This window comes from Paenibacillus sp. FSL M7-0420 (genome assembly GCF_038002345.1).
In the GTDB taxonomy this organism is placed as follows: domain Bacteria; phylum Bacillota; class Bacilli; order Paenibacillales; family Paenibacillaceae; genus Paenibacillus_AQ.
Map to the genome: position 1 here is coordinate 2940637 of NZ_JBBOCJ010000001.1, position 57671 is coordinate 2998307.

At 55.1% G+C, this 57671-nt stretch carries 53 protein-coding genes and 1 pseudogene (2 of these 54 only partly in view); 45 read left to right on the forward strand and 9 right to left on the reverse strand.

The window, feature by feature from the left end; genetic code table 11:
* From MKX51_RS12320 to MKX51_RS12335, 4 genes are all read left to right on the forward strand, one after another.
* Positions 1–344, forward strand: the 3' portion of a protein-coding gene (locus MKX51_RS12320) for a hypothetical protein (RefSeq protein ID WP_340992566.1). Its footprint begins 520 nt before the window's first position; the window shows 344 of its 864 coding nt (coding positions 521–864); the start codon falls outside the window, past its left edge; the stop codon is at positions 342–344.
* Between the two features lie 97 nt (positions 345–441).
* A complete protein-coding gene (locus MKX51_RS12325) occupies positions 442–1557 on the forward strand; it encodes an aminopeptidase (protein ID WP_340992567.1) in 1116 nt (371 codons plus the stop codon).
* A gap of 139 nt (positions 1558–1696) precedes the next feature.
* The gene (locus tag MKX51_RS12330) at positions 1697–1939 is read left to right on the forward strand and encodes an HPr family phosphocarrier protein (protein WP_036695008.1); all 243 of its coding nucleotides are present in this window, start codon (positions 1697–1699) and stop codon (positions 1937–1939) included.
* 181 nt (positions 1940–2120) lie between these two features.
* On the forward strand, positions 2121–2423 hold the full coding sequence (locus MKX51_RS12335; RefSeq protein ID WP_036695007.1) for a YlaN family protein: 303 nt from the start codon (positions 2121–2123) through the stop codon (positions 2421–2423).
* Between the two features lie 158 nt (positions 2424–2581).
* Here MKX51_RS12335 and cax read toward each other — a convergent pair whose 3' ends face one another.
* Entirely contained in the window at positions 2582–3652 is a 1071-nt protein-coding gene (gene cax, locus MKX51_RS12340; protein ID WP_076074340.1) for a calcium/proton exchanger, read from the reverse strand.
* A 154-nt stretch (positions 3653–3806) separates the two neighbouring features.
* Between cax and MKX51_RS12345 the strand changes: the two genes are divergently transcribed.
* Positions 3807–4172: an Asp23/Gls24 family envelope stress response protein gene (locus MKX51_RS12345; RefSeq protein WP_036695005.1), complete on the forward strand. Its 366-nt coding sequence runs from the start codon at positions 3807–3809 to the stop codon at positions 4170–4172.
* 102 nt (positions 4173–4274) lie between these two features.
* Here MKX51_RS12345 and ftsW read toward each other — a convergent pair whose 3' ends face one another.
* Together ftsW and MKX51_RS12355 are read right to left on the reverse strand one after the other, a co-directional pair.
* A complete protein-coding gene (gene ftsW / locus MKX51_RS12350; protein WP_340992568.1) occupies positions 4275–5543 on the reverse strand; it encodes a putative lipid II flippase FtsW in 1269 nt (422 codons plus the stop codon).
* Positions 5540–5887, reverse strand: a complete 348-nt coding sequence (locus tag MKX51_RS12355; RefSeq protein ID WP_076074345.1) for a YugN family protein — start codon at positions 5885–5887, stop codon at positions 5540–5542. The genes ftsW and MKX51_RS12355 overlap by 4 nt, the downstream gene beginning before the upstream one ends.
* 240 nt (positions 5888–6127) lie before the next feature.
* Between MKX51_RS12355 and MKX51_RS12360 the strand changes: the two genes are divergently transcribed.
* The 10 genes from MKX51_RS12360 (at position 6128) to MKX51_RS12405 (ending at position 16707) form a co-directional block, all read left to right on the forward strand.
* Complete coding sequence (locus MKX51_RS12360; RefSeq protein ID WP_340992569.1) at positions 6128–7309, forward strand: amidohydrolase; 1182 nt, start codon at positions 6128–6130, stop codon at positions 7307–7309.
* Between the two features lie 183 nt (positions 7310–7492).
* Positions 7493–9205 (forward strand): DNA repair helicase XPB, encoded by a 1713-nt coding sequence (locus MKX51_RS12365; protein WP_340992570.1) that lies wholly within the window; start codon positions 7493–7495, stop codon positions 9203–9205.
* The gene (locus MKX51_RS12370; protein WP_340992571.1) at positions 9205–11427 is read left to right on the forward strand and encodes a helicase-associated domain-containing protein; all 2223 of its coding nucleotides are present in this window, start codon (positions 9205–9207) and stop codon (positions 11425–11427) included. The genes MKX51_RS12365 and MKX51_RS12370 overlap by 1 nt, the downstream gene beginning before the upstream one ends.
* 46 nt (positions 11428–11473) lie before the next feature.
* A complete protein-coding gene (locus MKX51_RS12375; protein WP_340941348.1) occupies positions 11474–11911 on the forward strand; it encodes a YlbF family regulator in 438 nt (145 codons plus the stop codon).
* Positions 11912–11953: 42 nt separating this feature from the next.
* The gene (locus MKX51_RS12380; RefSeq protein ID WP_036694997.1) at positions 11954–12217 is read left to right on the forward strand and encodes a YlbG family protein; all 264 of its coding nucleotides are present in this window, start codon (positions 11954–11956) and stop codon (positions 12215–12217) included.
* 64 nt (positions 12218–12281) lie between these two features.
* The gene (locus tag MKX51_RS12385; RefSeq protein WP_340992572.1) at positions 12282–12773 is read left to right on the forward strand and encodes a MarR family transcriptional regulator; all 492 of its coding nucleotides are present in this window, start codon (positions 12282–12284) and stop codon (positions 12771–12773) included.
* Positions 12774–12932: 159 nt separating this feature from the next.
* Complete coding sequence (locus tag MKX51_RS12390; RefSeq protein WP_340992573.1) at positions 12933–14174, forward strand: MFS transporter; 1242 nt, start codon at positions 12933–12935, stop codon at positions 14172–14174.
* A 134-nt stretch (positions 14175–14308) separates the two neighbouring features.
* Positions 14309–14731, forward strand: coding sequence for a hypothetical protein (locus tag MKX51_RS12395; protein ID WP_340992574.1), 423 nt, complete (start codon positions 14309–14311; stop codon positions 14729–14731).
* A gap of 92 nt (positions 14732–14823) precedes the next feature.
* Positions 14824–15723 (forward strand): selenium metabolism-associated LysR family transcriptional regulator, encoded by a 900-nt coding sequence (locus MKX51_RS12400; RefSeq protein ID WP_036729432.1) that lies wholly within the window; start codon positions 14824–14826, stop codon positions 15721–15723.
* 72 nt (positions 15724–15795) lie between these two features.
* On the forward strand, positions 15796–16707 hold the full coding sequence (locus MKX51_RS12405) for a PHP domain-containing protein (RefSeq protein WP_340992575.1): 912 nt from the start codon (positions 15796–15798) through the stop codon (positions 16705–16707).
* A 482-nt stretch (positions 16708–17189) separates the two neighbouring features.
* On the opposite strand, the gene MKX51_RS12410 is transcribed toward MKX51_RS12405, so the two are convergent.
* Positions 17190–19076, reverse strand: coding sequence for an Rqc2 family fibronectin-binding protein (locus MKX51_RS12410; RefSeq protein WP_340992576.1), 1887 nt, complete (start codon positions 19074–19076; stop codon positions 17190–17192).
* A gap of 191 nt (positions 19077–19267) precedes the next feature.
* On the opposite strand from MKX51_RS12410, the gene MKX51_RS12415 reads away from it, so the two are divergent.
* From MKX51_RS12415 to MKX51_RS12435, 5 genes are all read left to right on the forward strand, one after another.
* The gene (locus MKX51_RS12415; RefSeq protein WP_340992577.1) at positions 19268–22078 is read left to right on the forward strand and encodes a calcium-translocating P-type ATPase, SERCA-type; all 2811 of its coding nucleotides are present in this window, start codon (positions 19268–19270) and stop codon (positions 22076–22078) included.
* 115 nt (positions 22079–22193) lie between these two features.
* Positions 22194–23030 carry a diaminopimelate epimerase gene (dapF, locus tag MKX51_RS12420; protein ID WP_340941337.1) on the forward strand — a complete coding sequence of 279 codons (837 nt, stop codon included), beginning with the start codon at positions 22194–22196 and terminating at the stop codon, positions 23028–23030.
* Between the two features lie 157 nt (positions 23031–23187).
* Complete coding sequence (locus tag MKX51_RS12425; RefSeq protein WP_340992578.1) at positions 23188–24855, forward strand: spore germination protein; 1668 nt, start codon at positions 23188–23190, stop codon at positions 24853–24855.
* Positions 24845–26047 carry a Ger(x)C family spore germination protein gene (locus tag MKX51_RS12430; protein ID WP_340992579.1) on the forward strand — a complete coding sequence of 401 codons (1203 nt, stop codon included), beginning with the start codon at positions 24845–24847 and terminating at the stop codon, positions 26045–26047. The genes MKX51_RS12425 and MKX51_RS12430 overlap by 11 nt, the downstream gene beginning before the upstream one ends.
* 40 nt (positions 26048–26087) lie before the next feature.
* Positions 26088–27188, forward strand: coding sequence for a GerAB/ArcD/ProY family transporter (locus MKX51_RS12435; protein WP_340992580.1), 1101 nt, complete (start codon positions 26088–26090; stop codon positions 27186–27188).
* Here MKX51_RS12435 and MKX51_RS12440 read toward each other — a convergent pair.
* Positions 27161–27418: a hypothetical protein gene (locus MKX51_RS12440; protein ID WP_340992581.1), complete on the reverse strand. Its 258-nt coding sequence runs from the start codon at positions 27416–27418 to the stop codon at positions 27161–27163. The genes MKX51_RS12435 and MKX51_RS12440 overlap by 28 nt on opposite strands.
* A gap of 166 nt (positions 27419–27584) precedes the next feature.
* Between MKX51_RS12440 and MKX51_RS12445 the strand changes: the two genes are divergently transcribed.
* From MKX51_RS12445 to spoVM, 16 genes are all read left to right on the forward strand, one after another.
* Positions 27585–29459 carry a bifunctional homocysteine S-methyltransferase/methylenetetrahydrofolate reductase gene (locus MKX51_RS12445; protein ID WP_340992582.1) on the forward strand — a complete coding sequence of 625 codons (1875 nt, stop codon included), beginning with the start codon at positions 27585–27587 and terminating at the stop codon, positions 29457–29459.
* A gap of 38 nt (positions 29460–29497) precedes the next feature.
* On the forward strand, positions 29498–30388 hold the full coding sequence (locus MKX51_RS12450) for a YicC/YloC family endoribonuclease (RefSeq protein WP_340992583.1): 891 nt from the start codon (positions 29498–29500) through the stop codon (positions 30386–30388).
* Between the two features lie 52 nt (positions 30389–30440).
* Complete coding sequence (gene remA / locus MKX51_RS12455) at positions 30441–30701, forward strand: extracellular matrix/biofilm regulator RemA (RefSeq protein WP_006209218.1); 261 nt, start codon at positions 30441–30443, stop codon at positions 30699–30701.
* Between the two features lie 18 nt (positions 30702–30719).
* Positions 30720–31289, forward strand: a complete 570-nt coding sequence (gene gmk / locus MKX51_RS12460) for a guanylate kinase (protein WP_036694520.1) — start codon at positions 30720–30722, stop codon at positions 31287–31289.
* A gap of 55 nt (positions 31290–31344) precedes the next feature.
* The gene (gene rpoZ, locus MKX51_RS12465) at positions 31345–31545 is read left to right on the forward strand and encodes a DNA-directed RNA polymerase subunit omega (protein ID WP_076074388.1); all 201 of its coding nucleotides are present in this window, start codon (positions 31345–31347) and stop codon (positions 31543–31545) included.
* A 271-nt stretch (positions 31546–31816) separates the two neighbouring features.
* Entirely contained in the window at positions 31817–33049 is a 1233-nt protein-coding gene (coaBC, locus tag MKX51_RS12470; protein WP_340992584.1) for a bifunctional phosphopantothenoylcysteine decarboxylase/phosphopantothenate--cysteine ligase CoaBC, read from the forward strand.
* Positions 33049–35580 carry a primosomal protein N' gene (priA, locus tag MKX51_RS12475; protein WP_340992585.1) on the forward strand — a complete coding sequence of 844 codons (2532 nt, stop codon included), beginning with the start codon at positions 33049–33051 and terminating at the stop codon, positions 35578–35580. The genes coaBC and priA overlap by 1 nt, the downstream gene beginning before the upstream one ends.
* Before the next feature lie 122 nt (positions 35581–35702).
* Complete coding sequence (def, locus tag MKX51_RS12480; protein WP_340941326.1) at positions 35703–36188, forward strand: peptide deformylase; 486 nt, start codon at positions 35703–35705, stop codon at positions 36186–36188.
* A gap of 5 nt (positions 36189–36193) precedes the next feature.
* Positions 36194–37135, forward strand: coding sequence for a methionyl-tRNA formyltransferase (gene fmt / locus MKX51_RS12485; protein WP_036729402.1), 942 nt, complete (start codon positions 36194–36196; stop codon positions 37133–37135).
* On the forward strand, positions 37132–38619 hold the full coding sequence (gene rsmB / locus MKX51_RS12490) for a 16S rRNA (cytosine(967)-C(5))-methyltransferase RsmB (RefSeq protein WP_340992586.1): 1488 nt from the start codon (positions 37132–37134) through the stop codon (positions 38617–38619). Before fmt ends, rsmB begins: the two co-directional genes overlap by 4 nt.
* A 152-nt stretch (positions 38620–38771) precedes the next feature.
* Entirely contained in the window at positions 38772–39812 is a 1041-nt protein-coding gene (rlmN, locus tag MKX51_RS12495; protein ID WP_340992587.1) for a 23S rRNA (adenine(2503)-C(2))-methyltransferase RlmN, read from the forward strand.
* Positions 39813–39818: 6 nt separating this feature from the next.
* The gene (locus tag MKX51_RS12500; protein WP_036729396.1) at positions 39819–40595 is read left to right on the forward strand and encodes a Stp1/IreP family PP2C-type Ser/Thr phosphatase; all 777 of its coding nucleotides are present in this window, start codon (positions 39819–39821) and stop codon (positions 40593–40595) included.
* A complete protein-coding gene (pknB, locus tag MKX51_RS12505) occupies positions 40592–42856 on the forward strand; it encodes a Stk1 family PASTA domain-containing Ser/Thr kinase (RefSeq protein ID WP_340992588.1) in 2265 nt (754 codons plus the stop codon). The genes MKX51_RS12500 and pknB overlap by 4 nt, the downstream gene beginning before the upstream one ends.
* A 125-nt stretch (positions 42857–42981) precedes the next feature.
* Entirely contained in the window at positions 42982–43887 is a 906-nt protein-coding gene (gene rsgA, locus MKX51_RS12510) for a ribosome small subunit-dependent GTPase A (protein ID WP_036729391.1), read from the forward strand.
* Positions 43888–43891: 4 nt separating this feature from the next.
* Positions 43892–44560, forward strand: coding sequence for a ribulose-phosphate 3-epimerase (gene rpe / locus MKX51_RS12515; protein ID WP_340941319.1), 669 nt, complete (start codon positions 43892–43894; stop codon positions 44558–44560).
* Between the two features lie 216 nt (positions 44561–44776).
* Positions 44777–44857 carry a stage V sporulation protein SpoVM gene (gene spoVM, locus MKX51_RS12520; RefSeq protein WP_020431362.1) on the forward strand — a complete coding sequence of 27 codons (81 nt, stop codon included), beginning with the start codon at positions 44777–44779 and terminating at the stop codon, positions 44855–44857.
* 173 nt (positions 44858–45030) lie between these two features.
* On the opposite strand, the gene rpmB is transcribed toward spoVM, so the two are convergent.
* Complete coding sequence (gene rpmB / locus MKX51_RS12525) at positions 45031–45219, reverse strand: 50S ribosomal protein L28 (protein WP_076074411.1); 189 nt, start codon at positions 45217–45219, stop codon at positions 45031–45033.
* Positions 45220–45410: 191 nt separating this feature from the next.
* Between rpmB and MKX51_RS12530 the strand changes: the two genes are divergently transcribed.
* The 5 genes and pseudogenes from MKX51_RS12530 to MKX51_RS33185 all read left to right on the forward strand — a co-directional run.
* The gene (locus tag MKX51_RS12530; protein WP_340992589.1) at positions 45411–47195 is read left to right on the forward strand and encodes a DAK2 domain-containing protein; all 1785 of its coding nucleotides are present in this window, start codon (positions 45411–45413) and stop codon (positions 47193–47195) included.
* Between the two features lie 70 nt (positions 47196–47265).
* Positions 47266–48126 carry a DegV family protein gene (locus tag MKX51_RS12535; RefSeq protein ID WP_340941317.1) on the forward strand — a complete coding sequence of 287 codons (861 nt, stop codon included), beginning with the start codon at positions 47266–47268 and terminating at the stop codon, positions 48124–48126.
* Between the two features lie 15 nt (positions 48127–48141).
* Complete coding sequence (gene recG, locus MKX51_RS12540; RefSeq protein WP_340941316.1) at positions 48142–50193, forward strand: ATP-dependent DNA helicase RecG; 2052 nt, start codon at positions 48142–48144, stop codon at positions 50191–50193.
* A gap of 66 nt (positions 50194–50259) precedes the next feature.
* Positions 50260–50547, forward strand: coding sequence for a stage VI sporulation protein F (locus MKX51_RS12545; protein ID WP_340992590.1), 288 nt, complete (start codon positions 50260–50262; stop codon positions 50545–50547).
* Positions 50548–50897: 350 nt separating this feature from the next.
* A pseudogene (locus MKX51_RS33185) lies at positions 50898–51193 on the forward strand (transposase); the annotation flags it as partial.
* Positions 51194–51922: 729 nt separating this feature from the next.
* On the opposite strand, the gene MKX51_RS12560 reads toward MKX51_RS33185, so the two are convergent.
* On the reverse strand, positions 51923–52795 hold the full coding sequence (locus MKX51_RS12560) for a YitT family protein (RefSeq protein WP_340941311.1): 873 nt from the start codon (positions 52793–52795) through the stop codon (positions 51923–51925).
* Positions 52796–52856: 61 nt separating this feature from the next.
* The gene (locus tag MKX51_RS12565; protein ID WP_340992591.1) at positions 52857–53231 is read right to left on the reverse strand and encodes a hypothetical protein; all 375 of its coding nucleotides are present in this window, start codon (positions 53229–53231) and stop codon (positions 52857–52859) included.
* A 183-nt stretch (positions 53232–53414) separates the two neighbouring features.
* Here MKX51_RS12565 and MKX51_RS12570 point away from each other — a divergent pair, with 183 nt between their 5' ends.
* Entirely contained in the window at positions 53415–53831 is a 417-nt protein-coding gene (locus MKX51_RS12570; protein WP_340992592.1) for a DUF2500 domain-containing protein, read from the forward strand.
* A gap of 148 nt (positions 53832–53979) precedes the next feature.
* Here the strand turns inward: MKX51_RS12570 and MKX51_RS12575 are convergent, their stop codons facing one another.
* Positions 53980–54915 carry a C40 family peptidase gene (locus MKX51_RS12575; protein WP_340992593.1) on the reverse strand — a complete coding sequence of 312 codons (936 nt, stop codon included), beginning with the start codon at positions 54913–54915 and terminating at the stop codon, positions 53980–53982.
* Positions 54916–55241: 326 nt separating this feature from the next.
* Between MKX51_RS12575 and MKX51_RS12580 the strand changes: the two genes are divergently transcribed.
* The 3 genes from MKX51_RS12580 to MKX51_RS12590 all read left to right on the forward strand — a co-directional run.
* Complete coding sequence (locus tag MKX51_RS12580; protein ID WP_340941307.1) at positions 55242–56318, forward strand: ABC transporter substrate-binding protein; 1077 nt, start codon at positions 55242–55244, stop codon at positions 56316–56318.
* 68 nt (positions 56319–56386) lie between these two features.
* Positions 56387–57316: an ABC transporter permease gene (locus MKX51_RS12585; RefSeq protein ID WP_340941306.1), complete on the forward strand. Its 930-nt coding sequence runs from the start codon at positions 56387–56389 to the stop codon at positions 57314–57316.
* Positions 57303–57671, forward strand: the 5' end (the start) of a protein-coding gene (locus MKX51_RS12590) for an ABC transporter ATP-binding protein (RefSeq protein ID WP_076074433.1). 426 nt of this gene lie beyond the right edge of the window; the window shows 369 of its 795 coding nt (coding positions 1–369); its start codon is at positions 57303–57305; the stop codon falls past the right edge of the window. The genes MKX51_RS12585 and MKX51_RS12590 overlap by 14 nt, the downstream gene beginning before the upstream one ends.

Here is a 57671-nt window from a genome sequence, read left to right on the forward strand (position 1 = left end):
GGATTGAATTAACGGCAGAGGAGGCGCGCAGACAGCTCTCGGCAGAGCTTGCGCAGAAGATGCAGGCTATTAAGCCGGCTGCCAGAATAGGCGCTGCTGCGCCTGCTGACACTCAGGCTAAGGCACTTGCGGCAAAGAGCGCACTGTGGGAACAGAAGCAGACAGAGCTGCAGCAGAGGCTGAACCAGGCGGATATCCGCACAGTATATTATCTTAAGGTTGACCCGAAGCGGAATCTGCCCACCCGGCTGACCTCGAACCGCACCCTAACCTACCCCGGCAAGGCCGGTGCGACCACGGAAGAAGCCTACATTACGCAGGTGGATTTCTATGGTTATAAGTGAGCGGCTCCCTTCCCGAAGATGGCTTGCGCTCTATGACAGGCGTGCTACAATATAACGGTATGTTTATTTTCAGCAAGAGGAAGGAAGAGAGAGACAGATGAATGATCCCCGGATTCAAAAGCTTGCGGCGAACCTTGTAGGTTACTCCGTAAACGTACAGCCCGGCGAGAATGTGCTCGTCGAAATGATCGGCAGTGAACGAGATTTGATCAAAGCCGTTGTGGAGGAAGTGGGGAAGGCCGGAGGCCGTGCATTTGTGCAGCTGACCGACCGCACTGTTCTGCGCAGTATGCTCAAATATGCAACACCTGAAGGCATCAAGACCTGGGCGGAGATCGACCTGAACCGGATGAAGCAGATGGACTGCTATATCGGCATCCGTGCCGGTGAGAATGTCAATGATCTGTCCGATGTGCCGGAAGAGAACATGAAGCTCTACAACTCCCTGTATTCCCACCCGGTACATAGCGAGCAGCGCGTCAAGCACACCAAATGGGTGGTGCTGCGTTATCCTAACGCCAGTATGGCTCAGCTCGCCAACACGAGCACTGAGGCCTTCGAGGACTTTTACTTCGAGGTCTGCAATCTGGATTATGCCAAAATGGATAAGGCCCAGGATTCATTGGCTGAGCTTATGCGCAGAACCGACAAGGTGCGTATATCCGGTCCCGGAACAGACCTTACATTCTCCATCAAGGGAATCGGGGCGGAGAAATGCTCCGGCCAGAAAAATATCCCGGACGGAGAAGTGTACAGCGCACCTGTCCGGGATTCCGTGAATGGAACGATCAGCTATAATGCCGCATCGATCTATAACGGGGTGACCTTCGAGAATGTGAAGTTTATGTTCGAGAACGGCCGGATCACAGAGGCTTCCAGCAATGATACCGCGCGGCTGAATGAAATTCTGGATTCCGACGACGGAGCGCGCCATATCGGTGAGTTCGCCATCGGCTTCAACCCTTATATTCTGCATCCGATGAAGGATATTCTGTTCGATGAGAAAATTGCCGGCAGTCTGCACTTCACACCGGGCCAGGCGTATGATGTGACGGACAACGGCAACCGTTCGTCCATTCACTGGGACCTCGTGCTGATTCAGCGTCCTGATTACGGCGGCGGCGAAATTTACTTCGACGATGTGCTGATCCGTAAGGACGGAATTTTTGTGGTGCCGGAGCTGGAAGGTCTGAATCCGGAGAACCTGAAATAAAATGGTATAAAAGCGGGATTCCAAAAGCACGTAAAGGCCGGTTTCCAAGAAACACCTTGCGTGAGTAAGCGGATTCAATGTATCATGGAATTGGTAACAAGTGAACATAAGTATATAATCAAGTTGCGGAGGGATTCCTATGTCCAACAATGCGGCAATCGTGGATATTGCACAGACAGCAAGCCAATTTAATTCATCTATCGTTCTTCAAGCGGACAACAAGTACATTGATGTTAAGAGCATCCTGGGCTTGTTCACCACCCTGGTATCCAGCCAAAGCTATGAGCTGCATGTACATGGCACAGATGCCGAGGAAGCCAAGAAAGCCATGAGTGAAGTTTTCGCCAAACACAATTTGAATTTTACAGTAGTAGCAGAGTAATTCCAGTTTCTTCTCAGACGTCCGGCCTTACGGCTGGGCGTCTTTGCTGTGGAACCAGGCGGTTTTGCAGGAACTTCAGGAATAACCCAAACTGAAATCTTGTATTAGGTCCTAATTTCGACTAATATTAAGAATAATAAGCAATCGCTGCTGTAACTTTTGGACATGGGGGGGAAAATGCATGACTTCATCGGATTTGCAGGAACAGCTCAATATCAAAGCAATCAATCTTCTTCAAGAAGATGCCGATAAAATTCAGAAGCTCATTGAAGTACAGATGGAGAATTTGGCAACCCGTTACTGCCCTCTCTATGAGGAAGTGCTGGATACCCAGATGTACGGCTTCTCCAGAGAGGTCGATTTTGCGGTCAGAGCGGGGCTGGTGCCGGAGCTTACAGGCAAGCAGGTGCTAAGCAAGCTGGAACGCAACTTGGCGGTACTATATGAGGCACTGAACAAGAAAGCTGAAGAACGGGAGATGTAAGGACCCGGTCATCAAGTGGAAACGGCTTTGCCGTCCTTTTACAGGACGGTACCGTTTCAGCATATAATTCTTATATTTTCAGCAAAACGCACACGACAGACCCGGGGGTCGATCATGTGCGTTTTTTTTAAATGGAGCTATAGGGCCTCAGAAGGGCTTCAGACCAGATAGAACGATACACCGAGAATCAAATAGACCGCCAGCAGCAGCAGGCCTTCGTACCAGTTGGTTGCGCCATCCTGAATAATTGATTTGGCGATGAACACAGATACGGCAATCGCTACAATCTCAATCGTGGTGAAGACAATCGACATGGTGTTGCCCATGAAGTAACTGGCGAAGATCAGCACAGGGGCGACGAACAAGGCAATCTGCAGACTGCTGCCTACGGCGATCTCGACTGCGGCTCCGATCTTGTTCTTCATGGCGAGCATAATGGCAGCGCTGTGTTCTGCGGCGTTACCGATAATCGCTACAAGGAATGCGCCCACGAACAGCTCACTGAAGCCGAAGCGTTCGGTGAGAGTCTCCAGCGTTCCGACCAGCCACTCACTGACGAAGGCGACCATGACTGTGGCAAGGACCAGATAGAGGATTGAACGGTTCCGGGACCAGACCGGAGCATGCTCATTCGGCAGCTCTTCCGCAGTATCGTCCGTAACATCCGCCAGGTACTTCTTGTGTGTGATCATGGAGAAGACCAGCCAGGCGAGGTAGGCGGCAATCAGGAGGCCAGCGACGACAAGGCTAAGCACATTGGTGTCTTTCTCGGTGATGGAATGCGTGTTGAAGAACATGGCGGGGACGAACAGGGCGATAACAGCAACGATCATCAGTGAGCCGTTCAGACCGGCGAGGGTGACATTGAAGTTCTGAACCTTGAACTTCATGCCCCCGGCAAAAATACTGAGTCCGAGGACGAGCAGCAGGTTGCCGATGATGGAGCCAGTCAGACTCGCTTTGACCATGTCAAACAGTCCTTCCTTGACCAGGAAGAAGGCGATGATCAGCTCGGCCGCATTGCCGAAGGTTGCGTTCAGGAACCCTCCAAGCCGCTGTCCGGCGTAGTGGGCTACACTCTCGGTGGCCCGGCCGAGGAAACCGGCCACGAAGATGACCGATACGGCAGACAATATGAACTGAAGGGTATGATCCCAGTTCGCGTAATGCCCTATGGCGCTGAGGATGAAGCTGATGACCAGCAGCGCCGGTGAGATCCATTTTTTCAAGGTTTAGCACTCTCCAGTCTCTATATGTAGGTTGAATTCATAATCAATATACCCAAATTGTTCCTGACTGTAAACGGGGGTGAGAGAAAGTCATTTGCTTTTTAGGCCGCTTTGGAATTACAATAATTGATAATGAGAGTAGGGGGGATATGGCATGGCAGAACAGCTTCAACTGGAATTGGGAAATATACGGATATCGAATGACGTTGTCTCAAAAATTGCCGGCCTGGCCGCGCTTGAGACTCCCGGAATTGCAGCCATGTCTGGCGGTTTGTCAGAGGGCTGGGCAAAGCGCCTGAGCGGCAAGAACGTGCAGAAGGGTGTTACTGTCGAAGTTGGCCAATTGGAAGCTGCAGTAGACTTACGCATCATCGTACTGTACGAGACGCCGATTCATGAAGTGTGCCGCATGCTTCAGCAGAATGTCCGCGAGGCTGTGGAGAGTATGACCGGGCTTCACATCGTAGAGGTTAACGTTAAGGTCGAAGGCGTAGCCTTCAAGAACGACGAGATTTCTTAAGCACAATTATATTAGGCATCCATGCAAAAGGCAGTCCGGAATTTATTCCGGACTGCCTTTCTACTTGTTGGCTCAACCCTCATTTGTATGTAGGTAGCCTATTTAGCGTGCGCGGGTGCCAGCACTTCTGTTGTTGCGTACCTGTCTGACTGTAGTCACAGACTTCACAACTTCCTCCTTGGCCGGACGGTTGGTCTCCCGTGAGATGCTGAGCATGATCCCCATGCAGAGCATGGTGACGAGCAGCGAGGAGCCGCCGTAGCTGATGAAGGGCAGTGTAACCCCTGTAAGCGGAATCGTATTGGTCACACCGCCGATATTGATGAAGGCCTGAATGGCGATGAGCCCCATGATTCCGATGCCGACCAGGGTGCCGAAGGGATCGGTACACCGCAGTGCAATCAGAATTCCTCTCCAGATGAAATACAGGTAGAGCAGCAGGAACAAGGCTGTTCCCACGAAGCCGAGCTCCTCACCGATGACGGAAAATATAAAATCGGTGTAAGGATAAGGCAGGTAGTGAAGCTTCTGGATACTCTTACCAAACCCGGAGCCTTGTGTTCCGCCTTCGCCTAGGGCGATCAGGGATTGCATGATATGATAGCCGTTGCCCGAGGCGTCTTTCTCCGGATCAAGGAAGGCTTCAATACGGCCCTGACGGTAATCCTGCTTAATCTCAGCCTTCTCGGTGTGCGGCGACAGGGAGTCAATGGCAGTCTTGGCTCCCCAGACGAGAGCCACGCCCAGAATCAACAGGCCAATTGAGCCCATAATGTGCTTCATACTGGCGCCGCCGGCATAGATGATCAGTCCGCTGGTTGCGACAAGAATCATACAGGAGCCTAAATCCGGCTGAAGCATAATCAGTCCGGCTACGATGCCGACGATAATCATGACAGGGATATACCCTGTCCGCAAATCACGCAGGCGCTCGCCTTTTTTGGTGATCAGGGCTGCCAGATATAGAATGATGGAGATCTTGGCCAGCTCGGTAGGCTGAATGCCAAGAGTTCCGATACTCATCCAGCTCTTGGCGCCGTTAATCCCCTCGGTGGTGGCTACGAACAGCAGCAGTACAAGTGTAATCACGAAGATCGGGGCATACCATTTCTTGAATTTGCTGTAGTGGATATTCATGACAACGAACATGATGAAGCTGCCCAGCACAGCCCAGATCAGTTGTTTTTTGACGAAGAAAAATGCATTATTGCTGTATTTCTCACTGGCAAGGGTTAAGCTGGAACTGGAGCTGAACACCATCAGCAGGCCGAAGCCCACGAACAGCAGGGTGAGAATAAGCAGCTGGAAATCGGGCGTTCCTCTTTTGGACGGGTTGGCTTTGGCGGCCGTCTTTCCCTTCGCGGCACTCAAACTTCCAGCAGCGCTTTCAATTCATTAATATGCTTCCGGGCTACCTCAAGCACCGGCTGAGGCACCGGAGATTCATATTCCAGCCCGTGGGGGAATGTGGCCTTACCCAGATAGACAGCTTCAATCGCCAGTACCGCGTCCGCCTTCTCCAGCTTCCCCTCCACAGCACGGGTATTAATGCGCAGGAAGTATTCGCCGCCGTCCTTGCGGTCTTCGATCTTGCAGTCATAGGTCGCGCGGTAGTATTCCCATTGCCATCTGATGAATCCTGCCTTGGAGGCACTCTCGTCGAGATAAAGAAGGTCGCTCTTCAATCCTTCGAGGCCCGTGTTCTCAAATATCATAGCGCACAACTCCCCTTAATGAAGTATAATGATTCATTTGTAATTAAAATTTGTTATTGTTCTTCCTCATGATAGTCTGTTTCCCGGGGTTGTGCAAGGTAGAACGGGCGGATTAATACCCACTTTTTTGCGTTTCTGCTACAATAAAAGAAAGTTGGCAGGCTGCGGAGCGGACAGAGCTCAAGGGCTTGCCCCGCAGGCTTATCCGCAGGATGCTGTAAGAGAAGGGAATGGAGAGTTATGGAGAGGTTAGAGATCAAGGAGCTGCTCCCGGAAATGATCAAATGGCGCCGCCATCTGCACCGTCATCCGGAGCTGTCCTATCAGGAGAAGGAGACCTCCGCTTATGTCGGGGCAAGGCTCACGGAGCTGGGAATTGAGGTCCGGCGGAGTGCAGCAGGCTACGGATTGACAGGCACACTTAAGGGCCGGGAGACTGGAAGAACGGTAGTCCTGCGTGCAGATATGGATGCGTTGAATATTACGGAGGAGAGCGGCCGGGAATATGCTTCCCAGTATCCTGGGGTTATGCATGCCTGCGGGCATGACGGGCATACCGCCATGCTGCTGGCTGCGGCGGCGTATTACAGCTCCCGCCGGGAGGAACTGAGGGGGGAGATCCGCTTTCTGTTCCAGCCGGCGGAAGAGGTCTGTCCCGGCGGTGCAGTGGACATGATTGCGGAAGGCGTGCTTGCGGGGGCGGATGCTGTCTACGGGCTGCATCTGTGGACGCCGTTCCCGCTCGGGACGGTAGGCAGTGCGCCGGGGCCGCTGATGGCTTCGGCCGATGAATTCTTCATTGATCTGACCGGCCGGGGCGGACATGGCGGTATGCCCCACCGCACAGCAGACAGCATTGTGGCCGGTGCGGCGCTGGTTACCGGGCTGCAGACGATTGTCAGCCGCAACGTGGATCCGCTGCGCCCTGCTGTGGTCAGCGTGGGAACGTTGCAAGGCGGTTCCGCCCAGAATATCATTGCCGAGCGCTGCCGGATTACCGGGACGGTGCGGGCCTTTGATGAAGAGACGCGGCATCTGATCCGCCGCCGCATTGAAGAGTTGGCGGCGTCCATAGCCGCAGCCTATGGTACGGAGGCGAAGGTGGATTATCTGATGGGGTACCCCCCGCTGGTGAATGACGTTGCTGAGTATGAACGCTTCGCCCGTGTTGCCCCTGAGGCGCTGGGTACAGATGCCCATGTGATGCTGATGGAGAAGATTATGCCGGCGGAGGACTTTTCCTATTATGTTCAGGAGATTCCCGGCTGCTTCATCTTCGTCGGTGCGGGCAATGCGGCCAAGGATGCCGTCTATCCGCATCATCACAGCAAATTTGATTTCGATGAGGACGCCATGCTCTATGGCGTGAAGCTGCTGGTCGCTATGGCCGACTCCTGTCTGAATGAGTCCTTATCCGTATAAATGTTACCGCTCCAGGAAAAACTACTCTCAAATGCCATGGTAACGTGGACAGGAGGGTTCATTCTTGACAGCGGCAGCAGCCGCATTAATAGAATGACGAATGGCTCATATCCGTTAGGCGGAGGTGGGCTTTTTCGTTGTAGGGACAAATTGAACCACTATAGCACAGAAGGAGGGAATAGGATGAGCGGAGCAGGGGCGGGGCCATGTATCACACGGAATGACCGGACCATTCTGCTGGAATGCGGACATCCGGGATTTGAGGAGGCACGGGCGGTTCTAAGCGGATTCGCCGAGCTTGTTAAAAGTCCTCCAGCCTACCACACTTACCGGCTCACACCGTTGTCCTTATGGAATGCAGCAGCCGGGGGACAGACAGCGGCAGAGGTCATTGAAGGACTGCGCAGGCTGTCCAGGTGGGGCATTCCTTCCGAGGTCGAGGGGGAGATGGAGCTGCTGATGTCCCGTTACGGAAGCTTGCATCTGCACGCGGATGAGAGTGATCCGCAGCTGGTTACGCTAACCGCTGACCGGGCGAGTGTGCTGGATGAACTGGATGACTCTCAGAAGCTGAAGGAGCTGGGCCTGCGCCGGACCGGGGAGCTGCATAGCCATTGTCCGAAGATGAACCGGGGTCTGCTGAAGCAGGAGATGACCAGACTGGGTTATCCGGTTCTTGACTATGCCGGGTACCGGGACGGGCAGAAGCTGAAGATAGCCTGGCGGGAAACTCTTGGGGAAATGGGTGAAGAGAGCAGCGCCGGATTCAGGCTTCGGGATTATCAACGGGAGGCTGTCCGCCAGTTCCAGGGAACCGGCGGACATGGCGGCAGCGGTGTGGTCGTGCTGCCCTGCGGGGCAGGCAAAACAGTTGTCGGCCTTGCGGTGCTGGAGCAGCTGCAGTGCGAGACACTGATCCTTACTTCGAGCACGACTTCTGTAGAACAGTGGCGCGGGGAACTGCTGCTGCGGACCACGCTGAGCACAGATGAGGTGGGGGAATACACGGGAGAGCACCGGGAGGTGCGGCCTGTAACTGTTACAACCTATCAGATGCTGACCCACAGGCGCTCCAAGGGTGGAGCGTTTGCCCACATGAATCTGTTCCATGAAAGAAACTGGGGGCTGATTATCTATGACGAGGTCCATCTGCTTCCGGCCCCTGTCTTCCGGGCGACCGCAGATATTCAGGCTACGCGGCGGCTGGGGCTGACAGCAACGCTCGTCCGGGAGGACGGGCGGGAGGGGGATGTGTTCTCCCTGATCGGCCCGAGATGCTACGACCTGCCCTGGAAGGTGCTGGAGCGGCAGGGATGGATTGCCGCTGTCGATTGCATCGAGGTCATCGTTCCGATGAACCAGAAGCTGCGGCAGCAATATGTGTATGCCGGTGCGAAGGAGCAGTTCCGGCTGGCGGCAGGTAATCAGGCTAAGGCGCTGGCCGCAGCGCAGATTGCTGCGGCGCATCCCGCAGCGTCGATTCTAGTGATCGGCCAGTACCTCGACCAGCTGGAGCAGATGGCGCTTGCGCTTGCGGCCCCTCTGATCACGGGCAAGACTCCGCAGAAGGAGCGGAATGCGCTCTACGCTGCGTTCAATGAAGGCAAGCTGCCGGTGCTGATTGTCTCCAAGGTTGCGAACTTTGCTGTGAATCTGCCGGATGCCTCTGTGGCAATTGAGGTATCCGGCGCCTTCGGCTCCCGGCAGGAGGAGGCTCAGCGGCTGGGCCGCATCCTTCGTCCGAAGCCGGGGGATAACCGGGCGTATTTCTACACGCTGGTCACAGGAGACAGCCGGGAGCAGGACTTCGCCCTGCGCCGCCGGATGTTCCTGACAGAGCAAGGCTACGAATACGGGGTCCGGATGCTGGACCCGGCGGAAGGAGCTGTTCTCTGATGGAACTGGAACCGGCAGATGATATCAGCAGGCTGTCTGCGGATGCTTGTGAAGTGCTGCTGCGGATAGCGGCAGAGCATGCGGCTTCGCCATGTACAGCGGATTCTGTAGAGCGGCTGCGGCCTGAATTCCTGTGTAGAGCCGAGCAGTTGCTAGCCTTGGAGGAACTGCTTCACACCGGGATGCTGGAGCTGCGTCAGAAAGTGTGGGGGGAGCGGCTGTATCAGATTCCGCAGCAGCAGTATCCCTTGATCCTGAGGAGCTTCTGGACGGGCTGCCCGCAGGTGCGGGTGGAGGGGGCAGTCCGGGTTGAGCATGCAGCGTGTTCAGAACTGTCAGGGGAGATTTTTCAGGGACTGCTGTTCATAGCCCAGGAAGGCCTGCCTCTGACCTCTAAGGGAGTGATACATAAGAAGCAGCTTGGCCGGTTAGCCGGAAGGTTGTCCATACCGGGGGAGTATCTGGCTCTGCTTGAGTCCTCTGCCGGTCACCAGAGCTATCCGCTGCAGGTTACATTAATGATTGATTTGCTGAGCACACTGGGGCTGATTACCCGCGGCAGCAGCGGGTATGGATTAGACAGAACGATGCTGCAACGCTGGCTGGCTCTTACCGCACAAGAGATGACGGATACGCTCTACACCTTGGGAATCAGCCGTTACGGCACTCCGCTGCCTGAGGAGCAGCATTTCAGACATTTGCTCTCGGCAGCAGAGTTTAAGGCGGACGAGTGGTTTGCGGTAGAGCCTGTTCTAAGCTGGATGAGACAGAATGGTCTTGCCGGGGATCGGCCTGTACCGGGATCGGCAGGGACAGGCTCAGACTCAGGGCTTAAGCAGGCGTCACTTGCCTGGATTCGCCTTCTGGCCGCCTTCGGCTGGTGTGAGCTGGGGTCTTCAGCGGAAGGGGCGGAGTGCTTCCGCTGGAAGGCAATGAAGCCGCAGCTGACCAGACATAGCCTGGGAATAACCCCGCAGCATCAAGAGGGTGCAGAAGAAGCAGACAGTAACCGGGAAACAGCCAGCAGCAGTCCAAGCACAGCAGAAAGCACCCGAGCGACAGCTGTCAGCGGCACCGAATCACCAGATAGAGTCCAAGGAACAGACAGTATCCCGGAAGCAGGTAGTAGCAACCCAAGCATATCGGCCAGCAGCCAAGCAATCCTGGACAGCGCCGCCGAAGCTCAAGATACCGTCCTCAGCCCGCCGAGACCCGTAGCAGCTGAAGCCGCACGTAGCCCGCTGCCGCAAGCATCAGCTTCCGCGTCCCCCGGCTTCATTGTTCAGCCGGATTTCGAGGTGCTGGTTCCGCCGGAGGTCCCTTATACGGTCCGCTGGACCTTGGCCGGGTGTGCGGAGCTGCTGCATCACGAGGATCTCTGGAGCTTCCGGCTGACCCGTGAGCGGCTGGAAGCCGCAGCGGACCAGGGGTTCGCCCCGGGTGAAGTGATCTCCTGGCTGAACGCCCATGCCGCCGGAGGATTGCCGGAGCAGGTCATACTGGCGCTCCGGCAGTGGGCCAGAGCGATCGGGCGGACCGAACTGGCGGAGGTTCTTCTGCTGTCCTGCGCCGGAGAGCAGGAGGGCGAGATAATCGCCGCCCATCCCCGGCTGCAGGACATTGTTACCCGTATCGGCCCGCTCCACTTCATCGTCCGGCCGGAGGCTGCCGGGCAGCTGCGCAAGGAGCTGGCAGCCGCCGGTCTGGCACCGTCCGTAAGGGCCGGGGAACTGAACGGGGCTGCGGGCCAGCAGCGGCTGTTCGAGCTGTCTGGGCCGTACGAACCAGAGCTGCGCTACGAGCTCCCTGCCGCACCCGGGGAACGGGGCCTGCTGGGAACGGGACCGTCTCCGAAGCTCCTGCCGCTGGACAGGGGCGGCCCCCCGATGCTGGAGCTGCCGGGTGAGGAGGCCGTGCCGCAGATGTGGTTCAATCAGTGGAGGCAGTATCATGTCACTACAGCGCAAAAGGTAATGGAGCAGGCGCTAAGCTGGGGAATCAAGGTCCGGCTCTCCTACGGGGGCAAGGCGGCGGATTTCATTCCTGAGCGGATCAGCGGACGTCCATGGAAGGTACGGGGCATTCTGCTGCTCCCGGGAACGGAGACCGCAGAGGAGACGGAGCTTGCAGCGGAGGACTGGCAGGAAATTCAGCTGCTGCATCCGCTTAAGCACAGAAATTCTTCTTCTGCTGAGGCGGGCGGATATGTTATGATAAGGTAGTCTATCGCTGCGGTAGAACATTAAATGCAGAAAAGAGTTGAAGTTCATGAGCGTAGCGGAATTAAATACGGTCGATATGGCCGAAGTGCTGACATACGCCTATGAATTAGGCGATATGATAAATCAATCCGCAGAAGTGTCGGATTACCTATACTGGAAGGGACAGGTGGATAACCATCCCGAAATCCAGGCCATCATCAAGCGGCTGCAAGGCAAGAAGGAGCTGTTTGAGGAGACACAGCGGTTTGGTCATTTTCACCCGAACTATCACTCGGCCAAGGATGAGGTTGAGGCTGTAGAGCGGGAGCTGGAGCAGTTCGAAGCGGTGGTCCGCTTCAAGAATGCGGAGAAGACGCTGGATGATATTCTTCATTCCATGTCTGAGGCGATCGCATTCTCGGTCTCGGACAGTATTAAGGTCCCCAGCAATGATCCTTCCCCCAAAGGCGGATGCGGCAGCGGCGGCAAATGCTCCTGCGGATAAGCTGACCCGCGAGGAGATAGAGAAAGAGAGGCGGATGAGCTTATGTTTGCGGAACGGACAGGTTATATTGTATGGGTTAGCGACGTCAAGGCGGCGCGCAACCTGGAGAAGTACGGCACATTGCACTACGTTTCCCGTAAAATGCACTATGCGGTAATGTACGTCAATGCGGAGCGCGCCGAGGAAGTCATGAAGAATGTCCGCAGACTTTCTTATGTGCGCAAGATTGAGCGTTCGTACCGCAATGAACTGAAGACGGAATATACCAGCAACGGACCGGACAAGTCCAAGTACTACGGTCTGTAGTTCAGGGATAAAGGTTATTTAGACAGACGCCGCTGGCGTCTGTTTTTTTAGAGGGGGACCGGCAATGAACCAAGAGGAACAGGTCTTAACCGCTTTCCGGGAATTATTCAATAAGATGAGCTGGCTGAACAAGTCGAAGATGGAGATCAGTCTTAAGGGCAATAAACCCTCGGAGGTGCACTGTATTGAATACATCGGACGACATGCAGACGTCAACGTGACCAAGCTTGCAGAGGCCTTGTACATGACCAGAGGGGCGATCAGCAAGATTACACGGAAGCTCCTGCATAAGGGGCTTATCGAGAGCTACCGGAAGCCGGACAATCAGAAGGAAATCTATTTCAGGCTTACCGGTCAAGGGGAGGCTGTGTATCAGATCCATGACGAATTGCACCGTGAGTTCCGGGAGCGGGACAGACCCGTGTTTGAGCAGGTGACCGATAGCCAGTATGCCGGTATGCTCAGCTTCATGGAGAAGTACAACAGGCATTTGGATGAAGAGATTAAGAAGCAGGAGCTGGGGCTGGGGCTGGAGAACAGCACGGAAGAAGATTAATTTCCTCTCTATACTTCAGCAGAATAGTTGAGGCAGAGTTACTTTCACCCGGAAGGGTGTTTTTTTACGCTAAAAATTATGTTTCCTTGGAATCAAAAATGTGCTAGTATGATATTGTTTCTTAGGAAACAATTCATAAACTCCAAGGAGAGAAGATGCATGTCCACATCCAGACCCGCTCAAAATCAAGATCAATCCTCTGAACCAACAGTAGATAAGCACGCGCTTATATTCGGTCTAATCTCTGTATTTTTATGCGGAATAGGCTTCAGCATTATAGCTCCTGTGGTTCCATTCCTCGTCCAGCCTTACATTAGCGATCCCGGAAAACAAGCGGTGATGATTACCCTGCTGACCTCAGTGTATGCGGCCTGCCTGTTCTGTGCGGCGCCTGTGCTGGGTGCGCTGAGTGATAAATACGGACGGCGTCCTTTACTTCTGCTATGCCTGCTGGGTTCTGCTGCCGGTTACTTCATATTTGGCCTTGGAGGGGCTTTATGGGTGCTGTTCGCCGGGCGGATTATTGAAGGGATCACAGGCGGGAGCATCGGTACAATCTTCGCTTATTTTGCAGACATTCTTCCACCGGAGCAACGGACCAAGTACTTTGGCTGGGTGAGCGCGGTGGTAGGGGCCGGTACTATTATTGGTCCGTCGATGGGCGGGCTGCTGGCCAAGTTCGGGTATTCGGTGCCCATGTATGCTGGTGCAGCGGTAACGTTACTGAATGCGGGTTATGGCTTCCTGTTCATGCCGGAGAGTCTGGAGAAAAGTAAGAGACTGAAGGCAATCCCCTTAGTCAGGCTGAACCCCTTCTCGCAGCTTGCGAACCTCCTGTCCATGAAGAACCTCAATAGACTGTTTGTCTCTGCCTTCCTGCTGTGGATACCGAATGGATCATTCCAGGCTATTTTTTCACAGTTCACATTGGATAATTTCAGCTGGAAGCCGGTGATCATCGGATTGATGTTCTCCATCATGGGCTTGCAGGATATTCTGTCCCAAGGATTCATTATGCCGAAGCTCCTGAAAAGGTACAGTGACAGGCAAATTGCCCTCCTCGGAATGGTCTCGGAAATTGTTGGTTATGTCCTGTTTGCGTTGTCGGCCTTGTTCGCCTTTTATCCTCTTTTTATCGCAGGGATGTTTATCTTCGGCTTCGGAGATTCAGTCTTCGGGCCTTCGTTCAACGGAATGCTGTCCAAATCTGCCGCAGCGGGCGAGCAGGGACGGGTTCAAGGGGGCAGCCAATCGATTCAGGCGCTGGCGAGAATGATCGGACCGCTGATTGGCGGACAGCTCTATGTATCGCTTGGAGCGGCTGCACCGGCATTTATGGGGGTGATCCTCATTGGAGCGGCGATCCCTGTGCTCTATACGATTAACCGGGCGGGCAGCTGACGTTTCGCACTGCAAGACTGCCGGGGATGGCGGTATGCTTGAACAACGGCCGTCAATGCGGTAAGATTGACAACAATAAGAGCATGCCAAGACCCTTTTTACGTGGAGTGTGATGACTATTGCAGGGCAAGGGGATGGACTGGTGGGGGGTGCACGAACCCTTCCACATCATGCTGAATAACTATGGGATTGCCGACATCGTGCTGACCCGGCATGCCAAGAGCCGTTATGCGGACCGGGTAGCAGCTGAGGACAGCGCAAATGTAGAGGTGACCGCCTGGATCTGGCAGGCCCTGAAGCAGAACCGGCTGAGGCCTTACTCGAGCAGTGATTATAATGCCTATCTGATCGATAATGATACGGTGATCGTGGTTGATTTCAGGCAGCTTGAGGGCGTCACGGCCCTCTCCGGAGAGCCTCTGTATGTCATGGTAATCGTGTCTTTTCTGGGCAAAATATCGGTGACTCCGCAGCTCCGGGATCTCAAGAGATACTATTCCTGGCTGCGTCATTCCCGGCGCATGAAGCTGTCCAAGAAACGCCGCAGGCGCAAGTAAGATACTTGAAATGAGGGAGGCATGCGGCTTAGGGCTGCGTGCCTTTTTGCTCTACACTCTACAACTGTAATTAGCGAAGGAGTCAGTAACGTATGAATTTTCATCAGCTTCATATTTTCTATACCGTGTCCGAACGGGGCAGCTTCTCGGCGGCGGCGCAGACACTGCATATGACCCAGCCTGCGGTGACGATGCAGATTCAGGCGCTGGAGGATTATTTCGGAACCAAGCTGTTCGACCGCTCCACCAAAAAAATCATACTCACCGAGGCCGGCCTGACGCTGATGCCGTTCGCGGTGCGCAGCATGCAGCTGATGCGCGAGACGGACCAGGCGATGTCGGCCTTCACCCACATGCTGGAGGGCCGCCTGATGCTCGGAGCCAGCCTGACCATCGGTGAATATGTGCTTCCCCGCCTGCTGGGGCCTTTCGGCAAGGAATATCCGAATATCTCGATTATGATGAAGGTGATGAACACTTCACAGATTATGGATGAGATTCATAAGCATCAGCTGAATTTCGGGCTGATTGAAGCGCCGGTCTCCCACCCGGACATGGTGATTGAGCCGGTAATGGGCGATGAGCTGAAGCTGATCGTGCCCCATGAGCATCCGCTGGCCGGTCAGGCGGAAGTGACGCTGGCGCAGGCGCTCGCCTATCCGTTCGTGCTGCGCGAACGCGGCTCGGGTACACGGCGGGTGATGGAGGAGCAGCTTGAGGCTAACGGGCTTGACCCTGCGGCGATGCAGATTGTGATGGAGCTGGGCAGTACCGGTGCGGTGAAGTCGGCGGTAGAGGCAGGGCTGGGGATTACGATTATCTCGACCTCCTCGGTCAAGCATGAAGTAGCGCTCGGCCTGCTGAAGATTGTCAATCTGACGGATGCCTCCTTCAAACGGCAATTCTACGCCATTCATCTGAAATCGACCTTGCTGCCGATCTCGGCGGTAACCTTCCTAAGCTTCCTGCGCCAGCATGCCGGCGGACAGTAACGGATATGCATAGCTGGCTGCGTGTAGCTGCATAAAAGCATGTAAACTTACTTGAAAGAACGGAGGAATTCCATGACAGACCCTACAAGTCATATCGGGCAATCAGAGGCGGAGTTCGCTACAGCGGGTCTTGCTGATACTGCCGGCAGATGCGACCTGCACACCCATACCCAGGCCTCGGACGGCATGCAGCCGCCGGCAGAGAATGTGCGGCTTGGTTACGAGGCCGGATTGGCAGCGGTAGCCATTACCGATCATGATACGGTCAGCGGAGTAGCGGAAGCACTGGAAGCAGGCAAGCGGTACGGGATTACTGTAGTTCCCGGTGTAGAGATCAGCACACGGCAGAGCGGCAAGGAGATCCATGTTCTCGGTTACTATATCGACATAGAACAGGAACTGCTGTTGTCCCGCCTGGAGGAGCAGCGGGGTATCCGGCTCGGGCGTAATGAAGCAATTCTGGAGAAGCTGCGCGGGCTGGGCATTGCGATCACCCTGGAGCAGGTAGTGTCAGGGCTTGGCCGGGAGCTGAAGCCTGATGAGAGCATCGGCCGCCCGCACATCGCGGATGAGCTGGTGCGGCTGGGTGCAGCCGATGATATGCGGGATGCCTTCGACAAGTATCTGGGTGAAGGTGCGGCAGCCTATGTCTCGCCTCCGCGCATTACCCCGGAGACGGCCTGCCAGTGGATTCGTGAAGCAGGAGGTGCAGCGGTGTTGGCCCATCCGGGAATCTACGGGGATGACGCGCTGGTGCGCAGAATCGTGGAGGAATGTGATTTGGACGGCATTGAGGTGTATCATTCCGATCATGGCCCGGCAGAGCATGAGCGCTACCTTGCACTGGCTGCGGAATTCGGCCTGCGGGTAACCGGCGGCTCGGATTTCCATGGTGCGCGGCAGGGCGTTGTTTTCCATGGGGATCTCGGCAGTGTGAGTGTGCCTGCCGCTGTGCTGCAGCAGCTTAAGGCTGCCAGAGGCTGAACGCAGGACACAGTAAAGAGCGCAGGATACAAAAACACAAATCGCCAGACACCAGACACCAGATACAAGACACAAGACACAAGACACAAGACACAAGACACTAAAAACCTCCGACCCTTAGCGCAGGCGCTACAGGACGGAGGTTTTTTGGTAAGAGCAATCCTTACTGTTAGTAGAGCACATGATCAGTAAGAGTAAACCACCTGCTATTATATGCTGTTTATCGCATACATTTGGCCCGTGCGCCTTTCGCGAGCCGATTGTGTGCTGTTTTCCACATACATTTGGCCCGTGCGCCTTTCGCGAGCCGATTGTATGCTGTTTTCCACATACATTTGGCCCGTGCGCCTTTCGCGAGCCGATTGTATGCTGTTTTCCGCACACATTAGGCCCATGCGCCTTTCACGAGCCGATTGTATGCTGTTTTTCGCACACAATGTGCCAGTTACCTTCGCGCCAGCTTAATGTGTTCGGTTTTTCGCTTAACTACGCAGCACATTCGGCAGCTGCTTGATCCGCTCCTCATCGGGCGTGACGAAGAGTGTCCGCTGATGATCGTAGATGACGAAGCCCGGCTTGGCTCCGCTCGGCTTGCGCACGTAACGGATGAGCGTACAGTCCACCGGCACACTGCTGGATTGCTTGGCCTGGCTGTAATAGGCGGCGAGCTGGGCGGCTTCCTCCAGGGTGGCATCGCCGAATTCCTCGCTGCGGATCACCACATGCGAGCCGGGAATATCCTTGGTATGCAGCCAGGTATCGTTCGGCGCAGCGAGCCGGTTGGTGACATACTCGTTTTGCAGATTGTTTTTGCCGACATAGATGTCAACCCCTTCAGAGGAAGTGAACACCTGCAGCGTAGGTCTGGCAGCTTTCTTTTTCTTCTTGCCTTTCTTGCTGCGGTCGCGTAAGTAGCCTTGGCTAACCAGCTCCTCGCGGATCTCCTCAATGTCATTCAGTGAGGCATGGGCTAATTGCTGGAGCAGCAGTTCCATATAGGCAATCTCTTCGTGCGTCTTCTTGACCTGCTCGCCGATCACCCGCAGGCTGTTCTTGTACTTGTTATATTTTTTGAAATACCGCTGTGCATTGTCCGTAGGGCTTAGCAGCGGGTCGAGCGGAACGGTAATCTCCGCCTGATTCTCATCATAGTAGTTTACTAGCTTTGCTTCCTTGTCGCCTTTGTTCACGGTGTGCAGGGAAGCGAACAGCAGCTCGCCCCAGATCCGGAATTGGTCCGCATCCTCGGCTTCGTTCAGATCCTTTTGCAGGTTGGCCAGCTTCTTGATGTTCTTGCTGCGCTCGTTGCTGAGGAAGCGGATCAGGTCGCTAACCCGCTGCTTAACCGTGTCTTTCTCCGCCTTGTCCCCGTAATAATCCTCCAGGCACAAGCTTATGGAGCTGTAATGCTTCACATTCCCGCTCATGAGCTTCAGCGGAATGGCCGAGAATACCGGCTTGCCCTTGGCATTCCAACCGGTGACTGGAGCGAATTCCTGCTTGCTGACCGGCTCCATGACGGAATGGAAGGCTTTCCAGAGCTGTTCGGGCTTATCCATCCCGCTGCGGAAGTCCTCAGCTTCTCCGCCTATCTCCTTGTACCGGTGGAGGATCTCTCCGGCGATCAGCGGACTCAGGCCGCTGAAGGCGTGGACCAGCCAGCCGGCCGGATCGGCTGAAGGGGCCGGGCCGCCGGAGCCGTCAGCCTGCGGAGCCTCAAGTGAGGCCAGCAGTCCGGCGATCTCGCCCTCGATCATATCCTCCTCCGGCTCCTGAGGATGCTCGGCGGCGTAGCGGGCCGCTTCCTCTGCCGAGGCTATCAGGGTAAGGAAATCGGGCTGGCTGATCTGCAGCGGATTCAGCTTATGCTGCTGCGGCGGCTGGGTATAAGCCGCTCCCGGCATAACGACCCGGTAGCTGCTGATGGACGGGGTGACATGATGAATGCCGTCGATAATCGTCCCCGTAGCCAGCTCGGTCAGAATGATGTTGCTGTGGCGTCCCATCAGCTCGATGATGATTTTTTTGGCGGAGACATCCCCCAGCTCATCCCGGGTTCTGATGGTGATATGAATAATTCGTTCAAGCCCCACCTGGGTAATGCTTTCGATGGTGCCGCCTTCACAATGCTTACGCATCAGCATGCAGAACATCGGCGCTTCCGCCGGGTTGATGCTGCTTCTCTCGGTCAGGTGCAGCCGGGGGTAGGTCGGGTTCGCCGACAGCAGCAGCTTGCCGCCGCCGCCCGCACCGCGCAGGGTGAAGATGAGGTCATGTGTGCTGGGTTGATATATTTTGCCGACGCGTGCACCGATGAAGGGCTGAAGCTCATGCACGATCGCTTGGGTAACAATGCCGTCTAATGCCATGATAAGGTTCTCCTGTCGCCTGATAATAAAGTACTCCCTCTATGATGCCATACTTTTACCGGTTCGCGCAAAAGGAGAAACCCAGATACGGTGATATTTTGGGACGACCATGAATACACTTGGACATGAACAGGTGGAAAAGCTGTGCGCCGCCGGAAGTCAAGAAACGACCGGGAGGGGAAAGATTAGTTATGGAACAAAAAAGCTGGCACCGGCTCGGTGCAGAGGAGCTGCAGGAGATGTTCGGCGTTCAGCCGGGAACGGGGCTAAGCGCCGAGGACGCCGCCGCAAGACGCAAAGAGAGCGGGTACAATGAGCTGTCTGAGGGCAAAAGGGTATCGCCTTTTACACTGCTGCTCAATCAGTTCAAGGATTTCATGGTACTGGTGCTGATGGGGGCGACACTGGTATCCGGCCTGCTCGGCGAATACTTAGACGCCATTACGATTATCGCGATTATTCTGCTTAACGGGGTACTCGGATTCGTGCAGGAGTTCCGCGCCGAGCGTTCGTTAAGAGCACTGAAGCAGCTCTCCGCGCCTACGGCCAAAGTGATGCGCGGCGGGAAGCAGGAGGTGCTTCCCGCCAGAATGCTGGTCCCCGGAGATATCGTCCTGCTGGAGAGCGGGGACCGGATACCGGCAGATGTCCGCTGGCTGCAGTGCAGCAGCATCTATGCCGAAGAGTCGGCGCTGACAGGGGAGTCGCTGCCGGTCTCCAAGCATGCCTCGGCGATCTATGCTGAAGACATCCCGCTGGGCGATCAGAAGAATATCGGCTTCATGGGTACGATGGTGACCCGGGGAACCGGCCGGGCTGTGGTCATCCGCACCGGTATGGCTACCGAGATGGGCAAGATTGCCGATCTGATTCAGAACACCGAATCCCAGGAGACCCCGCTGCAGCACCGTCTGGAGCAGCTCGGCAAGATTCTGATCTACGTCTCACTGGGACTGACCATTGTTGTGGTCCTGGCAGGAATTATGCATGGTCAGCCGGCAACGGCGATGTTCCTGGCCGGGGTGAGTCTGGCAGTGGCAGCTATTCCCGAAGGACTTCCGGCCATTGTGACGATTGCGCTTGCGCTGGGTGTACAGCGGATGATCAAGCGCAAGGCGATTGTCCGCAAGCTGCCTTCGGTAGAGACGCTGGGCTGTGCCTCCGTCATCTGCTCGGATAAGACAGGAACCCTGACACAAAACAAAATGACAGTCACCCAGCTCTGGAATGCCGGACGGACCCTTGAGGTATCAGGGGAAGGCTATGCTCCGGTAGGCAGTGTGCTGCAGAAGGGCCGGCCCGTTGATCTGAAGAATGACCAGAGTCTGCGGCGTATGCTTCAGGTGGGCGCATTATGCAGCAATGCAGAGATTTTTGAGAGCTACCCCGACACGCGCAGCAAAAAGAAAGGCAAAGGCGCAGAGGCCGATAAAGGGGCTAACGCCCAGCCGGTCTGGGAACTGAAGGGCGATCCTACGGAAGGTGCATTGGTCGCTTTGTCTGCCAAAATGGGACTAACTGCCCAGGCGCTTGCCGTAACCTATACCCGTGAGACGGAGTTTCCGTTCGATTCCGAACGTAAGCTGATGTCGGTGGTTGTGAATCACCCCGGCGGCCGGATGATTTGCACCAAAGGCGCACCTGACGTGCTCCTGAATTGCTGCACGTATATGCTGTGGGAGGGCGGAGTCGTGCCCTGCACGCCGACCTTGCGCCAGAAGGTGCTGGATGCCAATGAACAGATGGCTTCCGGCGCGCTGCGTGTGCTCGGGATGGCTTACCGCGATCTGCGGAGCGGAGAAACGGCCGGCAGCGAGAAGGAAGCGGAAAGCCAGCTTGTCTTCGTGGGTCTGGCCGGGATGATCGATCCGCCGCGCAAGGAAGTACGCGATGCAATCAGCGTAACCCGCCGGGCAGGCATAAAGACAGTGATGATTACCGGCGACCATGGGACGACGGCAGAGGCGATTGCCCATCAACTCGGCATTCTGCAGCGCGGCGGCAGGGTTCTGACGGGGAGCGAGCTTACCCGGATGGACGATGACGCGCTGGATAAGGTCTCCGACAGCGTGTTCGTCTACGCCCGGGTATCGCCGGAGCATAAGCTGCGGATTGTCAAGTCGCTGCAGCGCCACGGCCATGTCGTTGCGATGACCGGCGATGGGGTGAACGATGCGCCTGCGATCAAGGCTGCCGACATCGGGATCTCGATGGGGATTACCGGCACGGATGTGACGAAGGAGGCTTCGGCTCTGGTCCTGGGGGACGATAACTTCTCGACCATTGTGGCTGCCATTGAAGAGGGACGGAATATCTATGAGAATATCCGCAAGTTCATCCGGTATCTGCTGGCTTCGAATGTCGGCGAGATTCTGACCATGTTCTTCGCCATGATGCTCGGGCTGCCGCTGCCGCTGGTTCCGATCCAGATTCTGTGGGTCAATCTGGTTACAGACGGCTTGCCCGCAATGGCGCTGGGCGTAGACCAGCCGGAGAAGGATCTGATGGAGCACAAGCCGCGCGGGGCGAAGGAGAATATCTTTGCCCGGCGTCTGGGCTGGAAGATTGTCAGCCGCGGGCTGCTGATCGGCCTCTGTACCCTGGCTGCCTTCTGGCTGACGCTGCGGATTGATCCAGGCAGTGCGCAGCAGTTGATCCGCGCGCAGTCGGTTGCTTTTGCCACCCTTGTGATGGCCCAGCTCATTCATGTATTCGACTGCCGCAGCTCGCGCTCGGTCTTCTACCGGAATCCGTTCCAGAACAGATATCTGGTGCTGGCCGTCCTGTCTTCTGTCATCTTAATGCTGGCTGTAATGTATCTCCCTGTGCTTCAGCCGGTGTTCAAGACCGTTCCGCTCAGCTTCCGTGAATGGTGCCTGGTGCTGGTCATGGCCGGAATCCCGACCTTCCTGATGGGAGCGGGCAGCGTCTGGGGCGGCAAGAAGAACCGCAGCCGCAGCGGCGGACGGCAGATGATAAAAAGTACAAAGTTTTCAGCATAAAATCAATAGCCTCACTCCACTCCTATAAGGTATGCTGGTTTCACTGAGAAGCTTGGTTTATGATGAACCAGGAATGTGGAAACAGCTGATCTTACTTATAGGAGTGGACCTGACAATGGAATTTACTAAAATGCACGGTTTGGGCAATGATTTTATCATCGTATTCGGCGAGGATGAGCTGCCGGGCAATGCCCCGGAGCTGGCAGTTACGCTGTGCAACCGGTTCTTCGGCATCGGCGCAGACGGACTGGTGTACATTCTTCCTTCGCAGCGCGGCGATTACATGATGCGTATCATGAACTCCGATGGCTCCGAGGCTGAGCAATGCGGCAATGCGATCCGCTGTGTATCCAAATATGTATATGAGCAGGGTCTGGTGGAATCGGAGCAGATTGTCATTGAGACGATTGGCGCCGGAGAACAGAAGGTCTCCCTGAAGGTGAAGGACGGGATTGTGGAGAGCGTAACAGTGGATATGGGTGAGCCGGTCCTGTCCGGACCGCAGATTCCTGTAGCGATCGACGCAGAGCCTGTGCTCGACCAGCCGATTGAAGCGGACGGCACAGCGTTCCGGTTCACCGCAGTCTCCATGGGGAATCCGCATGCAGTCATTTATGTGGACGATGCGGTATCGTTCGATCTCGCAACCTGGGGACCGAAGCTTGAGGTTCATCCGCTCTTCCCGCGTAAAGTAAACGTAGAGTTCGCCACCGTCGTCAACCGCGGCCACGTGGACATGCGCGTCTGGGAACGCGGTGCCGGTCCTACTCTGGCCTGCGGAACAGGCGCCTGCGCGACGCTGGTCTCCTCCGTGCTGAACGGAGTGACGGACCGCTCGGCGGTTATCAGCCTGAAGGGCGGCGACTTGTTCATCGAATGGAACGAGGACGATAATCATGTGTATATGACCGGCCCTGCGCAGGTGGTATATACCGGCTCAGTCGATATCTGATTCCCATATAACTATTTGCAATCCCCTGCATACCAGATGCAGGGGATTTGTTGTGTTGTTTAAGAGGAACAGGACGAGTGTGGGATAACAGCCGAATAATGGCAGGCATATCCGCGAATAATAGAACTCTGCATAGAATCAGGGAGGAGGAGCGGAGATGAAATCAGGGTCCAGCCGAAAAGCACAGAATGCGGGAGCAGATACTGCACCGGGACCGGGACAACCTGAGGGTGGTGTTGCCCTGGGCCTCGCGGATACGGTCGCCCAAAGTCTGCTCCATATTCAGACGGAGCTCGGTTGCAGTCCGGATCTCCTGATCCGCAGAATCCAGATCGGGGGAGAACGCCGGCTGGAAGCGGCTGCTGTTCATCTGAGCGGGCTGGCGGACTCAGGCTCCGTGAATGAATTCGTGCTGGGCTCGCTGCTGAATCATACGGAGGAGCTGTTGCTCGATAGCACGGCTGGCGGCGCTGACAGTCCTCGGGAGCAAGCTTCGCTCCCGCAGCAGATCCTTAGCCGTGCTATGGCGATAGGTGATGCGGAGCTCCAGGAGAATTGGAAGGAAATCATGCTCGCTATTCTCTCCGGGGACACAGCGATTCTGCTGGAGGGCTGCCGGTCAGCGATTCTGTGCGGAACCAGGGGCGGGGAGCAGCGGGCGGTCAGTGAGCCTTCCTCCCAGCTCGTGGTCAGGGGGCCGAAGGACGGGTTCGTCGAGTCGGTGGCCACGAACATCTCGCTGATCCGCCGCAGAATCAAATCCGCCAAGCTGCGCCTGGAGGTCTTGAAGCTCGGCTCCGAGACTCATACCCATGTGGCGCTGATGTACATGAAAGGGATTGCGGGGGAGGATCTGATCCGCGAAGCCAGAGAGCGTCTGAACAAAATTGCCTTGAATGAGATACTTGAATCCGGGTACATTGAGGAATTAATCCAGGACAAGACGTTCACACCGTTCCCGACCATCTACAACACGGAACGGCCGGATGTGGCTGCGGGTAATCTGCTCGAAGGCCGGGTGGTTATTATTGTGGACGGCACGCCGTTTGTGCTGATTCTCCCGGCGGTGTTTACGCAGTTTTTTCAATCTGCCGAGGATTATTCCCAGCGGTTCGACATTGCCATATTGATGCGGCTGGTCCGTTATTTGAGCTTCATCGTTCTGATTCTGGGGCCTTCGGTCTACCTCGCGCTGACCACCTATCATTATGAGATGATACCCACGACGCTGCTGATTAATCTGCTCTCCCAGCGGGAGAATGTACCTTTCCCGGCCTTTGTGGAGCTGCTCTTGATGGAGACGGCCTTTGAAATTCTGCGTGAAGCCGGGGTGCGCATGCCGCGCGCCATCGGGCAGACGGTCTCTGTGGTCGGTGCGCTTATTCTGGGCACGGCGGTGGTAGAGGCCGGAATTATTACCCCCATCATGGTCATCGTAGTGGCGTTAACCGGGATCGCCAGCTTTGCCCTTCCTGCGTATAACATGGCGATTGCCGGGAGAATTATAAGATTTGCTTTTCTGGTCCTGGCCAGTATATTCGGCTTCTATGGAATTACGCTGGGCATGATTCTGCTTGTAGCACATATGAACAGCCTGAGATCCTTCGGTGTTCCTTATCTCTTCCCCTTCGTGCCCCTCTCCATTAAAGGGCAGAAGGACACGTTGCTCAGACTTCCGCTCTGGCTGAACGGCGCGGACAAGCCGCCGGCACAGATGCGCGAGGAAATGCCGGACTACATGCTGCTAACGACCGGTCATGAGGAGCAGCTCCCCCCGTTAATCCGCAAGAATAGCAGGACTGAGGAGGAGAACCGTGAGGAATAGAATCTTATGCGGCATAGGTGTACTGTTTGTCCTTCCAATGCTGCTTACCGGCTGCTGGGACAGTGTTGAACTCAACCGGCGGGCGATTGTCTCGGGGGTAGCGATCGACAAGGGAGACACTGAGGCTGAGCGGTACAAGCTGTCTTTTCAAGTGATTGTGGCGGAAGAAATCTCCGGAGAGAAGAGCAGAGGTATATCGCCGGTTGCGCTGTACACAGGAACAGGCCGCACGATGTTCGAGGCACTGGCAGACGCTTCCCGCCAGACGGCACGCTTCCTCTCCCTGGGCCATGTGCGTGTGCTGGTGATCTCGGAGGCGTTCGCCCGCGAAGGCATCAAGGACCTTCTGGATGTGCTGGAGCGGGAGAGCGATACCCGGCTGAACAGCCTGATCTTCATCTCCAAGGGACAGCCTGCGCGTGAGATCATGTCCACAATGACTGTGTTCAGCAAAATCCCGGCCAATGATCTGGTAGAGAAGCTGGAGACGACCTCCAAGCAGTTCGGCTATAACTTCCGGATGGCCGTGGATGATGTGATCCGGGGGATTCAGATCAGAGGAGGCGGTCCGGTGATCAACGGGGTATACACCAGAGGAGAGTGGACTCCGTCATCGGGCAGCAATGAGAGCCTGAAGAATATCGAACCCCGGTCGATCCTGAGAGTCTCCTCCCTTGCGGCGTTCAAGGATGACAAGCTGAAGGGCTGGCTTACGGGTGACGCTGCTCTCGGTACCGTTCTTTTGCATAATCGGATCAAAGAATTCCCGGTTCTGCTCAAGCAGCAGGAGGGCGGCTATCTCTCCTTCAACATCTATCAGTCCCAGGTATCGCTTGCAGTCAATTCGTCTGACCCAGAGCATACTGTCTTTACGGTCAAGATCACGCAGCAGGCTGCGCTCAAGGAAGCTCCGTATCCGCTCGATCTTACCTCGCCTAAAGTGCTGGAAGAGCTGTCAGACCGGCTTATAAAAGAAAGCGTGAAGCATATCCAAGCAGCTATAAGTACCGCCAAAGAATTGGGCAGCGATTATCTCGGCTTTGGACGGGCATTGCAGCGGAAGGACCCGCGCGGCTGGAAGAAGGTCAGGGACCACTGGGAGGACGTATTCGCAGACTGTGAAATCCGGTTCGATGCGGATGTGGTCATCCGGCATACGGATATGCGCAGCAACTCTTTTCAGATTCATTAAGTCTGCCGGTAGGGTAACCGGGTGAGGAGGTCCACAGAATATGGGTAAGGTCAAAATCGGACTCGTCGAATTCTTCAGCCTGACGGTGCTGTTCGAGCTGGGCACGGCGCTGGTGGTTAATCTGGGAATGGGGGCAGGCCGGGATGCCTGGCTCTCGATCCTGATCGGCTGCGCGGCGGGGCTGATCATGTTCACGGGATACGCCTATCTGTACCGTAAGCACCCGGACCAGCCTTTTACAGCCTATACACGGCAAATTCTCGGAAAATATATCGGGGCACCGGTAGGCCTGCTCTATATTATTCTCTACATAAACCTGGCCGCCCGGGATCTTCGCGATGGCAGCACCATGCTCGCAATGTCGACTATGCATCATACTCCGCTGTTCATCTTAAGCGCCCTGATGCTGCTCTCGGGAGCTTATGTGCTGCATAAGGGAGTGGAGGTGCTGGGCAGAACATCCATGGTATTTGCGTTTGCCGTTCTGGGGATCGGCCTGTTCGGGACAGTGATGCTGATACTCTCCGGTACAATCAATCTGCACAGACTGTTCCCTGTACTGGAGAATGGCTTCCAGCCCGTGCTTAGCTCGGTGATTCATCAGAATTATATGTTTCCGTTCGGGGAGATGGTGTGCTTCACTATGCTGATGCCGTATTTGTCCAGTGTCAAAAAAGGACCGTGGATCATCGCCGCCGCCATGGTGTTCTCCGCGCTGCTGCTCAGCTTCACGATGGCGCTGAATGTTTCGGTTCTGGGTGCTGACATTGTTGAGCGTTCACCGCTCCCGCTGATGCCGACAATCAGCAAGATCTCCGTTTCGGATATCATCCAGCGGGTGGATATTTTCGTGGTTATGGTGCTGATCATCGGGGTGTTTTTTAAAATGGCCGTCTTCTTTGCTGCCGCGCTGATCGGAATCTCGGACCTGTTCAAGCTGCCGTACCGGAGAATGCTCTATCCCTGCGGACTGATCATCCTCTTCACCTCCATGCTGGATGCACGCAGCTTCATTGAACATCTCGATGAGGGCGGGACCCTGCTGTACAGGGTATATCCTTATTTAATGATAGTCATTCCGGTGCTGCTGGTCGTCGTGACGGCGGTTCGTGATCATTTCTCCGCTCCCCGGCCGGGCTGACGGCCGCTCACCCAATAGATGGCATCCGGCACGATCATCAGCAGCACCAGTACAGCCGCAGTCAGCTTCTCCGAAGTAGTATAGAGCAGATAATTCAGAATATAGCGGATATTCTCCGCGCCGTAGCCTAACATCAAGTCCAGCAGGTACAGGTACAGCAGCGAGAGCGCCGACAGCAGGAGAATTACGGCATATTTGCGCAGCAGCAGTTTTCTTATTTTTTTCTTCATTCCTACACTCTCCTTTTGGCAAGATTAAGCGTAGTATGAATCATTTGCCGGACTGGCATACAAGAATAACGGACGGCCGCCTCTTTTGCCCGCTAAAGCTTATCATCCATCCCGATTTATGTTACATTAGTATGAAACTAATGTCAGTCAAGGGGAGGTTCTTGCGGTGAAGCCGGATTTGCGCTCTGCATGGGAGAATAATGTGTTGGTCGGAGACGGAGCGATGGGAACTTTTTTGTATCAAAAGGGTTTCCCTGTCGGCATCTCCTACGAGGAATTGAATCTGACCTCACCGGAGGTCATTGAGGATGTGCACCGGAGCTATATCAATGCAGGTGCTGTACTGCTGGAGAGTAATACCTACTCCGCGAACTACGACAAGCTGTCGAAGTTCGGACTGGAGGCCAAGGTGGCGGACATCAACCGTGCGGGGGTCCGCATTGCCCGCCGGGCTGCCGGCGAGAACGGTTATGTAGTCGGAGCCATCGGCTCGATCCGCGCCGGCAAACGGGCCAATCTGTCCTCCGCTGAGCTGAAGAAATTCTTCTCGCAGCAGATTGCTGCGCTCCTGGAGGAAGCGCCGGACGGGATCATGCTGGAGACCTTCTATGATGTCGAGGAGCTTCATCTGGCGCTGAAGGCTGTGCGTAAGCTCAGTACGCTGCCGGTGATCTGCCAGCTGGCTGTGGACGATTCGGCACGGACACTGGACGGATTAACCCTGCCGGAAGCGTTCCATATTCTGCAGCAGGACGGAGCGGATGTGATCGGCTTCAACTGTAACACCGGACCGAACGGGATCAAGCGTGCGCTGGGTACGCTGCAGGGCAAGCTGGCGCTGCCGGTGTCGATCTATCCTAATGCTGGCGTAGCCGATTATGTAGACGGCCAGTACCGCTACGGGGCATCGCCGGAGTATTTCGGCCAGATGGCACCGGTGTTCGCGGATATGGGCAGCCGGATTATCGGGGGCTGCTGCGGCACCACTCCTAAGCATATCGCTGAAATCTCCGCTGCTTTGAAGGGCTATGTTGTGGAGCCGCTGCCTGAGCCTGCTGTCTTCAGTGCGCCTGAGAGCATTGCGGTGCAGGAGCATCTGGCGGATGACGGGGGACAGGGAGGCGGGGAACCGACGCTTGTCGATCTGGTCAAGGAACGCCATACCGTTATCGTAGAGCTTGACCCTCCGCGCGATCTGGACATCGCGAAGTTCATGAAGGGGGCAGAGGCGCTGCGCCGGGCCGGAGCCGATGCGTTGACGCTGGCCGATAATTCGCTTGCTGTCACCCGGATGAGTAATATGGCGCTGGGGCATCTGGTACAGGCCCGCACAGGCCTGCGGCCGCTGGTGCATATTGCCTGCCGTGACCGCAATCTGATTGGCACCCAGTCGCATCTGATGGGCTTTGACGCGCTGGGAATTGACCATGTGCTGGCCGTGACCGGAGATCCTGCCCGGTTCGGGGATCTGCCCGGCTCAAGCTCGATCTATGACCTGACTTCATTTGAAATTATACGTATGATCAAGCAGCTCAATGACGGCGTGGCCTTCTCCGGCAAGCCGCTCAAGCAGAACGCGAAGTTCGTCATCGGCGCAGCGTTCAATCCCAATGTCAAGCATCTGGACAAAGCGGTCGAGCGCCTGGAGAAGAAGATTGCCTCGGGTGCGGATTATATTATGACCCAGCCCGTGTATGATCCTGAATTGATTGCCCGGATTGCCAAGGCTACCGAGCACCTGGATATTCCGATCTTCATCGGCATTATGCCGCTGGCCAGCGGACGCAATGCAGAGTATCTGCATAATGAGGTTCCCGGCATTCAGCTTTCCGCCGAGGTCCGCAGCCGGATGGCCGGACTCGAAGGCGAGGCGGGCCGGGCCGAAGGGGTGCTGATCGCCAAGGAGCTGCTGGATGCGGCGATTGCACATTTTAACGGAATCTATCTGATTACACCGTTTATGTTCTATGATATGAGCGTGCAGCTGCTGGAGTATATTTGGGAGAAGCAAGGACGTAAGTTATCCCCCTTGTTTCGCTAGTAATAATCAATTACAATAGTGTAATGGATGTGATTCCGTTGTCATATAGTATGACCGGATACGGTCAGTCAGCCCTGCAATACGGCGGACACAAGATAACGTTCGAGGTCAAATCGGTGAATAACCGGTACTGCGAAGTTGTGCTGCGGTTGCCCAGGGAATGGACGGGGTATGAGGATAGGCTGCGCAGAATGGTTCAGGCTCATATCAGACGGGGACGGGTAGATGTTATTATTAATAGAGAACTCACCGACGGGGCGGCTGACACGCATGTGCTGGACCGCCGCAGGGTGAGCTCCTATCTGGATGCAGCGGAGGTACTGGTCCGGGAGTATGGCTTCAAGGGAGAGTTGTCCCTGCGGGATATCCTTGCTATGCCCGGTGTAATGGAACCGAAGGAAGAGACGGCTGCTGCTGACTCCTCCGGAGAACTTGCAGATCTTCTGGAGCAGGGTCTCCAGCTTAGTCTGGAGGCCCTGCTGGAGATGCGCGGGCGGGAAGGCTCCTATTTGGCGGCCGATCTGATGCGCAGACTTGACCGTCTGGAAGAGCTGCATGCCGGAATCAGCAGATATGCGCCTCTGGTTGTAGAGGAGCAGCGCGAGAAGCTGCGGCAACGGCTTAACCTGCTGAATGACGGGAGCTTCCCCTGGGATGAGCATAAATTCGGCATGGAGATGGCTATTTTCGCCGACCGCTGCAATATAGATGAGGAGCTGACCCGGCTTCACAGCCATTTTGGCCAGTGCCGGGCCTTGCTGCTGGGCAGCGAGCCTGCCGGACGCAAGCTTGATTTTCTCATCCAGGAGATGAACAGGGAGACCAACACAATAGGGTCGAAGTGCAGTCATCTGGCGGTTGTGAATCTGACGCTTGATATGAAGGCGGAGCTCGAGAAGATTCGGGAGCAGGCGGCGAACCTGGAATGACAGGAACCAGGGAGCAAGCTATGATGTTACTTATGGGGGGAACAACCGGAACATGGCAATCAAATTAATCAACATCGGCTTTGGGAATATCGTGTCAGCGAACCGTATTATTTCCATTGTCAGCCCGGAATCGGCACCGATTAAGAGAATTATCCAGGAGGCCAGAGACAGGCATATGCTGATCGATGCCACCTACGGGAGGCGGACGCGGGCTGTCATTATTACCGACAGCGACCATGTGATTCTCTCGGCTGTACAGCCTGAGACGGTAGCTCACCGCCTATCCAGCAAAGACGACGATAACGACGAATAACAACAATTGGAGTGTACTATGTCAAAAGGATTGCTGATTATACTATCCGGCCCTTCCGGTGTCGGCAAAGGCACGGTATGCACAGCGCTGCGGCCGAAGATGCCTGAACTCGTCTATTCCGTTTCTGCCACCACACGCTCTCCGCGTGCAGGTGAAGAGAACGGAGTCAATTATTTTTTCAAATCCAGAGAGCAGTTCGCCGACATGATTGAAGGCGACAAGCTGCTGGAATATGCGGAGTACGTAGGCAATTATTACGGTACTCCGCGTGACTTTGTAGAGAGAACCCTCGAGAGCGGAAGAGATATTATTCTGGAGATTGAGGTTCAGGGAGCACTCAAGGTCAAAGAGAAATTCCCCGAAGGGATCTTTGTGTTCCTTCTCCCTCCGTCCATGGACGAGTTGAAGGACCGTATTCGCGGACGCGGAACAGAGCATCCTGATGTGATCAGCCACCGCATGTCTGTGGCCGAGGATGAGATCGGTTTGATCCGGCACTATGATTATGCCGTGGTGAATGATGAGATTGATCTGGCCTGCAAGCGAATAGAAAGTATTATTATCGCCGAACATTGTAAGGTGAGATGATCGGTTCTACAGGATTGGTACACTATCCACAGTAAAAGATGAAGAGGTGCCTTACATGCTATATCCATCCATTGACGAACTGGTGACTAAGGTCGACAGCAAGTATTCCCTGGTAGTCGCTTCAGCCCGCCGGGCCAGAGCACTCCGTGAAGGCGGAAAGACCGATATCATCGCTCCGAAATCCCACAAATTCGTTGGGGTTGCACTTGAAGAAATCTATGAAGACCGCATTATAGTAACGCGCGGCGAGGAATAGTCCCCTGAAATGGTGCCGTCCCTTGAATAAGGGCGGCGCAGCCGTTTCTGCCCGCTGAAGCTGCACAATGAAGTGATAATGGCCCGTACCGGGCTGTTCCTGACAACCGGAAGGTTGTTATTTTTTTCTCTATATATAAGGATCATTTGAAGCGCAGGCTTCTTTTAGCGTAAATATGACATAACGAAGCCGTAAATATGAAGATTTTCATTTCTTCTTTTCATAGCAGAATATAGAATGGGTGCAGATTGAGGAACGGAGGGAGATCAGATTGAAGAGCTTACAAGGGAAGTCGATTATACTCGGAATTACCGGCGGGATTGCTGCGTATAAGGCCGCGGCGCTGACCAGCAAGCTTACCCAGAAGGGCGCCGAGGTGCATGTCATTATGACGTCATCGGCCAAGCAGTTCATTACGGAGCTGACGCTCCAGTCATTGTCGAAGCAGCGGGTGTACAGTGATACGTTCCAGGAACGCGATCCGTCCTCGATTTCACATATTGATCTGGCGGATGCCGCCGACCTGGTCCTGATTGCGCCGGCTACGGCCAACATTATTGCCAAGATGGCCCACGGGCTGGCAGACGACATGCTGTCCACCACGCTGCTTGCCACAACAGCGCCTATTATGGTAGCTCCGGCGATGAATGTTCATATGTATCAGCATCCGGCGGTCCTCAGCAATATGGATATCCTTTATAACAGAGGCGTTCAGTTTATTGAGCCCGGTGAAGGGCTGCTGGCCTGCGGGTATGTGGGCAAGGGACGGCTGGAGGAGCCGGAAGAGATTGTGAAGGTGGTTGAGAACTTTTTTGTACTGCAGAAGGAGAAGACCTCCGGACCGCTTGCGGGTAAAAAAGTGGTGATTACCGCAGGAGGCACGGTAGAACGTATTGATCCTGTCCGTTATATCTCCAATGATTCCTCGGGTAAAATGGGCTTCGCCCTCGCGCGCGCCGCGCGTGCCATGGGTGCTGCGGTGACGCTGATTGCCGCGCGTACCGATGAGGCGCCCCCCCGTGATGCCGGTATCGATCTGATCCGTGTCCAGTCAGCACAGGAGATGCACGATGCAGTCATGGCCCGCTGGAGTCATTGCGATATTCTTGTGAAAGCAGCGGCGGTTGCGGATTACCGTCCACGCGAGAGCAGTGACTCGAAGATTAAGAAGAGCGGCAGCACCATGACGCTTGAGCTGGTGAAGACGACTGATATTCTGGAGAGCCTGGGCAGAATCAAGGACAAGCAGTTCCTGATCGGCTTTGCCGCCGAGACCGGAAATGCCGAGGTCTATGCCAAGGACAAGCTGGTCCGAAAGAACCTCGATCTGATTGTAGCCAATGATGTGGCCATGGAGGGTGCGGGATTCGGCACGGATACCAATATTGTCAAAGTGTATGATGCCGAAGGCCTGGTGCTGGATCTTCCGCTGGCTTCCAAGGATGAGGTGGCGCGCCGGATTCTGCGGCTGGCGGCTGAGCGTGTTGCCGGAGCCTTATTATAATGGATATTGCCAAGGTCATTGTCGATGTTCCTGTACGCAGCACCGACCGGCCGTTTGACTATATTATCCCGGATGCTCTGAAGCTGTGGATTGAGGTGGGCAGCAGAGTCGCTGTTCCGTTCGGCCCCCGTACGGTTCAGGGGTTCGTAGTGTCCCTGGAATCAGGGGAGACCGGCAGTGTCTCCCGGATGAAGCCGATTGTTGAAGTACTGGATCTGCTTCCTCCCCTATCGCCGGAGTTGGTTGAGCTGGCCGACTGGATGAGCCAAAGATACGCCTGCAGACGGATCTCCGCACTGCAGGCGATGCTTCCGACTGCCCTGAAGGGCAAAGCCGAGCGTTTGATCTCGCTTGGAGATACAGAGGAAGCGTCCAGCGCTCCCACAGATGAGCTGTTTCCGCTCTTTCTTGAGGCGGACAACGAAGAACAGCAGATCATTGACTTCGTTAGGCGTCACAGCGAAGTATCCATGAAGCTGCTGACCCGTACCTTCCCCGAGGCTGCGGAGACGGTTAAGTTCATGGTGCGGCGCGGAGTCCTGGCAGAGAGCCAGTCGATCAAGGATAAGATGGGCAAAAAGAAGCTTAAGGCCGTCGACCTGGCTATTGGCTTGTCAGCAGCCCGGGAGTCGCTCTCCAGCTTCCCGGCGCGTTCAGCGCGCCAGAAGGAAGTGCTCTCCTACCTGATTGATATGGAAGCGATGCTGCCGATGCCGCTCAAGGATATTCTGGCGATCCTTCAGGTTACTGCGGGTACGGTCAAGACGCTTGCGGACAAAGGGTATATAGAGATCAGCGAAATCGAAGTCTACCGTGATCCCTACCGGGGACGGGACTTCAAGCCTAGCACCCCGCTTCCGCTGACAGCGGAGCAGGAGGCTGTCTATAAGCGGATTGTGGGCACTGTCGGGCAGCAGACGCATGAAGTCTTCCTGCTGCATGGGGTGACCGGCAGCGGGAAGACGGAAATCTATCTGCAGACGATCCAGCGCTGCATTGAGCAGGGTCGGCAGGCAGTGGTGCTGGTGCCCGAGATTGCACTGACTCCGCAGATGGTGGAACGGTTCAAGGGCCGGTTCGGCAGCGGGGTGGCGGTGATGCACAGCCGGCTGTCTGTGGGTGAACGCTATGACGAGTGGCGGAAGATCCGGGAAGGCAAGGCAATGGTTGCGGTGGGAGCCCGCTCTGCGGTGTTTGCCCCGTTCGCCAATCTGGGTCTGATTATTATGGATGAAGAGCATGAAGGATCATATAAGCAGGAGGAGAATCCGAAATACCATGCCCGTGATGTGGCTGTCCGCAGGGCAGAGCAGGGCGGGGCCGTGGTAATTCTGGGCTCTGCAACACCTTCACTGGAGAGCTATCATGCCGCCAGATCGCAGAGTGACATCCACTTCTCGCCGATTCTGCTGGAGATGCCGAGCCGCGCACTGGGCAACGAGCTGCCGAAGGTGGCTGTCGTTGACATGCGTGAGGAGCTGAAGGAAGGTAACCGCTCCATGTTCAGCCGCAGTCTGCATGCCGCTCTGGTGAGCAGGCTGGAGCGTGGCGAACAGACAGTGCTGCTGCTCAACCGCAGAGGCTTCTCGACCTTCGTCATGTGCCGGAGCTGCGGCTACGTTGCTGGCTGCCCGGAATGCGATATCTCGCTGACCTATCACAGCCGCAGCGACAATCTGCGCTGCCATTACTGCGGGCATGCAGAACCTGCGCCCAAGGTATGCCCGGAATGCGGCAGTGAGCATATCCGCTTCTTCGGGACAGGCACACAACGGGTAGAAGAAGAGCTGGGCAAGCTGTTCCCTGGTATCCGGGTGATACGTATGGATGTGGACACGACCACGGAGAAGGGCTCGCATGAGAAGCTCCTGAACCAATTCAGGGACAAGAAGGCCGATGTGCTGCTGGGTACACAGATGGTCGCCAAAGGACTCGACTTCCCTGATGTAACACTGGTTGGGGTCATTACTGCGGATTCTGCGCTCAATCTGCCTGATTTCCGGGCGGCGGAGAAGACCTTTCAGCTCTTGACGCAGGTTGCCGGCCGTGCGGGCCGGCACCAGCTCCCCGGCGAGGTGGTGGTCCAGTCGTATACACCGGAGCATTATTCGATTATCCACGCCAGCGGGCATGATTACCGTTCATTCGTCCGGGACGAGCTGAAGCACCGCAAAGAGCTGCATTACCCGCCGTATTGCCGGCTGATTCTGGTTACCCTGTCGCATGAGCAGCTTCCGCTGCTGCTGAAGCTTGCAGAGAACTATGCGCTCAGCATTCAGGGCAAAGCCAGACAGCTGCGCTGGTACGGCAGCCTGGACAAGCTCTCCTCGGATGCGCTGGATCTGCTGGGACCGGTCGCCTCGCCGCTGCCCCGGCTGAAGGGGCGTTACCGGTTCCAGTGCATTATCAAATGGCGCGGTGCGATTGACGCCATTGCACTGGCCCGCCAGGTGGCGGAGGAGCTGGAGGATTCTGTCCGCGATAAGGGACTGCAGATCAGCATCGATGTCGATCCGCAGATGTTGATGTAATTCCCGGGCGTGTTACAATGGTAAGGCGGTTTTGCCCTGCCGTTTCGGCAAGAAATAGAAGGATAATGTATAGCGTGAGACATATACATTCTTATATTTGAACAAGGATGGTGTTAGTGTAAATGGCAATCAGGCTGATTGTGAAAGAACCGGATGAAGTATTGCACAAAAAAGCGAAGACGGTAACCACCGTTACCCCCAATGTACAAAAACTGCTCGATGATATGGCAGATACGATGTATGACGCGGAAGGAGTAGGTCTCGCAGCTCCGCAGGTAGGAATCCTGAAGCGGCTGATTGTAATCGATGCCGATGAGGAGCATGGATTGATCAAGCTGATCAATCCCGAGATTCTCAGCATGGAGGGGGAACAGTTCGGACCCGAAGGCTGCCTGAGTATTCCCGGCCTGAACGGGGATGTCCGCCGTGCGGAGACAGTAACTGTACGTGGCCTGAACCGCGAGGGCGAGGAAGTGACCATTACCGGAAGCGGCCTGCTGGCCCGGGCTTTTCAGCATGAGATCGATCACCTGAATGGCGTGCTGTTCACAGACATTGCTGAGAAGGTCTATGAATACACAGCAGAACGCAGTGAAACTGAGGAGTGAATGAAATGAGAATAGTGTTCATGGGAACACCGGCCTTTGCAGTCCCCTCCCTGCGGATGCTGCTAGAAGAGGGCTATGAGGTAGTGGCTGTGGTGACTCAGCCGGACCGGCCGCAAGGCCGCAAGAAGACGCTGGCCCCATCCCCGGTGAAGGCGGCTGCACTGGAGCTGGGACTGCCGGTCCTTCAGCCCGAACGGCTGCGCCGCCCTGAATCGGTGGCTGAGCTGGCGGCCTATGAGCCGGATCTGATTGTTACCGCCGCTTATGGACAGATTCTTCCGAAGAGCGTTCTGGAGCTGCCGGCGAACGGATGTGTGAATGTTCATGGCTCACTGCTGCCCAAGTACCGGGGCGGTGCTCCGATACAGCGCTGTATCATGAACGGCGAGAAGGTGACCGGTGTGACGCTGATGTATATGGCGGAAGGATTGGACACCGGAGATATGATCTCGCGGGTGGAGGTAGCGATAGAGGATGACGATACTTCAGGAACGCTGTTCGAGAAGCTAAGCGTGGCCGGACGGGAGCTTCTCAAGGCAGAGATGCCGCGACTGGCTGCCGGCCGTGTAGAAGCTGCCGTGCAGGATGACAGTGAAGCAACCTATGCGCCGAATCTAAACCGGGAAGATGAACGGATCGACTGGAGCCGGGGCTCGCTGGAGCTATACAACCAGATTCGCGGCCTGGTGCCGTTCTCGGGTGCGTTCACCCTGTGGAACGGCGAGACCTTCAAGGCATGGGCGGCGGTGAAGCCGCAGGCGGAGGAACAGCCGGGCGGTAGCGCGGCTCCGGGCACCGTGCTGTCCGTGAGCGAACGCGGCGTTGAGGTGAAGACCGGTGACGGGACGCTGCGGCTTACAAGCGTCCAGCCTGCCGGCAAAAAAGCCATGAGCGCAGCCGACTTCAGCCGTGGTGCAACCCTCGCACCCGGCACGGTGCTCGGTTGAGCGCGGGCGGTAAGGGAGGCGGCGGACCGCGTCCGCGTACTTCCGGCAATCAGCCTGCGGCCTCCGGCACAAAGCCTGCCCCCGGCAGAACCGGCGGAGCGGGCCGGAATCGGCCGGGCGGCAAGCCTGCTGCGCCAGCTTCTGCGCGGGAGGTTGCTCTTGATATTCTGGTGCGCGTAGAGCAACAGGGTGCTTACAGTAACCTGTTGCTGGGAAGCAGCCTCCAGAAAGCGGACCTCAGCCGGGAGGATACGGGACTTGCTACAGAGCTGGTGTACGGAACCCTCTCACGGATGATTACCCTCGATTATGTTCTCAGCAGCTTCGTCAGCAAAGGGATGGCCAAGCTGGAGCCCTGGGTACGGAGTCTGCTGCGGTTAAGCCTGTATCAGATCATGTATCTGGACCGGGTTCCTTCGCATGCAGCCGTTAACGAGGCTGTGAATATCTCCAAGCGACGCGGCCATCAGGGCATCTCGGGTATGGTCAATGGCGTGCTGCGCAGTGTGCTGCGGGCGGGAGAGCTGCCGGTCTTGCCTGAGGGGCTGAGCCGGGAAGAGCGGATCTCCATCCTGCACTCCCATCCCCTGTGGATGGTGCAGCGCTGGTCGGCGGAATACGGCCCGGATACGGCAGAAGCCATGTGTGCGGCGAATAATGAGCCGCCCGCAGTCAGTGTGCGTGTCAATACAACGATGATTAGCCGGGAGGCCATGCTGGCAGAACTGCTTGAAGCCGGTCTGGATGCCGCAGAATCGAAGGTGAGTCCTTCCGGGCTGGTCATCAGAGGCGGCGGCAATCTGGCGCTGACCTCCTGGTACCGGGACGGCTATCTGTCCGTTCAGGATGAGAGCTCCATGCTGGTAGCCGAGGTTGTCGCTCCCGAAGCCGGGATGAAGGTGCTGGACTGCTGCGCTGCCCCCGGCGGCAAAAGCGCCCATATGGGCGAGCTGATGAAGGACGAAGGCTCCATATTGGCCAATGACCTGCATGAGCATAAAGCGGGGCTGATTGCCGAGCAGGCAGCACGCCTCGGCCTGGAATGCATTACCACCGCAAGCGGGGATGCCCTGGAGCTGGGTGCAGCCCTCCAGCCGGAATCCTATGACCGGATTCTGCTGGACGCTCCTTGCTCGGGGCTTGGGGTCATCCGCCGCAAGCCTGACTTGAAATGGCGTAAGCAGCCGGAGGATATTGCCAGCGTAGCTGCGTTGCAGCTTGAGCTGCTGCAATCAGTCTCCGGGCTGCTGAAGCCGGGAGGCGTGCTGGTCTACAGCACGTGTACTACCGAGCAGGCGGAGAACAGCCGGGTTGTCGCTGCTTTCCTGGAGCGCAATCCCGGCTTCGCGCAGGTCAGCTTCAAGTCAGCCGTCTGGGAGCGGCTGGAAGGAACCGCGCTTGCTGCCGGTGACGGCATACAGCTGCTCCCGCATCATTATGGCAGCGACGGCTTCTATATTGCCCGGCTGGAGCGACTCTTGTAATATACTGATTGTGCTTCAGGACTACAGCTTCCCGCCCGCAGAATCCTCCGCGCGGCGGGCTTTTCTTTTACCGGTTCTGAGTTTTGTGTTAAAATAGGAAGAATGAGAAACAATACGCATATAATTTATGAAAGCACAGGTGCAAAAATACAATGAAACCTTTAATATATGATTTTTCTTTAGAAGAGTTGCAGCAATGGGCCAAGGACAACGGAGAGCCGGCTTTTCGCGGCGGGCAGATCTTTGACTGGCTGTATGTGAAGCGGGTCAATGACTTCGAGTCCATGAGCAACCTCTCCAAGGCACTCAGAGCCAAGCTGTTTGATCAGTTCAGTATTTCGGCACTCACCGAGATTACGAAGCTGGAGTCCAAGGACGGCACCGTGAAATTCCTGTTCGGTCTGCATGATGATCATGCGATTGAGACAGTTATTATGAAGCATAATTACGGCAACAGTGTGTGTGTGACCACCCAGGTAGGCTGCCGGATCGGCTGTACCTTCTGTGCCTCTACCCTTGGCGGTCTCAAGCGGGACCTGACTGCAGGGGAGATCGTTGCCCAGGTTGTCCGTTCCCAGCAGATCCTTGATGCGCGCGGCGAACGTGTAAGCAGCATTGTCATTATGGGTACAGGCGAGCCCTTCGAGAACTATGATGCAACCATGAGATTCCTGCGTCTGATGATCCATGAGAAGGGCCTGAATATTGGCCAGCGCCATATCACCGTATCCACCAGCGGAATTGTGCCGAACATCTACAAATTCGCGGATGAAGATACACAGATTAATCTGGCGATCTCGATTCACGCTCCTAACGATACGCTCCGTTCCAAGCTGATGCCGGTGAACCGCCGTTATCCGTTCGACGATGTAATTGAGTCCCTGCGCTACTATCAGGCTAAGACAGGCCGCCGGATCAGCTTCGAGTACGCCTTGATCGGCGGCGTGAATGATCAGAAGGAGCATGCAGAGGAGCTGGCGGGTGTGCTCAAGACCATGCTCTGCCATGTGAACCTGATTCCGGTCAATCATGTGCCTGAGCGCAAGTATGTCCGGACTTCCCGCAATGATATCTTTGAATTTCAGCGTATACTGGCCGATCATGGCGTGAATGTTACCATCCGCCGTGAGCAGGGCCATGATATTGCGGCCGCATGCGGACAGCTGCGCGCCAAACATATGGAGTTGGGGTGAGGATATTTGATCAGAACAGTTCAAGCCAGCGACATTGGCCGGGTACGTACCGTCAATGAGGATTCAGTCTGGATCGGCGCTACGCGCCACGGTTATACCCTCGGCATTATTGCCGACGGGATGGGGGGGCATCTGGCTGGCGATACCGCGAGCAGGCTTGCACTTGAGACGGTCAGGGGTATTCTGGACCAGCTGGAGCCTGATCTCCCGGAGGCAGAGCTGAAGGAAGCGCTGACTACCGCCATCATGGAAGCCAATAACACAGTTCACAGAGAAGCTCAGAGCGATGAGAAGCTCCATAATATGGGGACCACCATCGTTGCTGCACTGCTGAAAGGGTCGGCAGGCTATATCGGCCATATCGGAGACAGCAGGGCTTATCTGATCCGGGACGGTGAAGCCAGGCAGCTAACCGAGGACCATACGCTGGTGAATGAGCTGTTCAGGAACGGCCAGATCAGTCTGGAGGAGCTGGATAATCATCCGCGCCGCAATGTGCTTACCAGGGCGCTGGGGACGGATACAGTGGTATCCGCGGATCTGGCATATGTTACGCTTGCAATTGGTGAGCTCCTGCTGCTGTGCAGTGATGGACTCAGCAATTATGTCAGTCTGGAGCATCTGGGCAAGGTAGCCGGAATCAATGAAATATCTCTGGAAGAAAGAGCAGAGCGATTACTTCAACTGGCATTGCTTGCGGGCGGCAGCGATAATATAAGCGTTGCTATGCTGGAACACCAAGGAGAGGCCGCAGTGCCCGAGACAAAGGAGTGGGAAAGATGATCGGTCACGAATTGGGCGGCCGTTACCAAGTCATCGAACGGATCGGCGGAGGAGGCATGGCGCTTGTCTATAGAGCCCATGATATTCTGCTTAACCGGAATGTTGCTATCAAAGTACTGCGCAATCAATTTGTGCATGATGAGGAATTCATCCGCCGGTTCCGGCGGGAGGCGCAATCAGCTGCATCATTATCTCATCCCAACGTAGTCAGCATATACGATGTCGGCCAGGAAGATGAAGTCCATTATATCGTTATGGAATATATTGAAGGCAAGAACCTGAATGAGATTATCAAAGAGCGGGCACCGATGCAGGTGGATGAATCCGTGCGGATTGCCTCGCAGATTTGTGATGCGCTGGATCATGCGCATATGAACCAGATTATACACCGCGATATTAAGCCTCATAATATTCTGATCGGCCGTAACGGGCGGGTTAAGGTTACCGACTTCGGGATCGCCCGGGCCGTTACCTCCACGACGATTACCCAGACAGGCTCTGTGGTCGGTTCTGTGCATTATTTCTCGCCGGAGCATGCCAAGGGCGTAACTACAGGCGAGAAGTCGGACCTCTACTCCCTGGGCATCGTACTGTATCAGATGCTTACGGGTGTATTGCCTTTCTTAGGGGAGAGTCCGATCAGCGTGGCGCTGAAGCATCTGCAGGAGGAATTCGAGGAGCCGCGACTGCTGAATCCGTTGATTCCGCAAAGCGTGGAGAATGTAATCCTGAAGTCGATGCGCAAGAACCCGGAGGAGCGCTACCAGTCTGCCAAGCAAATGCTGCAGGATCTGGAGACCTGTCTGCTGCCTGAACGGCGCAGCGAAGCCAAGATGCTGTTCCAGGACGATGATGATGAGGACAGAACACGCATCATTCCGGCGATCAAGCCGCTGCAGCGCGGGCTAAGCAGCCGTGGCGGCGGAGAGGAGCGAATCCGCAGTATGGAGGAAGCTCCGCCGCCTGCTGCTGTGAAGCGCAAGGGCCGTGCAGCGCTGTGGATCAGCCTTACGCTGGTCGTGTTAATCGCCATGACCGGAATTGTATGGTATGTCAATTCCAAGCTGTCGGTCGATGAAGTCTCGGTGCCTGCGGTGACGGGGAAGACCTTCCAGGAGGCCAAGGCTGAGCTTGAGGCTGTGGGGCTGTTTGCCGAGGAGCCTGCGCTGGTTGAGTATAATCCTAATTTCGAAGAGAATATTGTCTGGAAGCAGAACAAGACCAATACGATGGTCAAAGAAGGAACTCATATTATCCTGACGGTAAGTGCTGCCAAGGTATTGCCTAAGCTTAAGGATGTCTCTAACCTGAGTTATGACGATGCCGTCAAGGAGTTAATCGCGCTTGGCATAGCCCAGAGCAGAATCACTCCTGATGAACGCTTCAGTGAGGAATTTGCCAAGGGTAAGGTCATTAGCTCTGAGCCTGCCGCAGACACTGAATATGATCCTGAGACGGTAACCGTCAAGCTGATCGTGAGCAAAGGCAAAGAGAGCACCCAGATGCCGGATCTCATCGGGAAGACGGAGAAGGAAGCCAAGGCTGCGCTGGAGAGTGTAGGTCTAGTGCTGGATGCGGTCAAGGAAGAGCCAAGCTTCACTTACAAGAAGGGTGAGGTTACGAAGCAGTGGGCCTATGAGGCAGGGGATCTGGTCCCTCCAGGCGAGAAGATTACGATCTACATCAGCACAGGGTACCCGCCGGAGGCTCTGGAATTTACGTTCAATGTTCCGGTTGCACCGGTTGCAGACGGCAAGAAGAGCAAGATCCGTATTGTGTTTGCGGATGCACGCAATGGAGGCGAGAACCAGGAGTGGGGCACGCGCACGATTGGCAAAAGCCAGACCCTATCCGTGAACATGCTGCTTGCCCCTAATAAAGACGGCATGGTATCTGTATACCGGGACGGGGAGTTCCTGGAGACTTACCCGATCACCTATGTGGATGTCAAGAATAACACGGTGCAGCAGCCTGAACCGCCTCCGGTGGAGACACAGACGCCTGCACCGACAGTTGCTCCTACCGAGCCTGTTCAGCCTACTGAGACTCCGGCTCCCGAGCCGACAGCAGAGCCGGCGATTATTCCGCCGGACACTGGAGAAGGAGAGGTGACGGGCGAGACGGACCAGACGGGTTATGTTCCGGGTAACGGACAGAATAACAATGAGCTGGCTTCTGCCCTCAGCAAGGGTAACAGTAAGGGAAAAGGTAACGGTAAGGGCTCTGACAACAAGCCCGGCAAGGATAAAGGCTCTAAATAATAGAACAGAGATAAGCTTCAGCCGGGCTGCCGGGAATACGGGCAGGGCTGAAGCAGCGAAATGACCCGGGGTTCTACACACTTGGGTCATTTGCGTAAATATCAGGAGAGGAAGGCTCAGCATGTATGCCTGAAGGAATCATAATCAAAGCGTTAAGCGGATATTACTATGTTAAGCCACTCAAGGATGAACAGATTGTAACTGAGGAAGAGGCGGTACAGTGCCGGGGGCGCGGCATTCTGAAGAAGAAAGGAATTGCGCCGCTGGTCGGTGACCGGGTAATCTATGTGCTGACCGAGAACGGAGAGGGCATGGTAGATGAGCTGCTTCCCCGTGAATCGGAGCTGATCCGTCCGCAGGTGGCTAACGTGAAGCTCGCGGTGCTGCTGTTCTCCGTGCGGGAGCCGGATATGAATCTTAATCTGCTGGACAAGTTCCTGGTTCATATCGAGCATTCCGGCCTGGAGACGCTGATTGTGCTCACGAAGCAGGATCTGGCCGATGATGAAGGTCAGGCTACGGAAGCCGTCAAAGCTCTATATGAGCAGATTGGTTACGAGGTCATGGTCACAAGCTCGCTGAACGGATCAGGTGCGGATGAGCTGCGTCAGCGTCTGGCCGGTATCATCAGCGTCTTCTCGGGACAGTCGGGCGTAGGGAAGTCCACACTGCTCAACCGCCTTGTACCGGGCCTGGCGCTGGAGACAGGAGAGATCAGCCTCCGTCTCGGGCGCGGACGGCACACCACACGCCATGTAGAGCTGATGGATATAGGTAATGGAGGATTTGTGGCCGACACTCCGGGCTTCAGCCAGCTGGATTTCCTGGAGCTGGGAGTGGATGAGCTGTCCGTGTGCTTCCGGGAGTTCGCCTCTTATGCGGAGAATTGCAAATTCCGCGGCTGCAGCCATCTGCACGAACCGGGCTGCAAGGTGATAGAAGCCTGGAAGTCCGGGGATATTGCAGATAGCCGTTACGAGCATTACAAGCTGTTCTTTAATGAAATGAAAGATAAAAAGCGGAGGTACTAAACTTATGGTGAAAATTGCTCCTTCCATATTGTCAGCAGATTTCGCAGCGCTGGGCGCAGAGGTGGCCGAAGCGGAAGCCAGCGGCGCGGACTGGATTCATGTAGATGTGATGGACGGACATTTTGTGCCGAATATTACGCTGGGTCCCGCGATTGTGTCCGCGGTGAGATCCCATACTTCTTTACCTCTGGATGTACATTTAATGATTGAGAACCCGGAACGCTATATCGCTGATTTTGCGGCAGCGGGCGCTTCTGTGATTACGGTACACGCCGAAGCCTGCGTACATCTGCATCGTGTAATCCATCAGATCAAGGAGCTCGGCCTGATGGCAGGGGTGGCCATTAATCCGGCTACGCCGGCTGCTGCGGTGCGTGAGGTTCTGGAGGATGTGGATATGGTGCTTGTGATGACCGTCAATCCGGGCTTCGGCGGGCAGGCCTTCATTCCGCGCACCCTGCATAAGATTACGCAGCTCCGGGAGTGGGCTGAAGAGATCCATCACAAGGGTCTGCTTATCGAGGTAGACGGCGGAGTAGCCGAAGCTACGGCACCGCTTGTAGCTGGAGCAGGGGCGGATGTGCTTGTGGCAGGTAATGCAGTGTTCGGCCGCAGCGACCGCGCAGGAGCGATCAGGGCCATTCGAGAGGCGGCGGACAGCGCTGTCCGGTAATAGGTGATGACGCCCATTTACTATGGAACGAATTGACCCTCAATCTGCTGCATTCGCATACGGAAGGTATAGGCCAAGTTGTGGTCGCATAAATATGGTTACATGAGCAGAAATCTCATGTAGCCTTTTTTGCGGAGGTCTGCAATCGATGGTATATTCTTCATCTAGACAGGATAGTCTCCTACTGCACGGCATGAATTGATGGGAGGGTTAACTATGAAATTTTATACGTTCAAGCTGCCAAGATTTTTGGGAGGTTTTGTTAAAGCGATTTTGAACACGTTTCAGAAGAGTTAGGTTAAAGAAGACAAGTAAATATGAAAAAAAGCACCTTACGAATGTAAAGGGTGCTTTTTGCTACAAATATAATATCTCTTCTATTCTCGCTGAAACGGATACCGTCTATGAAAGGACGGCATGTCCGTTTCTACTTGGTATGAGATACCGCTAGGCCCGGCAATGACCGGATACTAGACGCGTTCAACTTTACCGGATTTCAAAGCACGGGTGCTGACGTACACGCGTTTCGGTTTGCCGTTCACCAGGATACGAACCTTCTGAACGTTAACTCCCCAAGAGCGACGGTTGCGGTTGTTAGCGTGAGACACGTGGTTACCGCTGCCCGGTTTCTTGCCTGTTACTGTACATGTGCGGGACATAGATTACACCTCCTTGTTACTTACACCTGCGTAAAACAATACTTGAATATCATATCACAGCAAAAATTGCTTCGTCAACCGATTCAAAAACATTTATTTCTGTAGACTCTTATAGTACAATATAAATTAGTGCATTATGTCCAGTTGATCATCGAATTGATTAGGCATGAAGTTAGGAAGGGGAATTCTCATTGAGTAAGCGTTCTATAAACGGGACAGATTTTACCGCAATGGTACTAGCCGGTGCGGAAATGCTGCAGCAGCATGCCGAGCATGTCAATTCATTGAATGTGTTTCCGGTGCCGGATGGCGATACGGGCACGAACATGAATCTGACCATGACCGCAGGCGCGAACGAATTGAAGAGAAACAACACAGCCTCTGTCGGTCAATGTGCGGGAGTGCTGTCGAAGGGACTATTGATGGGCGCGCGGGGGAACTCCGGCGTTATTTTGTCACAGCTGTTCAGAGGTCTTGGACGTTATGCGGCCCAATATGATGAGCTTAATACACAGCAGTTCGCTGCAGCACTGCAGACCGGGGTAGATACCGCCTATAAGGCAGTGGTGAAGCCGGTTGAAGGCACCATTCTTACGGTTGCCAAGGAAGCTGCAAGACATGCAGTGTATTATGCACGCCGCACAACGGATATTATCGAGCTGATGACCGAAGTCCTTGCCAAAGCCAAGGAAGCCTTGGCGCATACACCTGAGCTGCTGCCTGTGCTGAAGCAGGTGGGCGTGGTGGATTCGGGTGGCCAGGGTCTGGTCTACATCTATGAAGGCTTCCACCAGCATCTGACCAGCGGAGCAGTCTCAGCACCTGTACAGACTCCTGTGCAAGGACAAGCTGCGGCCCCTGTATCTGTGCCGGCGCCGCTGCTAACCAAACCTGAGCATGCGTTGTCCTCCGTACAGTCTTCCGCGCAATCACAGCTCCATACGGAAGACATTGAATTTTTATATGATATGGAATTTTTCATTAACCGTCAGCTTGGCGCAGCCGTGAAAGCGGATTTTGATGAGGAAGCTTTTCGGAAAGCGTTATCAGTTAACGGGGATTCGATCATCGTCATCTCAGATGATGAGACAATCAAGGTGCATGTGCATTCCAAGACTCCCGGAGAGGTACTTAACCTGGCGCTCGTCCACGGGGAGATTACCCAGATTCACATCCTTAACATGCGTGAGCAGCACCGCGATCTGTTGACTGCCGGTATGGACATCGCACCGATGCCGGATGTCTTCGCCGATATCCCGGAAGAGAAGGCCAGCGTTCAGGCGCCGGCGGTTCCTCCTGCGGATGATCTGGCGCCGTACGGCTTCATTGCGGTCTCCTCGGGAGACGGAATCTCGGATATCTTCCGCAGTCTGGGTGTCGATGCGATCCTGGCCGGCGGCCAGACGATGAATCCCAGCACAGAGGATTTCGTGAATGCGATCTCTTCCATTTCGGCGAAGCATATCTACATTCTGCCGAATAACTCCAATATCGTCCTGGCTGCGCAGCAGGCCAAGGAGCTGCTGGAGGGCGAACGTGAGATTACAGTGATTCCAAGCAAAAGTATCCCCCAGGGGATCTCGGCTGCCTTTGCCTTCCAGGAAGAGGATGCGGTTGATACCAACACCAGCAATATGCTGGAGGCGATTGCCCAGGTCAAATCCGGACAGATTACCAATGCTGTACGGGATACCGTAATGGAGAATCTGGAGATCAAATCCGGTCAGTATATCGGCATCGAGAGCTCCAAGATTGTTGCAGCTGCCGATGATTTGTTTACGGTCAGCAAGCAGCTGCTGTCAAGCATGCTGGTGAATGGTGACGAGATCGTTACTGTGCTGACCGGTGCAGACACCGAGGCGGATATTACGGATGCCCTCGGCAGCTGGCTGGAAGAGACGTACCCGCAGGTTGAGGTAGAGATTCATGAAGGCGGCCAGCCGCTGTACTATTATCTTTTCTCAGTTGAGCCGTAGAATCTCTTACTCTTAAGTGCCCTAATCAAGCAGAGTGGAACAGCCAAATCATAGTATGGGGAGGAACATTATGAATCGTACCGTAATCGTTACCGACAGCACCTCCGATATCCCGCCTGCTCTGGCGGAGCAGTACGGCATTGAAGTCGTTCCGCTGACGCTGATGTTCGGCGAAGAGGCATTCCGGGATAATGTGGATATGACTCCGGAACAGTTCTACGAGCGTCTTCCCCGCTCGCCGCAATTGCCGACCACTTCGCAGCCGTCTCCTGTAGAATATATGAATGTGTACCGCCGTATACAGGAGCAGCATCCGGGCAGCTCAATCCTGTCCTTCCACATCTCCTCCGGCTTAAGCGGCACCTACCAGTCTGCTGTCATGGCCAAATCCATGCTTGAAGAGGAGGGAGAAGCTATCACCGTGGTAGATAGCCTCTCCGCCTCATACGGCTTCGGGTTCATGGTCGTGGAAGCCGCCCGGCTGGCGGAAGAGGGGCATGCTCCTGCTGAGATTCTGGCGAAGGTGGAGAGTCTGCGCCAATCCCGCAAGCTGTATTTCCTTGTGGATACACTGGAATATCTGCAAAAGGGCGGGAGAATCGGCAAGGCATCGGCCATCCTGGGTACGCTGCTCAATATCAAGCCGATCCTGTCCATTGATGCGGAAGGAATTATCTATGCGGTAGAGAAGGTCAGGGGACGCAAGAAGGCAGTCGCCCGCATGATCGAGCTGTTCAAGGCAGATCTGCCGGGTGTGAATACAATACATGTGGCCGTGGGTCATACAGCTGAACCGGCTTCCGGCGAAGAGTTCCTGCGGGAATTAGCCGGACATTTCACCTTGAAAGAGAAGGTTCTGACCAATGTCGGCCCTGTCGTGGGCAGCCATGTCGGGAACGGAACCTTAGCCGTATTCATCTGGCCCGCCTAAGTATAGGGGATGAACATGGTGCTTACTTTGGATTCAATTGAAGTGAAACAAATAACTGGCGTGAGCGCTCAAAAGCAAAGTGAGCTTCACGCCTTTGGCGTCTTTACAGTGAAGGACTTGCTGGAGTATTACCCTTTCCGGTATGAGGATTTCCGTCCGAAATCTCTCAGTGAGGTCAAACACGGCGATAAGGCGACCGTAGTAGCCAAGGTCATCGGTATTCCGGTGCTCCAGCGCTTCGGGGGCAAGTCCCGCATGAGCTGCAAGATGGTGGCAGAGCCGTGGATGTTCACTGCTACGTGGTTCAACCAGCATTATGCGCGTGAACAATTGACGGTCGGCCGTGAAGTGGTGCTTACGGGGAAGTGGGACCAGAAGCGCAATCAGATTACGGTGACTAACTATGAATTCCCGGACCGGGGCGAAGGCAAGACAGGAACACTGCAACCGGTATACTCAATCGGGGGCAAGATTACACAGTCCTGGATCCGCCGAATTATTGGCCAGGCTCTGCAGCAGTACGGGGACCTGATCCCGGAGATTCTGCCGCACAGCATTATGCGCAAATATGACTTCATGTCACGCAAGCGGGCCATTGCCACGATCCATCAGCCGGAGGATACGCGCGAGGGGCAGCAGGGAAGACGCCGGATGGTGTATGAGGAGCTGTTTCTGTTCCAGCTCAAGGTACAAGCCTTCCGCGTGCTGAACCGCGGCCGGATGGATGGTGTGGTTCATACGGTGGACAATGCAACCGTAAGACAGTTCGTGCGCAGCCTGCCGTTTGAGCTGACCGATGCCCAGAAGCATGTGGAGCTTGAGATTCTGCAGGATATGCGTTCAGGGTATTGTATGAACCGGCTGCTTCAAGGCGATGTGGGCTCCGGCAAAACCGTACTCGCAGCGATTGCGCTCTACGCGACTGTAAGATCCGGATTTCAGGGTGCGCTGATGGTCCCGACTGAAATCCTGGCAGAGCAGCATATGCGCTCGCTCACGAGGATGTTCGAGCCGTTCGGCATCACCGTGGGCTTGCTGACCGGGAGCGTATCCGGCCGCAAACGGAAGGACCTGCTGGCCTCTCTACAGATGGGGATGCTGGATGTGGTTGTCGGAACCCATGCGCTGATTCAGGAGGATGTCTTCTTCCGCAGCCTGGGGCTTGTGGTTACGGATGAGCAGCACCGCTTCGGGGTGAATCAGCGCAGTGTTCTGCGGCGCAAGGGGTACAACCCGGATGTGCTGACGATGACCGCCACTCCGATTCCGAGGACGCTGGCGATCACTGTCTTTGGCGATATGGATGTGTCTACGCTGTCCGAACGGCCGAAGGGGCGTGTGCCGATCACCACCTACTGGGTGAAGCCGGATCTGATGGAGCGGGTGATGAACCTGATCAGCCGCGAGATCGGGCAGGGGCGGCAGGCTTATCTGATCTGTCCGCTGATTGAGGAGTCGGAGAAGCTGGATGTGCAGAATGCGATTGATCTGCATGTGCAGATGTCGCAGGCTTTTCCGGACTATAAGGTGGGCTTGCTTCACGGGAGAATGACGCCGTCTGAGAAGGATGAAGTCATGCGGAACTTCTACAGTAACGAACTGCAGCTTCTGGTGTCTACAACGGTCGTAGAGGTCGGTGTCGATGTCCCGAATGCTACGCTGATGATCATCATGGACGCTGACCGCTTCGGGCTGTCTCAGCTGCATCAGCTGCGCGGCCGGGTCGGCAGAGGGGAGCATGCTTCCTACTGTGTGCTGATGGCTGATCCGAAGTCGGAGATCGGGCGCGAGCGGATGACCGCGATGACAGATACGGATGACGGGTTCGAGGTATCAAGGCGGGATCTGGAGCTGCGGGGACCGGGGGATTTCTTCGGGACGAAGCAGAGCGGCCTGCCGGAATTCCGTCTGGCGGATATGACTGCTGACTTCGAGACGCTTGAGCAGGCGCGCGATGATGCCGCTGAGCTGCTGCGGGAGGCTTCATTCTGGACCTCGGCGGATGTTGCGCCGCTGCGCGGGTATTTACAGCAGGAACAAATTTTCCAGGGGGATTTAATTGACTGAACAGGCACATCCGGGCACCTGCCCTCATATACTGTGAATGATTGGATATGACAGGAGGTGCTGTACTTGGGTTATCAGCAATATGGAATCAGTCCCCAGCTGGTGGATCGCATCAAGCTGAAGATGAAGAATCCGGCGGTCAAGGAACGCGTCAAGAATATGATTACCGGCATCTCCAAACAGGAGCTGCAGGATACAGCAGTCGTGCGCAAGCTGGTGCGTAATGCCTCGGCGGTGATGCATGAGAAGCTGACGAACGCACAGGAAGAACAAATTGTGAAATTCGTCATTGCCCAAAAGATTGATCCGAACAATACGTTTCACCTGATCCGCTTATGGGGGATGTTCCGCTGACAAATAGCGGGATTCAGGAATCTCCGATAGGTTTGTAATCCAAAAAGGGGATGTCCATAGCCATGAACTGGCTGGGGCACCCCTTGTTTTGGGGTTGGATGGACGTTTACGCTCGGTGAGGACGCTCCGCGAACGAAACGTTGTTACAATCGCTGTACTCGTAAGAATTTTTTTCATTCCCCTTAGCGGTGAAAATCCGGAGACTGCTGATGCTTCCGAAGCGAGCTTTCCTGCGGAAAGCTTTCAGGCGACCGCTATCGCTTTTCCGCGGGTCATTTCGTTCTCTCCGCTGTTTAAGCGGGAAATGGACCATGGACCAACTTTGCTTGCCAATGGATCTTGAATAAGATATTCCTGAACATCACCTCGTTCGTGTCGTGAATGCCGCAGTTCATCGGCTGGATGACGCCATCTTTGACGCGGCCTACCCTGGTGGTGGCCGTGACAGCTACCATCCCAAAATGCTGATCAAAGTCATCATTTACGCCTACACCCAGCGAATCTATTCTTCTCGTCAAATCGCCAATCCGTCCGGGAGAACCTCCTCTTCATGTGGCTCGCCGGACGGCAGCGGCCAGACTTTCGTACTTTGAATCGTTTCTGTTCCCAGCGGATGAAGACCGTTCTCGAAACCGTATTTACAGCCGCACATGGAACAAGCACGGCAGCGTGCCCATAATGTATTAAACCAAGCTGCAAATGACCAATTGCATGTTAAGTTTGAATAAGATATAGGTTTTGTTGATCGAAGCAGGAACTTAAAAGGTTTGGGTGTTTCGTATCCCGCTTAAACAGCGGAGAGGACGGAACGATTGTGGAAAAGCGACAGCGGTCGCCTGAAAGCTTTCCTCAGGAAAGCTCGCTTCGGAAGCATCAGCAGTCTGCGGATTTTTACCGATCAGGGAAATAAATAAAATCTGGAGACCACAGCGATTGTAACAACGGTCCGTTCGCGGAGCGTCCACCCAAGTGCCCACGTTGATCCTATTCCTCACTCAAAAAGGAGCTGTCCCAAGTAGCCATTTCACGGCTTTTGGGACAGCTCCTTTTTACTTGTTATATAGGAAACTATAGTTTCCTGCTGCTGTGGAAAAGGTGAGTGTAGATTTGTGGATAGTAGAGGGGCATTTGAAACAAATGTATGTGAAAAACAGCATATATTGTGCTCGCAAGCAGGCATATGGACCAAATGTATGTGAAAAACAGCATACATTATGTTCTCAAACAGGCATACGGTCTAAATGTATGTGAAAAACAGCATACATTATGTTCCCAAGCAGGCATATGGACCAAATGTATATGAAAAACAGCATACATTGTGTTCGCGCGAAGGTAGTTAATTCATCCGTTTCGCCACCCTGGAAGCCCATACAGCTCAGCCGGGCGGCTTATTGCGGAACAGAGCACGAATCCGGTTGTTCCGCGCGGCATTGATCACAATCTTGCTATCCTGATCACAGTCATGCACGATAGAGGCGAGCTGTTCTTCCTCCAGCCTGCTTGCCAGGCAGAAGACCGTACCAGGCTCGCCCTCCGGTCCTGTGGATCTTACGAGCTTCACCTCGCGGTCCAGCGACTGCTGGAGCTTGCGGCGGATCTCCTCGCATTTGCTGCTGGTAATAAAGACCGCCTGCGTGAGCGAGAGGTCCCTTAAGGAGAACCGCAGCGCTTCAAAGGCAAGCAGATACGCAATGATACTGTACATCGCCTGATCCCAGCCGAATAATGATCCGCCGTAGAGCAGGATGAGCATATTGAACAGCATAATCGGCATCTCAGCCGATTTGGGCGGCCCTCCGTTCAGCAGCCGGACGCTCTGCTTCTCGCTTCCGGCGGTCAGCCCTCCGAAGCGTACAGAGATGCCCAGGCCGAACCCGAGACATAGCCCCCCGGCAATAGCTGCGGGCAGCGGCTCGCTGATTGCCGCCGGGAAATGGTGCAAGGCCAGAGACCCTGCCGTCAGACAAATTAGGCCAAGCATCGTATACAAGGCAAAGCGGAGATTAATCTGCCTGCGCGACATCAGAATAAAGGGAAGGTTGAACAGGAACAGGAATAATCCAAGCCGCATTTCGGTCACATGGGACAGCAGGGCGGATAATCCGGCAATGCCGCCCGGAAGCAGCTTATGCGGCATCAGGAACAGCTCCAGACCAACGGCTGCAAGTAATCCTCCGCCTACAATGGACAGCAGACGCAAGGTCTTGGAATAACGTAAGGGTGCAGCATTTCTATATCTGACTCTCATAAGATTTCCTCCTTTCAGCAGGAAACCGGAATTTGTGTTGCGGATTACGGCGCTTGCAGCTTCATTCAGCGTACAGCCGTACTCCTACGAAATGTGAATTATATTTCAGCGGAAGCAGCAGCCGCCGCTTCAGCAAAATGTAAATGAAGGGGAGCAGCGATACACAGAGCAGCAGCCCGGGAGGTCCGGACTCCAGCGTCAGCGGGTTCTCACGGGGAGCAAGCCGGACGGCCTGGGTGTCATAGATCTGCGTATGATGCACGCGCACTGGCTGGGCCAGCTTATGCTCATAGCGGTCCGGCCTTACAGAATGCATCTCAGGCTCTTGTTCCTGCAGCATCTGGAGGGCCATGATCAGAAAAGTCAGCAGCAGCACCGGAAGAAACACAGCCTTCAGCAGATCCAGCAGCGTCAGACGCGTCCAATCTCTCCTCATGAGAACACCCCCCTTTTTGTAAATTGTAGTTAAAGCATATCATAGGATCTTAGCAGGACCAAATATAATACGCTATTATTTCAAGGCCTGCGACTGAGGAATAACGAAACCGGAGCTGCTACGCTGCGTATTCTCTAGTAAATTGAACTTTTTGTGAAAAAATGATCGGAAGGAGCAGTTAATTTGCATAATGCAGGCGTATTTAACGGTTTGTACCCGGCAGCGGCCAGCAGCCAGAGCGGATTTTTCACGGAGGGGCCATTCTTGTTAAAGCTCATTCTGCTGCTGATTGCGGGCGTTGTTGCTTACACGATTTGGAGAGGACTCAAGATCTGGATGACGAACCAGACCAGCCCTCTGCAATCAAGGGTAGTTACGGCTGTTGCCAAACGGACAGAGGTCTGGGGCGGAAGAGGGCATATGGGGACGCATACGAGTTATTATGTGACCTTTGAATTCCATAATGGCAGCCGCAGAGAGCTTGAAGTGAAGCCGAGGGCGTATGCCATGATTGTTGAGGGGGACCGGGGGGAGCTGTCGTACCAGGGCAGCCGGTTCAAAGGATTCGTGCGGGCAGGGATGCAGAGGGATAGCGGGTGATTGTTGAAGCGAACGGAGAATCTCTGCATGAAGAGCTGGAAGTAACCTTTGGAATAACATTTATTTGCAGCAAAAAAATGCAAGGAAGCGGACCTGTCGCTAAGTGAGCGAGCCCGGGAAAGCTTCCTTGCATTTATTGTGTCCGGGTCTAGAGTACGCGCTGCATGTGCAGAATTACGTTGCTCCAGTATCCGCTGTCCAGCTCACTGATCTGCACGCCGGGGTCACCCCAGGTGTGAATGAAATTCCCGCCGCCGATGTAGATACCGACATGACCGGGAACCGCGTCGCTCTCGAAACGTCCGGGTACGGTGAAGAAGATCAGATCGCCGGGCTCCAGCGAGCTGCGCGATACCCGTCTGCCGATATTGTCCTGATCTTTGGCCAGCCGGGGCAGATCCACCCCGAATTTCTGAAAGACATGGCGTGTAAAGGACGAGCAGTCGAAGCGCTTGGTCTCCTCATAGGAGCCAGCACCGAAATCGTAGGGGACACCGAGAAATTTCTTGGCATAGGCGACCAGCTCTCCCGTGTCCACATTTGATACACTCTGAATCCGCAGCGGCTTTGCAGCCTCCACCTTGCCGGAGTCCTCTGTACTCTCCCTTTCGGAAGGGGTTGCGATGTTAATCTCGCCGGTGCCGGGATTCCAGCCGACCTCTGTCTGCAGCAGCTTGGACAAGGCGGTGGGGGTGATATAGATTTGACCTTCACGGCGGACGGGGACATCGGGAAGGGTGATGTGCTGGCCTAATGAGAATGCCTGGCTGGAATCCGGCCGCAGCATATACATGACATCACTATAGCCGAGCTTGGTATAGCCGCCGCTTGCCGTGTCATCCTTCATCCGGAAGCCGATGGAAGCGACAGCCGGTTTGAGCGGAATCCAATACTTGCCTTCCTTGTCGGTAAAAGAATTCTTCTCATAATAGCTGCCTGCGAACGTTCCGGTTGGCGTCAGTGAGTTAACCTTGGGAGTGCTGTCCTTGCTGGTGTAGCTGCAGGCGGTTGTTCCGGCAATGGCGGTAGCAAGGATGGCGGAGGATAATAAAATTTTGCTGGTACGCAGATTGATTATTGGCATGGGGCACGCTCCATCTTCAAACTTTAAGGTAAGTTTGTGCAGGACCGCTTTTTTTATGTGCTGCAGGCCTTAGCAAACAATGTCAAGAGAAACCACAGATTGTTGAAGCGGGGAGACACTCATTGTGCGTATTTTGTAAAATATGGACCTTACTTAAATGATTGACGGGAAATCAACCTACATATAATATATGTTTAATAGATTCGGGGAGCAGATGGGGACAGGGTGCGGGCCTTCGCTTTAATGCTTTTAAAGATGAAAGCGATAATGCTGGACCGCTAGCCCAGGTTCTCGCGCTGAACCCGTACAAGAAGAGGGGTAATCTGATGAAGACGAAGAAGATTTGGATGGGGCTAAGTATGGCCTTGATGCTCGTAGCTGCCGGTTGCGGGAACAATAATGCAGCAGTGAAGAATGACGCGGGCACCGGGAATGCCCCGGCCGCAGCGACGGAAGCTCCAGCCTCAAATGCAGGCTCCGGCGATGCCAAATCCTATAAGATTGCCATCTCGCAATACGTGGAGCATCCGTCACTGGACGCTACCCGTGAGGGATTCCTGGCTGCGCTGAAGGATGGAGGGATTGTTGAAGGGGAGAACCTGAAGGTGGATCTTCAGAACGCTCAGGCAGACCAGGCGAACAACCTGTCCATTGCCCAGAAGATTGCCGGCGACAAGAACGATCTGGTGCTGGGGATTGCTACACCTTCGGCTCAGGCTGTCGTACAGAATGTTAAGGACACTCCGATTCTGTTCGCTGCGGTAACCGACCCTCTCGATGCCAAGATTGTCAGTGATCTGGAGCATCCCGGAGGTAATGTGTCAGGCGCATCGGATACCAATCCGGAGTCGATTACCCGCCTGATGAACTTCATTGCGACGCAGTTCCCCAAGGTGAAGAAGTTGGGCCTGGTCATTAATGAAGGGGAGCCCAATGCTGTAGTTATGGCAGATATCGCCAAGGGTGAGCTGGACAAGCACGGGATCGAGCTGGTGAAGGCGGCGATTACGAACACTTCGGAAGTGAAGCAGGCTGCGGAATCGCTTGTAGGGCGCGTCGATGCGCTGTACATTACACTCGATAACTCCGTTGTCAGTGGCGTAGACGCGATTATCCAGACGGCTAACGACAACAAGCTTCCGTTCTTCTCGGCAGACCGTGATACGGTGGAGAAGGGTGCTTTTGCTACAGTAGGCTTCAAATACTATGATCATGGCTATCAGGTCGGCCAAATGGCGGTAGAAGTGCTTAAGAACGGAAAAAGTCCCGGTGATATGAAGGTGACGATGCAAGAGAAGTTGGACTTGGTCCTTAATCTCAAGGCGGCGGCAGCACAGGGAATTGAAGTAACGGATGCTATGAAGGCTGAAGTGGCTGATCCGGGCAATAATATTATTCAATAACCTACAGAGTTCATAAACAGGGTGCGTCCGAGCTGGGCGCCCTTTGCCGCTTGAGGAGGAAGTCAGCAATGTATAATTCATTAATCGGGGCTCTGGAAATGGGCCTGCTCTACGCATTCATGGCACTTGGGGTGTATATTACCTTCCGTATTCTGGATTTTCCCGATCTGACAGTGGATGGAAGCTTCACAACAGGCGGCGCAATTGCCGCAGTGATGATCGGTAACGGGTATTCTCCGCTGCTGGCGACCTTATGTGCGCTGCTCGGCGGAATGGCGGCAGGGATGTGTACCGGGCTGCTCCATACCAAAGGGAAAATCAACGGGCTATTGTCCGGCATTCTGATGATGATTGCCCTCTATTCGATCAATCTGCGGATTCTGGTGAAGCCGAATGTCTCCCTGATGGGGGAGGATACGTTATTCAGCTCCATCAATCCTCTGCTGGTCATGCCGTTTATCGTCGTGCTGGTCAAAATCCTGATGGATCTGTTCCTGCGTACCGATCTGGGACTGGCCCTGCGGGCCACCGGTGACAACTCGCGGATGATCCGCAGCTTCGGAGTGAACACGGATACAACAACCATTCTGGGGATCAGCCTGTCGAACGGGCTGGTGGCGCTCTCAGGCGCACTGATCGCCCAGTATTCTACCTTCGCAGATGCCTCGATGGGAATCGGGATGATTGTCATCGGGCTAGCGTCGGTAATTATCGGGGAAGCGATCTTCGGTGCGAAGAACGTCTTCCGGGCGACACTGGCTGTGCTGCTCGGCTCAATCGTGTACCGGATCGTTGTCGCTCTGGCCCTCCGGGTATCTTGGCTCAAGGCTTCCGATCTGAAGCTGATCACCGCAATTATCGTCATTATTGCCCTCGTCTTCCCGTCGGTTCAGCGGTATGTGAAGCAGAAGAGCACGGCCCGCAGACGGACCGCAGAGCTTGCCGAGCTGGCTCAGCGCAGCAAGCAGAGAGGAGGGGCCGATAGTGTTAAAGCTTGATAATGTATGTAAGCTGTTCAACCCCGGCTCGCCGGATGAGAAGGTCGCGCTGCTGGGGATTGATCTTGAACTGAACGCCGGGGATTTCGTAACGATTATCGGCAGCAACGGTGCCGGCAAATCTACGCTGATGAATATTATCTCAGGTGTGATGAAGCCCGATCTGGGGGAAGCGCGTATTGAGGGCAGCTCGATTAGCCATCTGGCGGAATATCAGCGCGCACGCTGGATCGGCCGGGTCTTCCAGGACCCGATGGCCGGGACTGCGCCGCATATGACGATTGAGGAGAACCTGGCCATGGCCTACAAGCGGGGTAAGCCCCGCGGGCTGTCCTTGGGTGTCAATGCGCACAGA

Bases quoted from the DNA above. Each gene is read 5' to 3' on its own strand.
- MKX51_RS12325 (WP_340992567.1), top strand. From the start codon at position 442: ATGAATGATCCCCGGATTCAAAAGCTTGCGGCGAACCTTGTAGGTTAC.
- MKX51_RS12330 (WP_036695008.1), top strand. From the start codon at position 1,697: ATGTCCAACAATGCGGCAATCGTGGATATTGCACAGACAGCAAGCCAA.
- MKX51_RS12335 (WP_036695007.1), top strand. From the start codon at position 2,121: ATGACTTCATCGGATTTGCAGGAACAGCTCAATATCAAAGCAATCAAT.
- MKX51_RS12345 (WP_036695005.1), top strand. From the start codon at position 3,807: ATGGCAGAACAGCTTCAACTGGAATTGGGAAATATACGGATATCGAAT.
- MKX51_RS12355 (WP_076074345.1), bottom strand. From the start codon at position 5,887: ATGATATTTGAGAACACGGGCCTCGAAGGATTGAAGAGCGACCTTCTT.
- MKX51_RS12360 (WP_340992569.1), top strand. From the start codon at position 6,128: ATGGAGAGGTTAGAGATCAAGGAGCTGCTCCCGGAAATGATCAAATGG.
- MKX51_RS12365 (WP_340992570.1), top strand. From the start codon at position 7,493: ATGAGCGGAGCAGGGGCGGGGCCATGTATCACACGGAATGACCGGACC.
- MKX51_RS12370 (WP_340992571.1), top strand. From the start codon at position 9,205: ATGGAACTGGAACCGGCAGATGATATCAGCAGGCTGTCTGCGGATGCT.
- MKX51_RS12375 (WP_340941348.1), top strand. From the start codon at position 11,474: ATGAGCGTAGCGGAATTAAATACGGTCGATATGGCCGAAGTGCTGACA.
- MKX51_RS12380 (WP_036694997.1), top strand. From the start codon at position 11,954: ATGTTTGCGGAACGGACAGGTTATATTGTATGGGTTAGCGACGTCAAG.
- MKX51_RS12385 (WP_340992572.1), top strand. From the start codon at position 12,282: ATGAACCAAGAGGAACAGGTCTTAACCGCTTTCCGGGAATTATTCAAT.
- MKX51_RS12390 (WP_340992573.1), top strand. From the start codon at position 12,933: ATGTCCACATCCAGACCCGCTCAAAATCAAGATCAATCCTCTGAACCA.
- MKX51_RS12395 (WP_340992574.1), top strand. From the start codon at position 14,309: ATGGACTGGTGGGGGGTGCACGAACCCTTCCACATCATGCTGAATAAC.
- MKX51_RS12400 (WP_036729432.1), top strand. From the start codon at position 14,824: ATGAATTTTCATCAGCTTCATATTTTCTATACCGTGTCCGAACGGGGC.
- MKX51_RS12405 (WP_340992575.1), top strand. From the start codon at position 15,796: ATGACAGACCCTACAAGTCATATCGGGCAATCAGAGGCGGAGTTCGCT.
- MKX51_RS12410 (WP_340992576.1), bottom strand. From the start codon at position 19,076: ATGGCATTAGACGGCATTGTTACCCAAGCGATCGTGCATGAGCTTCAG.
- MKX51_RS12415 (WP_340992577.1), top strand. From the start codon at position 19,268: ATGGAACAAAAAAGCTGGCACCGGCTCGGTGCAGAGGAGCTGCAGGAG.
- dapF (WP_340941337.1), top strand. From the start codon at position 22,194: ATGGAATTTACTAAAATGCACGGTTTGGGCAATGATTTTATCATCGTA.
- MKX51_RS12425 (WP_340992578.1), top strand. From the start codon at position 23,188: ATGAAATCAGGGTCCAGCCGAAAAGCACAGAATGCGGGAGCAGATACT.
- MKX51_RS12435 (WP_340992580.1), top strand. From the start codon at position 26,088: ATGGGTAAGGTCAAAATCGGACTCGTCGAATTCTTCAGCCTGACGGTG.
- MKX51_RS12440 (WP_340992581.1), bottom strand. From the start codon at position 27,418: ATGAAGAAAAAAATAAGAAAACTGCTGCTGCGCAAATATGCCGTAATT.
- remA (WP_006209218.1), top strand. From the start codon at position 30,441: ATGGCAATCAAATTAATCAACATCGGCTTTGGGAATATCGTGTCAGCG.
- gmk (WP_036694520.1), top strand. From the start codon at position 30,720: ATGTCAAAAGGATTGCTGATTATACTATCCGGCCCTTCCGGTGTCGGC.
- rpoZ (WP_076074388.1), top strand. From the start codon at position 31,345: ATGCTATATCCATCCATTGACGAACTGGTGACTAAGGTCGACAGCAAG.
- priA (WP_340992585.1), top strand. From the start codon at position 33,049: ATGGATATTGCCAAGGTCATTGTCGATGTTCCTGTACGCAGCACCGAC.
- def (WP_340941326.1), top strand. From the start codon at position 35,703: ATGGCAATCAGGCTGATTGTGAAAGAACCGGATGAAGTATTGCACAAA.
- fmt (WP_036729402.1), top strand. From the start codon at position 36,194: ATGAGAATAGTGTTCATGGGAACACCGGCCTTTGCAGTCCCCTCCCTG.
- rlmN (WP_340992587.1), top strand. From the start codon at position 38,772: ATGAAACCTTTAATATATGATTTTTCTTTAGAAGAGTTGCAGCAATGG.
- pknB (WP_340992588.1), top strand. From the start codon at position 40,592: ATGATCGGTCACGAATTGGGCGGCCGTTACCAAGTCATCGAACGGATC.
- rsgA (WP_036729391.1), top strand. From the start codon at position 42,982: ATGCCTGAAGGAATCATAATCAAAGCGTTAAGCGGATATTACTATGTT.
- rpe (WP_340941319.1), top strand. From the start codon at position 43,892: ATGGTGAAAATTGCTCCTTCCATATTGTCAGCAGATTTCGCAGCGCTG.
- spoVM (WP_020431362.1), top strand. From the start codon at position 44,777: ATGAAATTTTATACGTTCAAGCTGCCAAGATTTTTGGGAGGTTTTGTT.
- rpmB (WP_076074411.1), bottom strand. From the start codon at position 45,219: ATGTCCCGCACATGTACAGTAACAGGCAAGAAACCGGGCAGCGGTAAC.
- MKX51_RS12535 (WP_340941317.1), top strand. From the start codon at position 47,266: ATGAATCGTACCGTAATCGTTACCGACAGCACCTCCGATATCCCGCCT.
- recG (WP_340941316.1), top strand. From the start codon at position 48,142: ATGGTGCTTACTTTGGATTCAATTGAAGTGAAACAAATAACTGGCGTG.
- MKX51_RS12560 (WP_340941311.1), bottom strand. From the start codon at position 52,795: ATGAGAGTCAGATATAGAAATGCTGCACCCTTACGTTATTCCAAGACC.
- MKX51_RS12565 (WP_340992591.1), bottom strand. From the start codon at position 53,231: ATGAGGAGAGATTGGACGCGTCTGACGCTGCTGGATCTGCTGAAGGCT.
- MKX51_RS12575 (WP_340992593.1), bottom strand. From the start codon at position 54,915: ATGCCAATAATCAATCTGCGTACCAGCAAAATTTTATTATCCTCCGCC.
- MKX51_RS12580 (WP_340941307.1), top strand. From the start codon at position 55,242: ATGAAGACGAAGAAGATTTGGATGGGGCTAAGTATGGCCTTGATGCTC.
- MKX51_RS12585 (WP_340941306.1), top strand. From the start codon at position 56,387: ATGTATAATTCATTAATCGGGGCTCTGGAAATGGGCCTGCTCTACGCA.